Source organism: Paenibacillus sp. MER 180 (assembly GCF_023713665.1).
GTDB classification, from domain to species: domain Bacteria; phylum Bacillota; class Bacilli; order Paenibacillales; family Paenibacillaceae; genus Paenibacillus_B; species Paenibacillus_B suaedae.
In genome coordinates this window covers 1-57671 of record NZ_JAMAVT010000011.1, presented here as the reverse complement: position 1 = coordinate 57671, position 57671 = coordinate 1, and the positions used below count along the sequence as shown (strand labels likewise).

Annotated in this window: 42 protein-coding genes and 1 pseudogene; 6 read left to right on the top strand and 37 right to left on the bottom strand. The window is 48.1% G+C overall.

Annotation, left to right across the window (positions count from 1 at the left end; genetic code table 11):
• Positions 1-64: 64 nt before the first annotated feature.
• From M3661_RS18370 to M3661_RS18285, 18 genes are all read right to left on the bottom strand, one after another.
• The gene (locus M3661_RS18370; RefSeq protein ID WP_251487346.1) at positions 65-583 is read right to left on the bottom strand and encodes a hypothetical protein; all 519 of its coding nucleotides are present in this window, start codon (positions 581-583) and stop codon (positions 65-67) included.
• A 1-nt stretch (position 584) separates the two neighbouring features.
• Positions 585-3605, bottom strand: coding sequence for a CdiA C-terminal domain-containing protein (locus M3661_RS18365; protein ID WP_251487343.1), 3021 nt, complete (start codon positions 3603-3605; stop codon positions 585-587).
• Between the two features lie 75 nt (positions 3606-3680).
• A complete protein-coding gene (locus M3661_RS18360) occupies positions 3681-4097 on the bottom strand; it encodes a DUF4280 domain-containing protein (protein WP_251487340.1) in 417 nt (138 codons plus the stop codon).
• Between the two features lie 16 nt (positions 4098-4113).
• Positions 4114-4620: a hypothetical protein gene (locus M3661_RS18355; RefSeq protein ID WP_251487604.1), complete on the bottom strand. Its 507-nt coding sequence runs from the start codon at positions 4618-4620 to the stop codon at positions 4114-4116.
• A 14-nt stretch (positions 4621-4634) separates the two neighbouring features.
• Complete coding sequence (locus M3661_RS18350) at positions 4635-5924, bottom strand: pentapeptide repeat-containing protein (RefSeq protein ID WP_251487337.1); 1290 nt, start codon at positions 5922-5924, stop codon at positions 4635-4637.
• Positions 5925-5999: 75 nt separating this feature from the next.
• On the bottom strand, positions 6000-7415 hold the full coding sequence (locus tag M3661_RS18345; RefSeq protein WP_251487334.1) for a phage baseplate assembly protein V: 1416 nt from the start codon (positions 7413-7415) through the stop codon (positions 6000-6002).
• Entirely contained in the window at positions 7412-8086 is a 675-nt protein-coding gene (locus M3661_RS18340; protein ID WP_251487332.1) for a hypothetical protein, read from the bottom strand. Before M3661_RS18340 ends, M3661_RS18345 begins: the two co-directional genes overlap by 4 nt.
• Positions 8087-8240: 154 nt before the next feature.
• Positions 8241-9020: a DNA and RNA helicase gene (locus M3661_RS18335; protein WP_251487329.1), complete on the bottom strand. Its 780-nt coding sequence runs from the start codon at positions 9018-9020 to the stop codon at positions 8241-8243.
• A 108-nt stretch (positions 9021-9128) separates the two neighbouring features.
• The gene (locus tag M3661_RS18330) at positions 9129-11780 is read right to left on the bottom strand and encodes an Hsp70 family protein (RefSeq protein ID WP_251487326.1); all 2652 of its coding nucleotides are present in this window, start codon (positions 11778-11780) and stop codon (positions 9129-9131) included.
• Between the two features lie 53 nt (positions 11781-11833).
• Positions 11834-12535 (bottom strand): iron-dependent peroxidase, encoded by a 702-nt coding sequence (locus M3661_RS18325; RefSeq protein ID WP_251487601.1) that lies wholly within the window; start codon positions 12533-12535, stop codon positions 11834-11836.
• Positions 12526-13818: a hypothetical protein gene (locus M3661_RS18320; RefSeq protein ID WP_028531938.1), complete on the bottom strand. Its 1293-nt coding sequence runs from the start codon at positions 13816-13818 to the stop codon at positions 12526-12528. Before M3661_RS18320 ends, M3661_RS18325 begins: the two co-directional genes overlap by 10 nt.
• 100 nt (positions 13819-13918) lie before the next feature.
• Positions 13919-15814, bottom strand: a complete 1896-nt coding sequence (locus tag M3661_RS18315) for a serine/threonine protein phosphatase (RefSeq protein ID WP_251487323.1) — start codon at positions 15812-15814, stop codon at positions 13919-13921.
• Between the two features lie 155 nt (positions 15815-15969).
• Entirely contained in the window at positions 15970-16821 is an 852-nt protein-coding gene (locus tag M3661_RS18310) for a PP2C family protein-serine/threonine phosphatase (RefSeq protein WP_251487320.1), read from the bottom strand.
• A 14-nt stretch (positions 16822-16835) separates the two neighbouring features.
• Positions 16836-17357 carry an FHA domain-containing protein gene (locus M3661_RS18305; protein WP_251487318.1) on the bottom strand — a complete coding sequence of 174 codons (522 nt, stop codon included), beginning with the start codon at positions 17355-17357 and terminating at the stop codon, positions 16836-16838.
• Between the two features lie 64 nt (positions 17358-17421).
• Positions 17422-18000, bottom strand: coding sequence for an FHA domain-containing protein (locus M3661_RS18300; RefSeq protein ID WP_251487315.1), 579 nt, complete (start codon positions 17998-18000; stop codon positions 17422-17424).
• Positions 18001-18211: 211 nt separating this feature from the next.
• On the bottom strand, positions 18212-18667 hold the full coding sequence (locus M3661_RS18295; protein ID WP_065293354.1) for a J domain-containing protein: 456 nt from the start codon (positions 18665-18667) through the stop codon (positions 18212-18214).
• A gap of 151 nt (positions 18668-18818) precedes the next feature.
• A complete protein-coding gene (locus M3661_RS18290) occupies positions 18819-19244 on the bottom strand; it encodes a hypothetical protein (protein WP_021255435.1) in 426 nt (141 codons plus the stop codon).
• 131 nt (positions 19245-19375) lie between these two features.
• Positions 19376-21544, bottom strand: coding sequence for a hypothetical protein (locus M3661_RS18285; RefSeq protein WP_028531936.1), 2169 nt, complete (start codon positions 21542-21544; stop codon positions 19376-19378).
• Positions 21545-22013: 469 nt separating this feature from the next.
• Here M3661_RS18285 and M3661_RS18280 point away from each other — a divergent pair, with 469 nt between their 5' ends.
• Positions 22014-24068 (top strand): VWA domain-containing protein, encoded by a 2055-nt coding sequence (locus tag M3661_RS18280; protein WP_251487312.1) that lies wholly within the window; start codon positions 22014-22016, stop codon positions 24066-24068.
• Positions 24069-24318: 250 nt separating this feature from the next.
• Here the strand turns inward: M3661_RS18280 and M3661_RS18275 are convergent, their stop codons facing one another.
• On the bottom strand, positions 24319-25266 hold the full coding sequence (locus M3661_RS18275) for a serine/threonine protein kinase (RefSeq protein WP_251487311.1): 948 nt from the start codon (positions 25264-25266) through the stop codon (positions 24319-24321).
• Positions 25267-25705: 439 nt separating this feature from the next.
• Between M3661_RS18275 and M3661_RS18270 the strand changes: the two genes are divergently transcribed.
• Entirely contained in the window at positions 25706-26458 is a 753-nt protein-coding gene (locus M3661_RS18270) for a class I SAM-dependent methyltransferase (protein ID WP_251487309.1), read from the top strand.
• 224 nt (positions 26459-26682) lie between these two features.
• On the opposite strand, the gene M3661_RS18265 is transcribed toward M3661_RS18270, so the two are convergent.
• The 10 genes from M3661_RS18265 to M3661_RS18220 all read right to left on the bottom strand — a co-directional run bounded on the left by M3661_RS18265 (position 26683) and on the right by M3661_RS18220 (position 40266).
• Positions 26683-27627 (bottom strand): VanZ family protein, encoded by a 945-nt coding sequence (locus tag M3661_RS18265; protein WP_251487307.1) that lies wholly within the window; start codon positions 27625-27627, stop codon positions 26683-26685.
• A gap of 217 nt (positions 27628-27844) precedes the next feature.
• Complete coding sequence (locus M3661_RS18260) at positions 27845-28549, bottom strand: hypothetical protein (protein ID WP_251487306.1); 705 nt, start codon at positions 28547-28549, stop codon at positions 27845-27847.
• 275 nt (positions 28550-28824) lie between these two features.
• Positions 28825-30561 (bottom strand): response regulator transcription factor, encoded by a 1737-nt coding sequence (locus M3661_RS18255; RefSeq protein ID WP_251487304.1) that lies wholly within the window; start codon positions 30559-30561, stop codon positions 28825-28827.
• 14 nt (positions 30562-30575) lie between these two features.
• A complete protein-coding gene (locus M3661_RS18250) occupies positions 30576-32306 on the bottom strand; it encodes a sensor histidine kinase (protein ID WP_251487302.1) in 1731 nt (576 codons plus the stop codon).
• Between the two features lie 37 nt (positions 32307-32343).
• Positions 32344-33222, bottom strand: coding sequence for a carbohydrate ABC transporter permease (locus M3661_RS18245; protein WP_021255444.1), 879 nt, complete (start codon positions 33220-33222; stop codon positions 32344-32346).
• 21 nt (positions 33223-33243) lie between these two features.
• Positions 33244-34149: an ABC transporter permease gene (locus M3661_RS18240; protein ID WP_065293344.1), complete on the bottom strand. Its 906-nt coding sequence runs from the start codon at positions 34147-34149 to the stop codon at positions 33244-33246.
• Positions 34150-34457: 308 nt separating this feature from the next.
• A complete protein-coding gene (locus M3661_RS18235; RefSeq protein WP_285853106.1) occupies positions 34458-36134 on the bottom strand; it encodes a type 2 periplasmic-binding domain-containing protein in 1677 nt (558 codons plus the stop codon).
• 161 nt (positions 36135-36295) lie between these two features.
• Complete coding sequence (locus M3661_RS18230; RefSeq protein ID WP_251487298.1) at positions 36296-36757, bottom strand: GNAT family N-acetyltransferase; 462 nt, start codon at positions 36755-36757, stop codon at positions 36296-36298.
• Between the two features lie 185 nt (positions 36758-36942).
• Positions 36943-38325 carry a S41 family peptidase gene (locus tag M3661_RS18225; protein ID WP_251487296.1) on the bottom strand — a complete coding sequence of 461 codons (1383 nt, stop codon included), beginning with the start codon at positions 38323-38325 and terminating at the stop codon, positions 36943-36945.
• Positions 38326-38616: 291 nt separating this feature from the next.
• Positions 38617-40266 (bottom strand): glycoside hydrolase family 19 protein, encoded by a 1650-nt coding sequence (locus tag M3661_RS18220; protein ID WP_251487294.1) that lies wholly within the window; start codon positions 40264-40266, stop codon positions 38617-38619.
• A gap of 242 nt (positions 40267-40508) precedes the next feature.
• Here M3661_RS18220 and M3661_RS18215 point away from each other — a divergent pair, with 242 nt between their 5' ends.
• Both M3661_RS18215 and M3661_RS18210 read left to right on the top strand, forming a co-directional pair.
• The gene (locus M3661_RS18215; protein WP_251487292.1) at positions 40509-41789 is read left to right on the top strand and encodes a hypothetical protein; all 1281 of its coding nucleotides are present in this window, start codon (positions 40509-40511) and stop codon (positions 41787-41789) included.
• A 156-nt stretch (positions 41790-41945) separates the two neighbouring features.
• Positions 41946-43340: a tryptophanase gene (locus M3661_RS18210; protein WP_251487290.1), complete on the top strand. Its 1395-nt coding sequence runs from the start codon at positions 41946-41948 to the stop codon at positions 43338-43340.
• Positions 43341-43557: 217 nt separating this feature from the next.
• Here the strand turns inward: M3661_RS18210 and bcaP are convergent, their stop codons facing one another.
• From bcaP to M3661_RS18180, 6 genes are all read right to left on the bottom strand, one after another.
• Entirely contained in the window at positions 43558-44940 is a 1383-nt protein-coding gene (gene bcaP / locus M3661_RS18205; protein WP_251487288.1) for a branched-chain amino acid transporter BcaP, read from the bottom strand.
• A 483-nt stretch (positions 44941-45423) separates the two neighbouring features.
• Positions 45424-50148, bottom strand: coding sequence for an S-layer homology domain-containing protein (locus tag M3661_RS18200; RefSeq protein ID WP_251487285.1), 4725 nt, complete (start codon positions 50146-50148; stop codon positions 45424-45426).
• Between the two features lie 294 nt (positions 50149-50442).
• Positions 50443-51018, bottom strand: coding sequence for a GNAT family N-acetyltransferase (locus M3661_RS18195; RefSeq protein WP_251487282.1), 576 nt, complete (start codon positions 51016-51018; stop codon positions 50443-50445).
• 98 nt (positions 51019-51116) lie between these two features.
• On the bottom strand, positions 51117-52010 hold the full coding sequence (locus M3661_RS18190) for an aminoglycoside phosphotransferase family protein (protein WP_251487280.1): 894 nt from the start codon (positions 52008-52010) through the stop codon (positions 51117-51119).
• 30 nt (positions 52011-52040) lie between these two features.
• Entirely contained in the window at positions 52041-52979 is a 939-nt protein-coding gene (locus tag M3661_RS18185; protein ID WP_251487277.1) for an AraC family transcriptional regulator, read from the bottom strand.
• A 181-nt stretch (positions 52980-53160) separates the two neighbouring features.
• The gene (locus M3661_RS18180; RefSeq protein ID WP_251487275.1) at positions 53161-54660 is read right to left on the bottom strand and encodes an LVIVD repeat-containing protein; all 1500 of its coding nucleotides are present in this window, start codon (positions 54658-54660) and stop codon (positions 53161-53163) included.
• 384 nt (positions 54661-55044) lie between these two features.
• Here M3661_RS18180 and M3661_RS18175 point away from each other — a divergent pair, with 384 nt between their 5' ends.
• Together M3661_RS18175 and M3661_RS18170 are read left to right on the top strand one after the other, a co-directional pair.
• Entirely contained in the window at positions 55045-56400 is a 1356-nt protein-coding gene (locus M3661_RS18175; RefSeq protein ID WP_251487272.1) for a helix-turn-helix domain-containing protein, read from the top strand.
• Positions 56318-56668 carry a hypothetical protein gene (locus tag M3661_RS18170; protein WP_251487270.1) on the top strand — a complete coding sequence of 117 codons (351 nt, stop codon included), beginning with the start codon at positions 56318-56320 and terminating at the stop codon, positions 56666-56668. The genes M3661_RS18175 and M3661_RS18170 overlap by 83 nt, the downstream gene beginning before the upstream one ends.
• A gap of 86 nt (positions 56669-56754) precedes the next feature.
• Here M3661_RS18170 and M3661_RS18165 read toward each other — a convergent pair whose 3' ends face one another.
• Together M3661_RS18165 and M3661_RS18160 are read right to left on the bottom strand one after the other, a co-directional pair.
• The gene (locus tag M3661_RS18165) at positions 56755-57132 is read right to left on the bottom strand and encodes a hypothetical protein (RefSeq protein WP_251487267.1); all 378 of its coding nucleotides are present in this window, start codon (positions 57130-57132) and stop codon (positions 56755-56757) included.
• A 144-nt stretch (positions 57133-57276) separates the two neighbouring features.
• Positions 57277-57671, bottom strand: a pseudogene (locus M3661_RS18160) (transposase); the annotation flags it as partial.

Sequence of the window (57671 nt, the reverse complement as noted above, 5' to 3'; positions counted from 1 at the left end):
TGGTTGTAATAAACGATAATTTAAAAACTCTGATGTCATTCTACAAACAAGGGGAATTCACCTTCTATTTCTCACTATCTTTAAAAAAATCTTCTTCTTGATAAGGATAATTCAGTAGTGCTAGATTTTCTGTAGTCATATACCATGTCCTATAATCTAAACTACTATTAATAAACAAACGCCCCTTATCCCTTTTTAATAGAGGATACGTTGTGTGATCCTCAACAACCAAATCCAGATTGTTTAACCGCAATAGTTTTCCAATTACTTCGAGTAGTTTTAACCATCCGATATCAAACGTACGCGTTATAAATTGGATACTAATAAGTACATTTGTATTCACACCGTACGCTTCGTGATTCATATCTCGAAAACGTTCTGTATAGTCATCTTCATCATCTAAATTAATGCTCATTGAAAAATATGTGCAACCGATGCTCACGTATTGAGTACCAGTTCGATCCCATACCTCTGCCTCATAATTAATTAATTCTACAAATAATACTTCGTAAATCATATTGTAAAGCAATTTCCCCAATTCTTCTTTAGGCAAATTAGAACCAACTGATAGTCTAAAATCCATCTTATTCAAACCTCCAGTATGCTCTAGTTACTTGACGACCTTCGATAATTAGGAGTTCATTTAGGTATTTTAAATCCTTGTGTGTTTGACTAATTAGATTTTCAATAAGCTCAGCCCTTTTTTCAACAGGGTAATCATTTAAGTTTAGCACTATTCGCCTAGCTTGTTTTGTAGTTTTATCTCTAAGCATGTCAAGTACGTTCTTTTGAATAGTTGTATTAGGAGCATAACAATCAAACACCTGCCCCTCTATGATAAAGTCTGGACTTTTTTCGGGAACGATTCCATACCCGTTACCATTGTCAAATTCGTCAAGCATTGTTGTACGATATCGTTGTTCTGCAAGTACATCAGCAGATTCATTTTGCCTCGTTAATCCTCTATCACCTTTTGGTGGAATCTTAGCATAATTCCCCTCTGGTTTCCCACTTTTAGGTAATGAAGGCTTTGTAATTATTGCATTTGGTCTGATTTTAGGTGTATAAGGAATATATTTAGGAGGATGTAGATAGTACTCTGAACTAGTTTTCCATTCTACATTCTTATCACCATATTTTGAACGGAAATAATCATCCCATTCTGGTCCAGATCGAGGTATCTTTCCAGAATAACTCTCACCACTACCCGTCCCCTCAAAATGGTTACTCGTACTCGCCGGTTTAGGCGTCCCCTTTGGTATTCCCCCAGATGGTTTTGGAGACTTAGACACCACCTCAGCTATCCTATCAGCACTTGCTGCACCGCGCAAAGCAGCTTGCAGATCCGACGAAAACTCAGTTAATACTAATTGTTGCTGCATTTGCATAGAAATCAATTCAGCTTCTAGCACTTGTTGGCCCTGGGTTTTTATACCGGGCTTTTCACCGGTGACAAGTTCTATAAATGGATCTACCAGATAAATGTCTACAAAATCTTTCTTCGCTGGTTTACTTTCCCAACCACTATTTTCTTCTAGCTTCAGTTGCAGCTGCTCTGCCATGTAACGATCGTAGTTCGCCTTCCAGCGTTGTCTCAGTTCGGGTGGAACCTGCTGATACGCATGAGCTATCGCATTTGACTCTATCACCATGTTTTGAATCAACTCTCGTAGACCACCAGAACTTGCTATATGACGCGCACTTGTGAACACCTTGCCCAGCAGCCACTTACTATAATAGGCATCTTTGGCTTTCTCGTGCTCGTATTGACTGATGAGTCCTTGCATGAACAAACCGGCCAGATATTTCAGTGGATGCAATCCACCTTTTGCGCCTCCACCTCCAACATGACTCGTCCCTGTACTGCGAACAGGAACAGCAGCACTTGCCAGTAGACCCGTACTCACAGCCGCTCCGACAAATCCGCCTAATGCCGCTCCCATTGCTACTCCCACTACTGCTCCAGCTACTGCCCCTATCATCGGAATAGCGCCTAGCAGTTTGGACTCCGTACCCAGCAATCCATCGGCTTGTTTTTGATCCGCCGGGTTCGTGATCTTCGCGGTCGGGGTATTTGTGTTGTTAGATGAACCCTTCTTGGCTGCGGCTTGTGCTGCTTCATAGTCTTTGATGTTCATTAGTGGCGGCTCTGATACAGAAGGAAGATCCATGACGAACACTGGAGCCTTCACCGTTCCCTCTTGATCCACCACCGGGGCCTTGATATCCGTTTCACCGTCTAGTACCATGCTGCTGGCTCCACCTGTGAGGTACAATGCACTTCCCGCTGTAAGCGACAGCTCCTGACCCGCATCCAGCTTCACGTGACCGCCTTGAATCCGCACATCTCCCGGGCTGCTGACGGTAATGCCGTTCCCTTCATGGAGTGTAATTGAAAATCCTCCCGAGGTAGACAGGGTCAGCTCTTGTTTAGACATATCCACGCCGCTTCCTTGCGCATGTCTCCATACTTTAACGTCTGGCTCCCCTTGTGCGTGGCGATGCTGTCGCGAATCCATGACATAGGCTTCATGCTCCCGGTTCGTCGGCAAATAAAGCTCCACACGCGCCCCAACCTCTGGCATATCGTACCAGCCACTATGCTCTTCCGCTGCATAGCGAGTGGCCACCGGGAACCAGCATGCCTTAGCCGGGTCTTGCTTAGGGTCGATATCCAGTTGGAGCTGTACCAAATCTTGCTGTACCTGCAACACGCTGCCCGACAGCGCAATCCCCGTAGCTTGATCGTTCTCATAGCGGGCATAGCGAATATCTTGTTCAGCCTGGAGATCGTAACGGGTAAGCAGCAGTCCATCCTTCATCCGTGTTACTGCCCGAACAACAACTAGCTCTTTCCCAGGTCCAATCGGTAACGCGATGCTATCACCCAACGCATAGTATTGCAGGCTTTCGAACACGTAGGTCACATACGAGCCCGCACGTTTTCCCGGCTTCCCCGTCTCCAGCTCATGGAACGTCCTACGAACCTGGTAACTTACATCCCGTTCCAGCTTGTACAGTTTGCCTACCGGCATTCCGAAGAAGACCTTAGGCGACGCTGCAGTTACCTCCGGCACCAGCACTGACCCAAAGCGAGCGGCCAGACGCTTTAAAAATGCCCAATCCGTCTCCTCATATTGTAAAACAAAAGTTCCCAGTTTGGTATTGTTGGTTACGGTATCAATCGCGTCTCCATACTTGTATTTTCGAATCATCGTTGTGACCAGATCATCGTAGGTACGATGAGTATCCTGATAGGATCGCTTCTTGATCTGGATATCCATCTGATAGGAATGCGAAGCGGCTTCCAGTTCAAAGGTATACACGCCCCGAATGCAATGCACGGATAGGCGCGTAACGATGCCATGAAACAATCGTCTTACCGATTGTCCCTGCTCATCTAGTTGGCGGATAACGATCGGTTCCTCTTCCATGTTCTGTCCAATGCATGCAGCTCCCTGCTCTTCCGACAGCATGCCGCTTACCGTTACATATGCGTGATCGTTGATGGTTCTTGTAATTTGAAGCTTCTCTATATGTTGAGGCTGAAAGGGACCGTAGAAACGCAGACTTTCATATCCGATTTCGTTATGTAATGCACTCAAGTGAGCTCATCTCTCCTTTCGGGCGGCATAAAGCCGCGGTCACTTCCGAAACCTGACGCCTTTGAGAACAGAACCTTAATCCAACTCCTGCCCGTCATTTTCGATTTGGATATGACCACAATATAGACACTGAAGGGTACAGTTCTTCATCAAGGCAGGCTGACCCTCGATCTTCACATCACTTTTCCCGTTCAGCCACGGCATGGTCAGCACCGGAACACACGGAGCCTTCTTCACACCATAGATATCTACCATCTCACTGGCCTGCACGGCTGGATTCAGAGGGCTGGAGCAGTTTCCAAAAGACTCGATGTTCACCCCGGGCACGTAATCCCCAATATTCATTTGTGCTTTGTTTTTAATGTAGACGCCATGGCTAAAAGGCCTTTTCAGACGGGTAGGCTGCGTACCATAACTACAGCTTAAGATCGCTCCTGCCACGACATAGCTTGTTTTCGCAGCGCTTCCCGGTTTCACCTGAGTTTCTTCCATCCTACTCTCTCCCCCTTCATGCCTCCATCTCAACTCTTTGCAATCGAATGCCTGTAAAGAATCGTCGCAACAAGCTTTCCGCCACAGCCAAATGGATATAAATATGAGGTTCGATGGAGCCCTTAATCCGAAAAACAGGCGACTCCAACTCCCCCTGTCTCAGTACCAAACGCTTCAATGTCTGATTGGGGTACCATTCCGTTTGTGTGGACAAACAATCTTCCATCGGCGGACGAAGCAACCAGTATACGTCCTGTTTGGCCTGCTTGAAATCGGTAAGAATGACCGCTCTCCATTCCAGTCCCGGCATGTATTTCTCCAATAATGATTTCATCCGATCCGACACCAGCGGCAGAGGAAATTCCAAAAAATCCGGGTACACCGTTTGTTTATTGGTTTGTACAGCTAGAAAAAGAGGGTCCTCCTGCTGATTCTGTCCCTGAGGATCTGCCAGGATATCTCTTACTTGCAAAGGAGACATCGCAGCAGGCTCCACTCTGTTCTTTACCCGCTCGTCTACCATCAGTCGAAAATATCTCACTGCAGCCACTCCCTTTTACTAACGGCGTCCCTCGACTGTGCAGGCGCAGATGGATCACTATATAGATGGGATTTCTCAAAGGTTCCTGAGTCCAATCCAATGGCTTCTCTACGCTGTACATCTGTAAAAATGACTCCTTGTACATTAGCTCCCGTAAAATCAGCCCCAATCAAACAAGCGCCGGCAAAAGATGCGCCTGATAGATCTGTCCCAGCAAAGCAGGCATCCGTTAGATCCGCTCCGGTAAAAATCGCTCTTTGAAGTAACGCATTTTGAAATACGGCTCCACGCAACTGCGCACCTTGAAAGCTGGCCTTATGCAAGCTTGCCCCTGTGAAATCTACACCGGCAAAACCCAATGGCTCCCAATCCAAAGAAACATCTGATCCATATCCGGCGCTGCCCATAACGGCATCCAATATCGCTCCTTTCATCGAGCATCCGCTGAAATCGGCACCATGAAGCAAGCTGTATGTCAAGTCGCTACCATTCAACTGACTCTCCTGCCACACCGTTCCTACTAAAACACAGCCATATAGACGGCTATGCTCCATCTCAATCTGGCGAAAAGCTGTATAGCGAAAATCCAGCAAACTATAATCTCCATCCGACAGTTGGACTTGGGTCAACGCCTGATAACCATATGCATGCTCTTCTTTTTCCTCTAGCCATAACCGAATCTCATCTGCCTCCATGGCTCTGTGATCTTCTCGATACACCGATACACTGTGGTCCATGTATTCGCCCACACGAATCTCGAACGTTTCTTCCCGCTCCAACTCTTGAAATTCCGGCAAGCACACGGCCTGCTTCATCGCGAGACGAACCATATTTACAAGGAGTGCATGAATATGTGCTGCCGCCTCCAGCATGGCATGCTCCCATTCAAGCTCCGATAGTGAAACACTCCGCTTCTCTACTTCCCCTTGCAATTGCTGCCGGAAATCGGACCAATAGGAATATGACCAGCTCGCATCCCATTCAAATCGGATCGGCTGGGGATCAAGCATCCATAAGGCATCTGAAGCTTCTACAAGATAAGCAGGCCGCTCCTCCAGCCATGTGGTACGAAGCGCGGAGTACGTAATATAGCCGATTTCCCCCTTTTTCCCTTGAATCTGCGCTTGTCGAATATCCCGGCAGTACCCCCGAAAGTCCTCGATACAGGCCTTCATCCGCTGTTCTTGCACCGCCTTGAACTTCAGTGCCCAGTGTCTGCGGATCAGGTACCACGCCAGATTCGAGGCGGCTTGCTGCGGGTCTAGCTCTTCTTGAGGCTTCTCCATTTACATTCCTCCGCAATCTGAAGCTCTTCATAGGTCATATCATCAAGCTGCCTTCATTCCTTCGCGAACTATAGCCTAATTCGACTTCACTTCGCTGCCCTTCATATCGGCTGATCCGCTCAATTGAATATGACTGCCCTTGCAGTCCATACGCAGCTCGCTGCCTGCGGACAAGCTCATCTTCTTCCCTGCAGACAAGCTCAAATTGCCACCCGCCGAGATACTTACCTGCTTGCTGCTCACAATATGAATACCTTCCTTGTCGTCCAGCTTGATAAAAATAGAGCCATCTTTCCCCGTCACGACAAGTTCATCCGGTCCCAGACGGATTTCCTTCCCATGGGGCGTTCGCCAGATCTTTATCTGCGGATTGGAGAACTTGTTGTGTCCGCTTCCTCTACCCGCACGTCGGACCGCACTTCCCGCAACGCCATCTTCTTCACGACTTCCCGGGAAATATAAAGACACCGGATCCCCTTTCTCCGGCATTACATACCAGCCTGTATGTCCTCCGCCGCTATACACCGCCGAATAGGTGAACCAATGCGCCTGCTCGACCGCCTGCTTCTCATCGCAGTCCAGATGAATACGTACCTGATCCTGACGCACGTCCACGACCACCCCGCCTAACGAAGCACCAGCCAGTTTGTCCTGATAATAACGTTTCTGTCGCAATCCTTGGTACGAAGTAAGCACATATTGATGACGCAGTAAGCCCTGCCTCATCTCCGTATAGGCCTCAATGACAAACAAACTATGTCCCTTAAAAGCTAACCGAGCCCCCAAGTCCAGCACCTCGTCCGTCTCTACCTCATAAACAATAAAATCATTCTCGCCCACCTTTGCCTGTTCATTCTCCTGAAAATAGCGAAAAGGCAGCATTTGCTTGCGAACGGTATAACGGGTATGATCCAGCACCACTTGTGCAGGGCTATCCTCGATGCCGAAATAAAATTTAGGACTATCAAAACGGGCCACAGGCATTAGACTCGTATGATAGTGGGAAGCCATGCGTCTTAAAAAAGCCCAGTCCGTCTCCTGATACTGGATGGCAATTCGGCTGATGGGCTCTCCGCCTGTCGCCCCATCAATCACATCCAGCCCTTCATAATCCTTGCCGACGATCTCCAGCATCTGAGGAATCGTCATCTTCGTATATTGAAAAGAGCGGGTACGCTGTTGGATATCCATCCGGTAGGTATGAGAAATGGCCTCAACCATGAGGTAGTAAACGTCCCTTTCAACCCTTACTTCGACCGTTAGTGCGATCCCGCTGAATAACGGCTTGCTTTCGCCCGATTCGTCCCGCTGACTCACCTGAATGACCGTGTTCTTCTCTGTCTTTTCCACATAGCTATCCCGTAGCTCCTCGGGGATGATCCCGGTAAAATAGAGACGGGTGTGCTCGTTGATTTTCTTCGTGAGGGTAAGCTGCTCCAGTTTGACCAGCTCGTAAGGATGGATTTGGATATTTTCGTAGCCTATGCTCATAGCGAATACGCTCCTTTCTCAAACGTAGGAGGCAAGGGCACTGACACCGTTTGGAGCGACTGTACCGTATGTTCCGCAACAGGCAGCCATACCTCCAAGTCCGATTCCACACAGTTAAACGTCCCCATCATCACCTGTCCTGCATGGATGAACAACAGGATCTCGTTGTACAAATTCGTATCCACGCCTGCAGCTATAAAACGGATTTGCCCGATGGATAGACCGGAACGATTCACAATCACTTGAGTACCCATCCAGTTACGGATCGGTTGTACTGACCGCAGAACATCTGCCATCTGCTCGACAAAATCAGGCAGCCCCTCGACCGTCAAAGGGGTTTCGGTTCGATTAAAGGTGATATTCACCGTTCCATCCTCCGAAGTATAAATGAGCTCCGGACGATGCTCCGAAGGATATTTAAACTTGGCTTGCGCAAGCGGCATTAGCTTAAAGAATTTCGGGACGCTAGCCGCCATTTGTCCGTCCAAAATCGCTCTCATTTCCAAGGTAATGAGCTTATCGCCCAGCCATAACGTTGAGTTTTTTTCAGTTATGTTTTTATCGTGATTATTTACAGTCGTTTGAGATAGGATCGTATTTTCATTATTAGATGCAGCATTCTGATTAAGCTTGTTTTTGATGCTAAGGATCTGCTCGTCCATATAGTTCATAAGGGTAGTCCCTTCTTAAAAAAATATGACTTTTTGGAAAATGCAATCGGAATCGAAGCGCTGTCGTTCGAATAAATGACATCCGGTCTGTGATCCGATGAATATTCGCCGCTGCTGCTTCAGGTGGTAACTCCTGCTTTTTAGAACCCCTGACTCAATCCACAATCATCCGCTGCCTGCCTCCGTGCCGTACATCAGGAGGCAGCGCTCTGCCTCCTCCCGCTTCACTCAAGATTCTCCGCAGGCCTGCGAAGATGCGCTCATTGCTCAGCTCGCGGTATCCCGTTCCGAGACGCTGACCGAGATAATGCTGAATGACGTTCCGTTCCACGGCGCCGCCGTTCAGGCAGAGCATGGCGAAGCTCGCATCATAGGGGTGATCCGTGCCGCTCTTTAGCAGTTCATTGGCGAAATACTGCAAAATGAATGGAGACAGCGTGCTGCTTCCGATACCGGCATACGGCACATGGATGACGTTGAACGTGTTATACTCGGTCGCCAAGTCGGCAAAACCTTGATAATCCGCACGCAGCCGGGCACCCTCCTTCAGCTTGAACCGACCGAGCTCCAGCTCGTCCGTCTGCACCTGCACATCGTTCTCATCCAGCACGATCTCGCCCGGAAGCGTCGTGAAGTCGCTCGCTGCCTGTTCCGTGAGAAAGCGAATTTTGAGCACTGTCTCCTTGCCGTTCGAGGAATACGGAAGTTCGAAATCCTCTTCCATGGTATATAAGCGGCCGTCATGCTTGACGATGCCTTTGGCAATCATCAAGCTTTCTACATTGACCTGAACCTCTCCACCCACGATGATACCGTCGGAATAGTGCTGGTAGATGATGTCTGCGAACTGGCGCGGATAATCGCGCAGGCTCTCCAGCATGGCGGTTTTCAGAATCCGGCCTTTATGGAAATGCGGCATTTGGTGCGTAAACAAGGCGTTCCCTCCTTTCTCCACTGAGATTGTATAACAAGGCCCTTTGCTCCATAAGTCATACAGGAAGTTACGGAGCCACTCAGCCTTCTGGAACACGTACATCCTTCCTTATTTCAACCCGTCGAAGAAATCCAGCTCCGATAAATCATTTTCAAACGCATAGAACTGCTTCTTCCCGATATGGAGCTGCTCATTGACCCGCGCAACCGGCACCGCGTTGAATCCCCAGCTGCCATCGCCCGCAAAAACGAACCATTTCGCCTCGCCGTTGGCAATCGAATCCGTATCGTCCTGTGGAATGCTGGCGCCGTACTGGGCGGCGATCTCTTCGTATAGAGCGGGACGATAATCAGCGAAATCATTCCGATATGTCACCGTGTGTCTCAATTGCCCGTCGCCTCCACGAATATGGAACTCGATCTCATGCGCGCTAAGCGGCCGCGAAATCGAGCCCTGCGCCTGATCCAGCCGCTCGTAGCCGGAGATGAGCATCTTCTCCCGCCCGGTATGTGTCCAGGCACTGACCGAATACGGAACGACCGGCGCATGATTCGTTAGCTGCGCCTCGATAAGTCCCGACTTCCGAGCGCTCAAGTAGCGCAGGGCACCGCGCAAGCAGGCCAGCTTCAGCTCCGGAACCTTCCCCGAATCTTCCGCCTTCTGTCGGAATTCGATTGCTCTTCCCGGTACGAATTCCTTCAGCGCTTCCCGAAACACGTCGATGCGGCAGGATTGGCCTGTCAGCTTAATGATGGAGTAGTCCTGCAGCCTACCGTCGCGGTAGAACTCGTCCAGAAACTTGCGTACGATGGCGTAAATGTCTCCACGAATCAACTGGTTCATTTCTTGAATGTTGAACACGATGTCCGGCGGCTCGTATACGTCCCGGAACTGCCCGTTCTCGCGCAGCGACAGGCACCATCGATCCACGGCCGTAAGATTCAGGTCGCTTTCTGTCCTGCTTCCCGGCCCTGAGTGGAATCGATTGCGAAGGATGCCCGTTTTGCGGAAAAATTCCTTCTTCATGCCGTCCGCCAGCTCCCACAGCACATAAAAATTGTTCCGCACGCGCTGATATTCATCGCGCGCATGGTTCTCATATTCCTTGAAGCGAGTCGGAAGAAAGTGCTCCGTCTCCTTATAACGGGCGTCGAAGCGTGAATAGACCGCATCTGCGCCAAATTCGTCGACATGCCGATAAATGTCCGTGGCCGGAATGTCGATCAAGCTATCAATGTCCGGCAGTCTCGCCTTCCTGTAAAAGTCAGCAAATGTGATCTTCATGTACTGCATGATGCGGTATGTCAGATTGTTCCCGCCGAAGTTCGTATCTCCGTTCTCATACGACGTATGGATATCGAGCTTATAGGCGATATGCCCATCCTCGATGCGGAACCGGCATGACGACAGATCGGTCGTTCCTCCGCCGCAGTCGATCACGAGCGCTTGATATTCTTCGCCGTCCAGAAACCGCTGCTTCTCCATCTGATCAGCGATCGTGTTGTACAATACGGCCAAGCCTTCATCCAGCGCATCCCTGGTCTCGATGCGGTACTCAGGCAACATATCCGCGAACATATCGATGAATTGTGTCTTCATCTTGACCGGGCCCGATAGATGGAGATGCTTGAAGCGGCATTTGAATTGATGCTCCGCCGTTCGGATTACATGCAGCATATAGGCGCGCAGCAAATCGCTTCTGCTTACCGTTGCCGCATTCCCATGGCCGTCCGTCACTTCCTCCAGCCGTTTGTAATTGTTCACCCAGCGCTTCATTCCATGGAACACGGAGGCGCTGGAGCTGTACCCACTTTTCCGCTTATCTTGCAGCGCATCGCTGCCGAAGCTGAACCGGATTCGCTCCGGATCAGAGCAATCTGCGATTCCGATTACAGTAGGCAGCGACTCGATCCATTCCCCTTCCTTGGATGTTCCGTCAGGGAAGCACACATAGTTGATACGATCAAGCCGGATTCGCCCGTTCAGCAGATCCGTCGCATTTGGTGAAGCCACGTACCCACCGTGCAAATACGCCCCTGCCGTTGTATTTGTCGTCCCGAAGTCAATCGCCAACACCGCGTCCGTCTCTTCCAGCTCACGGATATCCAAATCCGCCACAGGAATCTTGTAATAGTACAGATTGGCCGGCGGCTGCGGCGTGCTGCGATAGTACGTGCGATACACATATTCCGATACTTGCTTCGGGAAAAAGAGCAGACTGTATTGGCGATTCGCCGTCTTCCTCACTTTCGCTCCCTCGCCCATCGCAAGCCAATAGCTGCCCGGACGCAGACTATCCTTCACCAGATTGAGGATCGCGCACAGCTCCATATGCTCATTGACAAGCAGCACGTTCGATTCGGCAATTTCCGTTCCCGCTTCCACCCTGTATCCATCATGCCGATCGAGCTTCAAGCCGTCGTACAGCGTAATCTTGGCCGGAACCCGAATACCTCCGTCATTCGGCAGCGGCATGCGGAGATAAGTTTGTACCATCTTCTCGACCCGTTCAAGCCCGCCCGGGCTAGCCGTTTGAATGAGCTGGCTTTCCTCCGCCCCCCGGTATTTCATGACGGTTGCAATTAATCCGTCGCGATCAAGCGTATGGATCATTCCTTCAACGAGCTTCTCCTGATGGCAAATGTTCCGGAGCTGAAATGTCGTCATCTCCGATAGTTCCTCCCGGGTATATTCCACATGCTTCCGCCCCGCATCCCGCTTGGTCGGCTGCTTATAAAGCCTATATGTATACTCGCTCATCTTTGCCCCCTCCCGGCCGCCTCGCGTCCAGCCTTGCTTCTTATCTTTATAAGTTAATACAGCGACACATTCCCAATCCGCATCGTATCCTCCATGCCAATAATGCCGAAATGATCCTGCCAATACACTTCCGTATGGAATCTTGCCGGCAGGAACAGCTCCTGAATCAATTCGAGTTTCATTCGCGCCGGTTCACTTTCCTCCTGTCCGACATAGAAGAGAAGCTCGTCCCGATCCTCGCAATTCGCATAGATCGTCGAGCTGCGGAAGATGCCACGCATCGTATCCTTGAGCAGGTATATCGCCTCACCCGTCTCATATAGCCGCAGCACATTCCCCGCGATCATCTCGCGCTGCTCTTGATTGAACAGGCCGATCCCCTTGCTGACGCGCAAACCGAACTTCCCCTCTTCCATGTCGCGCAGCACGAACTTTATGTAATACTCGCGCCGGTTCATCCCCTGATAACGATCAATTTCCGTCAAAAAGTGAAGCACGATATCGAACAGCGTTTGGCGCAGCTCCACATCCTCTTCATTGTTAATGTCGAACATGTCCTTGAACAGATCGTAGAACCGATAATACGGATTCACCTCGATTGTGTCCGGCACCGCATTCGCCCAAACGTTGAGCTCCTCCAAGCTCAGTTCCATATAGGGCGAATACACCTTGGCGGGGACAAAGCAAAAATCCGACGCGCTCAGGCCGGATTGCTCTGCCTTAATGAACAAATCCCATATGTAATTCACGCCAATACCCCTTCGCACTTATACTCGGGAAAATGCATCTGCACCTCGGAAACGAGAAAGCTCATCAGATCATGCAGAATGAACTGCTCTCCTTCCGACACTTCGTCCTCGACTGCGCGGAAGCTAAGCCGCATAATTTTCTTATCCAGTACCGTCCGCACATTGTCGCTAATGAACGAGTTCATCTCATAGGATTGTTCCCCGCCGTTATTCGCTTCCAGGATATCCACATGCTCCAGTTGAAGCATCTGCGCTGCCTCAAAAGCATTCACGAGCCGCACAATCTCGCCCTTGGAGCGCACGATTTGGGCTTGCTTCCTCGCATATTTGCCGATAAAGCCATCTGCTCTCCGATTGGATACCAGCTTGTATTCCAAGCTTCCAAGCCGGGATTCCGAAGGCTGCGCAATCTTCACGACCGTCCACATGCCGGATTTCTCATGCGGCGACACAATCGTCAAATCGTCTCTCGTTCGCTTGATATAACGAATGTGTTCCTCATTTCCTTCCACCAGATAGCCATGTTCGCTGCCCAGCTTGTGAATCGCCAGAACATGTTCGTAATTAATTCGATCGGCTGCAGGCTCGGGAAAGCCGTCGTTCTGAATGGCAAGCCGCTCGATATTCCAGAGCGGTACGAGATCCACGTGCTTATGAGGCTCGAATTCCTCTAGATTAACGGTAATCTCGTTGATCTCGTCCTCTTCCCGCAAAGCACTGTCGCAGTCCGTGAGCCATACGTCAAAAAATTTATAAGCGTATGGATGATTCAATGTCTTCCATGGAACGCTGTTCTGTTGAAAGACACGGTATAGCTTCTCGATTTCGTTGATGTACAGTCGGCTTTGCGACAAGCGCACCGTAATCGCATAATTGCCCCCTGATGTCTTCATCTCTCCGCGGAATGTTCTTTTCCCTGACATCAGGTTATGCAGCCTTGCAAAATCACACTGCAAAAACAGAGTTAGCAGCAGCGCTTTCCCCTGCTGCTTCATCTGCTCTACAAGACTTCCCATTTCTATCGTTTTGTGTGCCGTGTCCTCCGGCAGCATCGGGCGGAGGAAATCATGAATCGGGTCGACATCATCGCGGCGGCACATCGATACGAAAATATCGTGCTTTTCCTCGCCATCCTCAATTTCGTCGAATACCTTGCGCTCTATTTTCCGATTCATGTCTTCCTGATATTCCACCAGGTTCAGGAACAATCCAGTCATTACATTTTTCAATAACTTGCGCTGCTCCAGATCCTCCATCCTGCTCAATCGATCATGTATCAGTTCCTTCATGGCGCCTGATGGACTCCTTCCTTGTTCCCTTGTTCTCCCTGCTAGGGGATGGAGCTTCATTCCCTTTGCCGGCAGTTGAAGCATTCCCCGTTGGCATCCCTTATCCGCTGCTCGCAGCCGCTCCGCTTTCGGCGTTGCTCGGTGTAGAACCGCCCGCCATATTGCCCGCTGTGTCTCCACTTCCGGCGTTGCTCGGCGCAGATCCGCCCGTCGTATTGCCCGCTGTGCCTCCGCTTCCGGCGTTGCTCGGCGCAGATCCGCCCGCCGTATTGCCCGCTGTGCCTCCGCTTCCGGCGTTGCTCGGTGCAGATCCGCCCGCCGTATTGCCCGCTGTGCCTCCGCTTCCGGCGTTGCCTGCTGTTCCACCATCTCCACCGGAACTTCCAACTGCTCCTCCGGCATTGCCGCCTGCGGTCCCGCCTCCATTCGCGGCGGCAGGAGGCTGTGCAGCGGGCGGCGCCGGATTCAGCTTGCCCAGCGCCTTATCGATCTTGCGCTCCATGCCCAGCACACGTTCCAGCATGTCGATTTCCTGATAGATTTGCTGCGCGGCGGAATAAGCATCGATAGCTCCTAGATAATCTTGCCCGGCAAACTGCTGGTCGCCCTTCTTCTCATACTTCTCGCCCTCCAGCAGCCGCTTCTCCTTCCGCAAACCAGTCAGCTTCTCCTCCGCTGAATCGAGCTTGGCTCGGATATCCTTCTCACCGTCGGTGTACCCTTCCTCAAGCGCGGATTTCCGTGCCTTCTGGTAAGAGCTGCGCGCCCCAACATAATCCTGTGCCTCGAACTTCTTGTCCCCTTCCTGCACCCAGTTCATAACCTGCATGTACGTGCGGGAACGGTCTATTTTCTCCTCTAACTGCTTATGATTGAACTCTTTGTATGGCTTTGCTTCCTCCTGCGCCTTCCCGTATTTGTCCAGCGCCTTAGCAAAGTCCTGTCCCTTGAAAGCTTCATCTCCGTCCACCATAAGCTGCATCACGCGCTGCTTCTTCGCGAAAAAGTCCCGGTGGAACTTGTCCTTCAACCGAATCGCCATATTGCGCGCCTCACTGTAATCCTTAATGGCCTTCGGATAATCGCCATCCTTCATATACATGTCTGCACTTTTCTGATATTCGAACATGTTCTCCAGATTCTCCGCTTGGATCGCCGCCTGCTTTATGAAGTAGAAGGCCGCGCCTCCACCAACCAGCAGCAGCACGATCAGGGCCAATAGCCACTTCTTCAGCAAACGCCATTTACGCTTCGGATCCTCCTTGAACACCTTGTTCGCATACACAGCAACAGCCGTGTAATTGCTCACCGTTTGCCGCTGCTTGCTGAGCAGCACGTCCTCGAGCGTATCCGTGAAATCCTCTGGCTCCTTCGCATCCGTTAATGCGTCGACCATTTCCGTTGCGTTGACATCCTCCCACAAGCCAGGGGTGCACAGCAGCAGAACATCTCCTTCAGACAAAGGAGCCTTTTTCGACACGTACGGCTCCAGGCGCTCCGGCTGCCCCATATATTGAAGAAGATTGTGTCGTTCTTCATGAACCTCCATCGCTTCTTCCGAGATTTCTCCGGCATCCTTCATGGACTGTGCCAAGCTCTGATCCCTGCTGCGACCGAATAAGCGTCCGCCGCGAAAATGATACAGGCGGGCATTGCCCGCTGCCACCCAGCGAATCTTCGCATAATCTGTCACGACCAGAATCAGGCTTGCCTTAAGGCGCACGCGCTTGCTCTCCGTTCGCAGCCATTCATGCGCTTCCTGCATGTAATGCTTCAACCGCAGCGAAGACATCGTCGGCTTTTCCGTAAATCGACCAAGAATGCTCTTGACGACCATCTCGGCACTGTCCACTTCCATGTCCGAATCCAAGCCGTCCGCGATGACCCAGCAGGCCATATCATCCAGCTCCACATAGGCGAAATAGTCTTTATTATGTAGAAAAGAACCGGCCTCCGTCACGAAGCTGGTCTTAAAGTCGCTGTTCTCCTTTCTCATCCTTACCCCCGCTTCTCCTGTCCCATGATTCGCATACCTATCACGGAGCTCGTGTTCAAAAAGGAAATTCTCGCCTTCACACAATCAAAAGCGAGTAAAGTGGTCGATTCGATCTGTCTCTCTCAGAAATCTACCGAAGCCAGGAACAGCAGGCTTCATGCGTTATCCACGATGACAATGGTCGCATTGTCTTGATTGATCAATCTCTTCTGTTCGATCGCTTCGATGATCTCCTCGGCTGCATCGTGAGGTGAAATCGGCTTGGACAGAATCTGCTCCAATTCCACTTCCGTCATCGTGTTGTACACCCCATCGCTGCAGAGAAGGATCCGGTCTCCCGGCTGCAGCTTGAACGGCTCGCTGCCAATCTCGATGCTCTTGAAATTCTCATACCCCAAGTAATTGATGAGCCTCCTCTTCATCGGGTGCTCCATCGCTTCTTCCCTTGTGATCTGCCCCGTTAAGCAGCGTTCCTGCAGCACCGACTCCAAGATATGACGTTCATTCATGCGGATGAAATTGTCTTCCCGGAACACCATGATCATACTGTCGCCCACGGCTCCCCAGTACAGAAGATCATCCGCAATGACGGCAGCTACCAGCGTCGTTCCTCCAGGAGCGCCCTTCAAATTCCGCAAAATTTCCGTATTGCTTATCTTGGCCGCCTTCGCGAAAAAGCTCTGGACTTCCCGAATATGCTCTAGCTTGAGAAACTCTCGAATAAATACGGTCACCGCGAGCGTGCTCGCCATTCTGCCGTGCGCCAGGCCGCTTATGCCGTCCGCAAGTACGGCGGCCGTACCGTGTGCGGTCGTGACGCTGGCGAAATAATCGTCCTGCTCCTCACGGGCGCCAATCGTCTGTCCATTGCCGATCGGCATGCCGGACGCTGGTGGCTCAAGGCTCGCTGTATCCAGCAGCAGCCGGCGCCGCACACCCAGCAGAAGCAGAATTGCGGCAGTACAAGTCAACACGATCAAATACGGTACCCAATTCTGTACATCCATTGTGGTCATCATCCCTAACCCATATTGTGATTCCACTCGAAATGTATGCCGCAGAGCGGAATGAAGATAAATTTGCTGCGCCCGAGCTGAATGACATCATACGCTGCCAGCTCCACCGGCGAATAAACAGCTTCTTCGTTGTGATAAGCAAGTCCCGAGGCATCTCCCGGCAACAGGTAGAAATTGCGCTTCTTCGGATCATATACGATTACCGCATGATTCCTGCGCGAGATGGCATTGTCGCCCAAGATGCGAATATGCATCTCTTCTGCGCGGCCGATAAAATTCTTCTCCGCCATAATCCGATAGTCCTGACCGAGCTGAGGGCCATCAATGCATACGAGCCAGCCGGTTACCGGCTCGATGCCGGTCGTTTCCCCCAGGTACGGCATCGTCTTCTCATTGTCCTCCACGCGCGGCGGCCTCTTCGCGTCCACATTCTGCGGCTGTTCCACCGATATGCTGCAATAAGGGCATATGCTGCCATGCTTCCTCGTACTGAACATGTGTCCGTTAGCGCATCTTGTCAGACTCATCTTTCTTCATTCCCCCGTCAATTTGAATAGTTCTCTTATGATCATGAAGTCAATATATCGTTCATTATTTCGCCAGTAACCGCGTGTTGGCAATGCTGATGACATCTCCGGAATGAATCCGACATGGTTCCTCCGGTTCCAACTGATTCGCCTTTTTCCCCCCAGTTCTTCGAATGCCAACCCCGCTGCGGGAATCAAGATCCTCGATGAACCATTGGCCCGAGGCATAATTGAGCACCGCATGATGCTTGCTAATAAGCGACGCATATTCCGAATCCGACAGATCTATGTCAACCTCACCTTCTGCACCGGTTTTGCCGATAAGCAAGGATGTTTCGCCGTGGATGTACCATTCCTTTACGCTCTCTCCCTCATCATTCAGGAGTACAAGCTTGGCAATGGTGTCGACTTCGTCCTGCCGGCCTGCTTCACGACTACCGGAACGCCGCGCCGCATACGCGATTATCGCGATCGCCAGAAGGACTCCGACCGCCGCCTTCAGGACGGGATCGATGTTCCATATGTACACATATAACAGAGCAGCAACCACAATGGCTGCAACCCCTATATCAATGAGCGCGATCCACCCGCTCTTTCGATTGGCATGACGGTGAACTTGATCGCTGCTATTTTGCTTACTCACATCTCATTCCTCCGTTGCTTCGCTCAACTCATGTGCATCCCTTTTATCAAAAAAAGCACCGTACCTAAAGCAAAACGATGGCTTTGCTAGCTTGTTCGGAGCTGTTCTCACATGTCACTCTGCCTCGTCATATTCGTCCGAAAATACCATACCGCGTGCGTATAGTCGCCGAAGCCGTACCCGAATTGCATAGGCAATCGGCAGAGCCACTCTATTTTTTCTTGTTCATACCGAAAAAGCGTTGGAACATCTCGGACGTATCTATCGGATTCCCCGCGTCCTTACCGCCGTTCTGCATTGGCTTCTTCGTTTTTGGATCAAAGCCGAAAAATCGCGCGAAATTGGCTTCCACGTTCCGTGGATCAAAATCCGCCCGTTCTCCTGCCGCTTTTCCAGAAGCTGCATTTCTCCCTCTTGAATGGGTAGATTGATGATTTCGTCCGGAGTCTCGCTCCATGCCACCCAACTTATCATCATAAGCCTTCCGTGCAGCCTCATCCTGAAGCACCGCGTAGGCTTCATGAATCTGCTTGAACCGTTGTTCCGCCTCGCTGCTTCCCCCATTTACGTCGGGATGATACTGCTTGGCGAGCCGCCGATATGCCTTCTTCAATTCTTCAGGCGATGCATGCCGCTGTACGCCCAGAAGTTCATAATAGTTCGTCATTCGCCTCGCCCCTGCCTTTCTAACGGTTTTCAACAAAATATTGCAATGGCTCTCATGAATTCCCCAGTGTACCGGATAAAAATATTAAGAGGCTGTAAGCCTCTTAATATTTGTTGTCCGCATTTCTGCCACCAGAACAGGTCGTACCTGCTTATACCGGGTAACCGCCGTCGATTGTAGCCAGTTCGGTTTTGTCTTTCTTTTGTTTGATGTACAGCGTGAATGTACCTACGCCTTCCGTGTCCCCGTAAGTTTCGGAGTAGTCAACCACGAATGCGTTCGGGAAATACACTTTGCGCACCACTTGATCCGCAGCGACAACCTCAAGCGTCACCTTGCGGTAGCAGTCCGCCTTCTCGGCAGGAACGAGCGACCACAATGCCAGCTTCTTCGTGTCGTCAGCGTTGTCACCGTCAGTCGCCGTGATAATTTTGCCGGAAATGCGCAGCGTCGCGCCCACGTCCGTCGATCTTGCGTTGGAATCGTTCGGTGTGTCCGTGTCATACACAACTTTCTGAATGTTGTCCATGCCGAGCTCGATCGTTTCTGCGCCTTCTACTCTAAGTATGAATCCCATGAATTTTGCCTCCTTGAATGAAAATAATTTAGGTTCCGCAAGCATGGAATGCTTACGGGATTTATGTTGGAAGGCGCGCTTGAAGCACGCCTCTAACATACGCTTCCATATGCCAGCCAAGCTTCTAATCATTAGGCTTTAACAGGCGTAGTGCCCTTCGTGATCATGACTTCGAGATTCTTCACATTGCCGTTGAACACAAGATCGATATGGCATAGATTGCTCTTGTCGTCTATCACATAGGACATGTCATCCCCGTCTTGAATGATCGAGTTGACAAAGCCGCGCGTACCAAGCCACTTGCTCCTTTGGCTGCTCGGATTATTGCTAAAGAATTTCACGATGTTCTCATGCTTGAAGTCACCCGTCTGGAAGCGGAGAATCCGCTCGATATAGGTGCTGACAAGCGTTTTGTATATGGAATCGAAGCCATTCTCGGTCAATGCCATGCTTCTGGCCTTGTATACCGTGATTCGCTTGATGTCTTTATCCTGAAGCTGCGCATTCTCGGAAGAGAAGACGAAGCCAAAGTTTTTATAGTTGATCGCGTCTTTGATGTTGTTCGTAAATCCAGTAATCTCCTTCGCCATCGTCGTAACCGCGCGCAGCGCATGGTCGCTTGCTTCAATATCGAAGCGTACGCCCGGATAGTCACGGCTGACGTTCTTGAACGATTCGCGCAAATATTCCGGACACTGATAGGCAGCAACGACCCCGGCAGCAACATAAGCGGCGCCTACGTACACGCCCTCGATCCACAGCTTCAAGATGTCTTCCTTATCTTGGGACAGCTTGACGCCGTCCTCCGTGTGGAGCATGCGGCTATCGATGACAACGCCGGACTTATCCTTCGGAATAATGGTGAAGTTCGGGATGCATGGAATGGCGAACTCGCTGTATTCCTTGCGAACCATGCTACTGCACTTGTCGATATACTTATCGAGACCGGTGGTTGCCAGACTGTTGAAGGTCGTCTCTTCTCCAGATTCGAAGTTGAAGAATACCTGCACCTTATAGTCCTTCACGACTTGCAGGAGCATCGACAGCGATTCCATCGTGTTGCCCTCCTGCTTCACGGTCTTGCCGTTGCCGCGGAAGCGTTCGCGGGACACCTTCACCTTGCCGGCTGATTCCAACTCGACGGACGGCACAATCCCGAACCAGATCGTGTCGGAGAATTCATTCTTCGAGTTCACCGTGTTCAGATACGTCTCCAAGCGCGGAATATTGCTGCTCTTCACGGTCATATCCAGCTTCGCGTTCGTGATGAGCATGGACGGAAGCATTCCCTTGTTCTTGGTCGCATACTGATCGAAGAACATCCGTACGCCCAGTATCTTCTCCACGAGCGGCTTGACTGTTTTTACAAAGTCATCCTTCGCATTCTTGTAGAACTCCAAATACGTATTATAGTTTTGTACTTCCGTCTCCGTATCGACCTCGTTATGTACCGCTGGCAGCGGACAGAATGTACGCACTACCAAATCCTTCACGTAAGAAGACGGCGTCTCTGTAATGGATTCATAATCTTCGCCGAACACGTTCGAAAGCTCGGTACCGCTGTTGTCATCCAAGAGCATCAGCTCGGTATTATCGCTCTTCGGCGCTTCAATGATCTTCAATTCGCCCGACTCACCGATCGTCAGCATGCCGATTTGGATCGCCTCGGCTTGATTCTCCTCCCGCGAGCCGCCCAGCAAGAGCCGTGTCTTGATATCTTCAATCGCGAGCGGCAGCATTGCCATCACGTTGTTGTAATTTTTGCTGGCGTCCTCGAACATCCCGTTCAGCTTATCGCCCAAATCAAGCTTCTTCGGATCCCCTTCATCCAGCTTGTCATACTGGCCGTACAAGTAATGGATTTCCTTGCGCACTTGGCGAATATCGTCCATCACCTTCTTCGGCGAAATCATGTCGAGCAAATTCTCGAACTTGAAATCGACGTTCGTAATTCCCTGACTGCGCTTCGTATCGATCAAGGTGAACAGCATTTTCAGAAAATCATTGTTCTGGTCGATCTTAATTTCTGAGATGCAATCCTCCGCGATTCCCTCCGGCTTCTTCAGCGTATACATCACTTTCTGATTGGCTGCATTGTAGAACGAATACACGCTCGGAGAGAACTTGTCGAGGAACTCATCGAAGCTCCGAACAAGCAGATGCTCGTTCACTTCCTTGATCTTGTCGTCACTGAGGCTGTCGATTCCTTTGACATCGCCTACGATGGTCAGCAGGTCCAGCATTTCCGGGTTAATCTCCTCGAAAAGCATGGCTCGGTTCGTTTGACTGATAATGTCCATAATGTCAGCACAAAAAACGGCAACCAACTTGGCTTACGCTTGAACGCATACGCTAGGACTGGCTTGCACGACTTTATGCTTCCTCCTCTCTATTTCGTTGCAATAGTCTTCTCGCACTAGACATGCAAGAGAAATCATACCTTCGCAAATACAGTTTTCTATAATTTGGGTGATTAGTTCTATTTAAATCTTAGAGAGAACATCCCAAATTTGTCAATATTATTTATTTGTCGCTCAAATTCGCTATAAATCCCCTTTATTTACCCAAATCAAGAAAAAAATTTGTCGTTATCCCTTCACTTTTTGGTACTTATTTCCGATGATTTGAGATAGGATGACAGTACCAACTGCCCAGTATCCCAGACACCATTCCTCCTTTTCCCAAATATTTCGGTAGAATCTAACAAATACTTTATATCGCAGCAAAAAATATTTATATTTTTTGTTAAAAGGTGGGTATATAGCTTTTATGTGTAGACGAAATATTTTCAAATCTATGATTTTCCTGCTTACGACCTGCTTGTTATTCCTAACGTCATCAGCCCTAATACCTATCCACACCCTAGCTCAGGCCGATTCGGCACAAGGAATCGATGCCGTATTCGTCATGGACGTCAGTTATTCCATGAACGAGACCGACAAGGAAGGCATTGCGTCGGAAGTCGTCAATATGTTCATGGACATGAGCGATTCGGAGCGCACGCGTATTGGGTTCGTGGCCTATAACGACAGAATCGTGGCCTCGGAGCCGCTAACTTCGCTTGCTGAGCCCGGGCAGAAGGAGAAGCTGAAGCGTCAGATCAGCAGCTTTCGCCGCTATGGGTATACGGATCTAGGCCTCGGATTGAAGAAGGGAGCCGAAATCGCTGGTAAAGGTAATGGCCAAGGCCATAAGCCTTTCATTATTCTGCTGTCCGACGGAGGCACCGACTTCGGCAATGCTTACACGGGCCGAACGATCGCCGACTCGAACCAAGACGTAGAGCGCGTCATTCAGCAGGCGAACAAGCAGGGATACCGTATTTACACCATCGGCCTGAATCATGACGGCTCGGTGAATGAGAAGCAGCTGAAGACCATTGCCGCAAAGACCGGAGGCACTTCGTATATTACGACCAGCGCAGAGGAGCTGCCTGATATATTCAACCGCATTTTCGCCGATCAAATCCAATCGGTTCTCGTTCCGATCGCCGCGTTAACTGCGACTGGAGGCATGCAGGAAGTAAAGGTTCCTCTTCCGAACTCCAGCATGTCAGAGGCGAATCTCATTCTGTTGTCTCAGAGCCCATTGCTGGAGTCTCAGCTCTATAACAGCACCAAGAATGCGCGATTCTATAAATCCGGCAAATATACGTTGATGAAGATTCCCGAGCCGCGCAAAGGCGAGCTGCTATTGAAGTTCAGGGGAATGACAGGCGATGTTGTAAAGGTGAACCTGCTTGGCAGCTATAACATGCGGGCAGGCGGGGAATTGACTTCCAAGGAAGCGACGAAAGGACTGCCGACAGCCTTCGCGGCTCGCTTGTATTCCTTGCCGAACAAGCTGCCTTTGGAAGATAAGGATGTATACACGGACGTACAGGCAGAGCTTGTTATCACCAATCGTCAGACGAAGCAGAAAGAACGCGTGCAGATGACGAACAATGGGACAGGCTTCTCGGCGGAGCATCGCTTCCGGACATCAGGGAAATACGACTGGACTGTCGTCATGATTGGGCCTCATTTCTTCAGAGAAACCGCAGGCAGCATGCTCGAAATCGTCAATAAAGCGCCGGTATTGTCCGGACAGAATCAAATTGGCATTGTGAAGGAAGATGGCGAGGCGAAGCTGAATTTCGGGGATTATTTCACCGATCCGAACGGGGATGAATTGACGTACAAGATTGTCTCCAGCGATCATAAAAATCGAATGGAGGCACGTGTCGACGGTGCGACGCTCTACCTATCCCCGCTGCATTCCGGCTCTTCGGAAATAACCGTAACGGCAACCGACCCTGAGGGGGGAACGGTTACTGGAAAGCTGAACGTGCAGATTTCTTCGGTGTGGGAACGTTATTGGATTATCGGAGGCTGTGCGTTGGCTGCATTGATTGCCTTATTCGCACTATACGTGCTGCTGCGTCCAAAGCCGACGTTCACTGGGAGACTGGAAGGGTACTTCTTAAATACGGCAAGCGGCAACGAGGTTCCCGTTAAATACTGGCCACTTACTTCCTTCGGCAAAACACGAAAGGTGAGCCTTCAGCAGCTGTTTGCCCGCCTGGATGTGAATGAGCCGTTGCCGGAAGCCGCCCATATCCTGTTCGAGGCCGGCAAGAACGGAACGCTCCGAATCAAGCACCGTACCAACTGTACAGTAGCGAAGGGACGTACACCCATTAAGCCGAGCGATACGGCAACGCTTGAATACAATGATAAGCTGTACATTACGTTCGAGGATGGGATAACGGAGATCGAGCTGCGCTATAAAGCTGTTAAACAGGGCGTTGTATCGTATGCAGATCCGTCTGCAATGTCACGTTAATTGAAATTGGCAACCGGCAGGGGCAATGGAAATAGAGCAGGCTCCCGATTCAGCAGAACCTAGATTTCAATAAGTAAATAAGAGGAGGCTGTCCGATGTGGGACAGCCTCCTCTTTATTTATTAATAAGGCATCGTCATGCCATGTTGCGCTTTATGCAGCAAATCCTATAAATGCCACCTAGCACACTATATTGATGTAAATCGTACAACATGACCTGTTGCAAACGTAGTTGCACCTACATCCTACTTCTAAGCCTGCTTGCGATCATCCTGCTGCCGCGCCTTGTGCTTGCCGAGCAAGCGCTCAACCATTGCCAGCAGAATTCGTTCCGCATGCAGCGCGGCCTTCATCTGCTTCATGGAAGCATGCCTCTTATCTGGGCGAACCGCTAGTCCCTTGCGAATAGTGCGCTCCATCAGCGGGCTGACGCTGCGGTTTAGGCTTCTGACCGATTCCAGATTATCCTGGAACAAGCGCCTAGTCACATCATTCGGCGTGCGGCCGCTTAGGCAAAAATACATCGTAGCTGCAAAGCTGTATACGTCGGACGTGATTCCCTGCTGCGATTTTTCGGAATAGAATTCAAGCGGCGAATATCCCGTGCTCGTAAAAATCCGATGACCCGTCTTCTCATAGTATATAGCAGAACCGAAATCGAGCAGCTTCGGCTGACCGTCCTCTCCAATGATAATGTTCGCTGGCTTGATATCGCGATGAATGATGCCTTGCGCATGGACATATTCAAGCGCAGATGCAAGCGGCAGTATCGTATCGCGCAGGAAATCGGCCACGGAAACAAGCCTGCCTTCTTCAACAAACCGCTCAAGCGAGATGCCCTTGCAATACTCCATTATCATATAATGCGTCCCGTTCTCCTCAAAATAATCCACAAGGCGAACGATGTTCGAGTGGCTCAATTGCTGCAGCATCTGCGTTTCCATCAGGAAGGCCTCCCGCAGCTCATCATACTGCCGTTGAACAGAGGGTACACGGCATAGCACGGTTCGCTTGTCCAGATCGCGAAGAGCTACCTGCCTCGGGTAGAACTCCTTCACGATGGCCGCCGCTCCGTCCTCCAGCTTCCGTCCCGCATATACATTGGCCAGCTCGCTGCAAGCGATTACTTTCTTCACTTTATAGGAATGATGAAGCACAACATTTCGATTCAAACAAATGCCAGCATAATCCGGTTTCACGGTTTCCTCCAGAAGCTCTGGCCTGACTGGGACGTGGAAGTTGCATCGTCCACCAGCAGACACGTAGTATCTATTATTGTAACACGATACCCAATATTTGCTATATAAGATTTATATGGTTTATTGAATTCTATGAGATAACGATCAAGAGAGATAATGCTTTGACCTTCAATCTTTTCCCATGATATAATTCGGTCATTCTTTCCAATGAGGTGAAATGGATGTCATTCCGCAACGTTCGAGGTATGTAGGTTCCGAGCTGGGTCAAAACGCGTACCAGCTATCAAGGGGATAGTCTGCCCTTTTGAGCCTAACGGAACCAGAGAGCCGCGCAACGAAATGGAATCCATTCAGAAGGATATGCAGTTGTACAGTTCCTACCGTTCTGACAACTCGTATGCCCCATTAATTTCACATACTATTGGAAGGCGGAATCAATATGAATTCTTTCGATTACAAACAATTTTATGATCAAGTAGGCAGGCTGAACGGTTGGGATTTCAGTCAAGTGAAATCAACTACAGAGGGGACGAATTGGGAGCTATTCCATGAGGCTGGCAAGCTGTGCGCCAAGTCGGACATCCTGCTCGACATCGGTACAGGTGGCGGTGAATCTGTGCTGCCGATCGCAGGTCAAGTGCTTCTGCTCGTTGGAATCGATGCTTCTGCAAGCATGGTCTGTACGGCACAAGCGAATCTGGCAGCAGCTCAGAAGTCCAATGTTCGCTTTATGCAAATGAACGCAGAGCAGCTCATGTTCCCAGATCGACACTTCGACATCATCACTTGTCGACATTCTGAATTCAATGCCGCAGAAGTTGCCAGGGTATTGACGGACGATGGCGTATTCCTTACCCAACAAATCAGTGAAGGCAACAAGCTCAACCTGAAGCAGGCATTCGGCAGAGGACAAAGCAACGGCGTTGAATCCGGCACCTTGCTGCGTCGATATCTGAAAGAGCTTCGCGAAGCTGGATTCATGAATATCCAATCCTATGAAATCAATCTGACACAGTATTATCAGACCGAAGAAGATCTGATGTTCATCCTTACACATACGCCAACGATACCGAACTTCGGGCAATTCGAGGACGATATGCGCATCTTCAAGCAATTCGTCGCCGACAATAGGACAGACAAGGGCATTCGTACGAATGAACAACGGTTCGCCATCGTTGCAAGAAAGCATTAATCCATCATACGACTTGAGCAATGACTCTTATAGACCATCCTTGCGCATGTAGGATTATTTAATGGTAACTGTCGCACTTCATATACAATTCGTCATATAAATTAAAGCAGCCAAGGGATTCGTCCCCTGGCTGCTTATTTAGATCGGCGAGCTTCTATCGATGTACAATCTAGAACATGAATCACTCACCTTATCTTATACAGCATTCAGATTTCGCCTTATTGCTAGCGCTTTTCCCAGCTCCAAAAATATTTCATCTCTCTAAACGCAACATCCCACAGTCTTTCGTTTCCTTCAATGGTTATCGTTAGCTCATTTGCCTTTTCGAGATAAACTGTGAATATTTCCGGCTCATGGCGTTGATGTTCTGCAGACGCAGACAGGAACTCATGTCCATCAACGGAAACACTTATTCTCCCCTGCAACTCCTTCTGATCGGGAACTCCATAATACAAGGAAAGATACAGCTCCTTACTTCCTAACGAATACGTGTATGTTTCCCTATTTTTACCTTCGATACTATACACATTATATTTGGGTTCTACGGTTTGACCGCCAATTTTGAAACTGTATGGTTTTGTGCCCGTTGATGTATTTCCGGTACTGTCTATCAGTTCGTTCAACGCCACAAAGGGACCCATTTCTTGGGTGAACGCCTTGTCAACAATCCCGAAGCTCCCCCAAACCACAGTCATAAGGACAACAATGAAAATGCCCGTGGCAGCTATACTTTTCCGGATATTATTTGTACGAAAGCCAAGTTTGTACGCCCAGAATCCGATTGCTGCGCCTAATGAGTTTTCAATTACGTCGTTAATATCGAAGCTTCCAAGCAACGTTAGTGCCTGAATCGTTTCAATCACGAGAATGGATAGGATGAACAATGCAATGAATCGAATAAAGCCCGTTCGATATAACAACGGAATCAAAATGCCAAAAGGAATGAAAGCTGCGATGTTTCCAAATCCAACCAAGTCCATCAGAGTAGGATGTAGAAGATCTGATACACTTGGCAGCCTAAAAAAACTGTCCGGTATAAGAATAAAGGTGTAACCATCCTTTTGATCTATGGTACCTACTCTACCGAAAGCTAGAAATATAAAATAAAGAATCAAAAATGTATAGCATATGGTTATGCCCAACATAATCTTACGCTGCTGTTTAGTCATGGTTTACTCCTTTATAGCCGATTTCCATAGCTATGCTGATGGATATCATGTTATCTGTCTAAAATGACTTTCAAGTGACAGTGAAGGTGACAATTTAGTCACTAACGGAGCGGAGATAAATCACTTTTTACTGTATATGAATCTCCTCAATTACTTGTATAAAATAAAAGCAGCCAAAGGAATTTATCCCCTGGCTGCTATCTTACGTCCTATAAACTTACCGATAAGTCACCGTTGAACCGCAATACTCACAAGTTGAGGTGGAGCTAGGAGATACGCTCGTTTGTGCGCCGCAGCTAGAACATGCAATCATTTTCGGCAGCTGTGGTGCAGTCTGTGGTACAGTCGAACTAGCTGCTGCTTCCATTCCTGCACGACGAATCGGCTGCGCTGGAGGTTCCTCAACGATCTCCTCAATTGTTGGCGCATACGAAGGCATTGGCACAGGCTCCTGTTCGAAATAAGCTAGATGCTCTCTTCTAAAGCGCTCCTGTGACCTTTTCTCCAATCCTGATGCTGCCCACCAGAGCAATACCCCCGGTGTGAAAAAGAGCAGCGCAAAAAGAGCAGCCAACATGAACTTATCTCCTTGCGTCGACCAGTTCACGATCATACCAAACCATACGATCCCATATAAGAACATAAGAAATCCTCCTGCAAATCGCAGGAATGATTGGAAGGCCATGCTAGGCGGATTAAGCCCTAGCTGTCGCAATTGCTCGCGTTCATCTGCTTTTTTCTTCATACTGCCCCCTATTTTTCGGAGCACCAATCCCGGAAGAAGAAATACAAGCAGACATACCATTAGATAATCCTTCGTAAACATAGATCGATCCATAAGCATCCCAAGGATACTGAGTATAAGCGCAAATATGAGAAAACCGCCGCAAAATTTCAAAAAAGAACCGATCTTTCCCCTCATTCCGCTAAACCTCCTATCACCTATCACACCAAACCATCACATTCCGTATAGTTTCGTATCCGCTAAAATGGCATTCCGATTCATATGGCCCGCCATTTACGGGCATATAACACTCATTATAAATAACATCCACTGGAGAGGCCAACCTAATTGTGGAAAAAGAATTGCAGAACAAAAAGAAATAGACCTCCAGCCAAGCTTGCCATGACTGAAGGTCTAGAGAACTTGCGAACTTCACTTGCCGCACTGCTGGACAATCTCTACGCTCTAGGGCTCTAGGACATTCCCTCTCTGACGTTCTTCTCCTGCAGTTTCATCCGATATTCAAGCGGTGTCATCTGATTCTGCTTTTTGAAGAAGCGAATGAAGGCCAGCGCCGAATTATAACCAAGTGCGGACGCGATCTCATTGACCCTCTTCGAGGTATTGAGCAGCCATTCCTTCGCTTGCAGATTTCGATAGTCATTAATGTAATCGGAGATCCCGATGCCTGTCATTTGCTTATATAGTCTAGATAAGTAGGAAGGATTCAACCCTACCTCGTTCGCAATCGCAATCAGCGAGATATCACGGGTTAAATTATTGGCAATGTAACGATGAACTCGCTTGATCAGTTCACCTGGAACTTGTTCTTCTCTTCCTTCTTGCCGCTCGAACAAATGATCAGCGAGTTCCCAGAAATATTTCTTCATATCAAGCCATGTGAATGACTCCTTCTTCTGGTACAAGAAACTAATATCCATCTTCGCGCCAACCTCTTGCTTCAACTTCGGATTCTCTCCTAAATGGGATAGGAACAGCGCCGACAAGGAATGATACAACGCCATCTTCCGAGCATAGCTGCTCTCCTCCTCATTGTTCCAATCCTTCGTAATGCGCAGGAACAATTCATAGAACTCCTTGCGATGATTGTTCTCCAGACATTTCAGCAGCAGTTGAATTCGGTTATGTTGAAAGTAATCTTGCGTATCCGTGCCGTTTCCACACTCCTGCATTTGCATAATATCGGAATCCGTCAAAATAACCTCGTTAGGCAGCCGCTCCCCCGACACGAAGCAATACTTCAGCATCTGGAATCGTTCCGCTACACTTGCCCATTCCGTCGATGTACTGCTGAGTGCGAAGGATACCGTTACTTGCAGAAGACGCTGACAGGTCTGTTGAATCATGCCCATAACTCCGTTCAAGCGAGCCTGTGATGACTTCCACACTTCCGACTCGGACATCACATCTTCATGAGACTCATAACTGGAGTAGGAGTAGCTATGATTGCCGTCTTGCGTCATTCGCGGCTGCAGCAGCCATACAAGCTTGGAATGCTCGAATGGGCAAGAGAAGCATTCCATATACGGGGTGACATACTCCTCGACGATATTCTGAACGCCATACAGCAATAAGGATTTATCAAGTGAACTGAAGGAATTCTTCCAAGCATCCACCTTGCCAACCACCATCATGACAGGCAGATCGGCGCGCAGCGGAATATCATATTCTTGAAAATGACGCTCAATCCCTCTCAGCATCTCGGTCTTGCCCTCTAGAAGCTCCCAAACATATTCTCTCTGCAGCAGCGGCAGCGCCTGCCGCATCCGATAATGCGCCTGCTCTAGCCTGCGCATCTGCTCACATTCCTTGTTAAGCTGTGCAATGGCACGTTCAACAGCAGCAACAATCTTCTCATCGCTCTCAATTTTCAAGATATAGTCGAACCCGCCAAGAACCATAGCACTTTGCACATACTGGAAGTCATTATAGCCCGTCAAGAAAATCACTTTACAGTTCGGCCAACTCTGCTTAATATTTCGAAGCAGCTCAATCCCTTCCAGGCCAGGCATTTTAATATCAGAGATAACAATATCTATGGGCGAAGCGGACCTGCGCATCATATCCAATGCCTCTTCACCCGAATACGCTTTCAAAATATCGAGTTCAAGATGTTCCATGCCCTGAAATAACTCCAGCAAACCATCTACAATAATAGGCAAGTCGTCCACGATGAGCATTCGTCGCATGCCGATCTCCTCCTTTATTCAAGCCCAAGATGTATACGTACCTTCAGTCCGCCAAGTTCAGAACGCGACAATTTCAATCCATATGAATCTCCGTAGCGAAGCTGTATCCGTCTGTGTACATTAATTAGCCCTGTCGTCTCATCGATGTGATTGGTACAATTGGCAAGGCGATTGCACAGCTCATTCAGCTTCTCATCGTCTAAGTCATCTCCATTATCTTCAACACTGATCACAACTCCATCTTCAACCTGTTCGCTGTGAACCCACAACTCTCCTGCTCCACGCATATTGCCGAATGCATACTTATAGGCATTCTCAATGATCGGCTGCAGCACAAGACGCGGTACACGTATTGGCTGGCTCTCGATGTCGAGGAACACTTGAATCCGATCCCCGTAGCAGATCGATTGCATCTCCACATAGGTCGAGGAATGCTTCACTTCCATCTCTAGCGGAATTTCATCTTCATCGTTCCGGGTAATGAAATGAAAATACTCGCCGATATACAAGCAGAATTGGTAGGCCTTCTCTTTGTCCTCCGACTTAATAAGCCGGCACAGTACAAAGAAGCAATTGTACAAGAAATGGGGATTGATTTGCGATTGAAGCCGCTTCAGTTCCGAGCGCTGGCTTCGAATTTGCTGCTCGTAGTTCTGTTCAATGAGTGTTTTCAACGAGTGCACGGTATCATTGAACGCCTGATACAAATATCCGAACTCATCATGACCGCGATCAATCGGAACAGGCGTCAAGTTCAGCTGCTTCACCCGCCTGAACGCATGAATGAGCTTCATGAGCGGTCGATACATGAGCTTCATCAAGGAGTAAGAGAAAAACAGCGCTGCCACCACAGCCAATCCACATGCCCACCAGAACCATTGCCGATACTTCTGAATCGGCCCCAGAACGGTTGATTCCGGTATGCAGGTCACAGAGTAAGAACTCCATATAGCGGAGTATTTGTAAACCGTCAAATACCGCTCTCCGTCATACTCTACGATGTCGTAGCCTTCACGCTTCTCTTCCTTCCATTTCTGTTGAATAAACTCCTTCATTGAATCGTACAGTGTCGATTGCTCATTGCTGCGAATATCCCATCCGTGCTCTACATTCAGCAGCATCGTCTCTCCATTCAGAGAGCCCGCAATCTGATCGAGTGCTTCCTTGATCTTCCTAACGGACAGCTCTGCACCAACTAAATAGATTGGATCCTTGAAAGTAGTCGTCGGGTATTGCAGGGTAATAAACAGTCGATCGTTCCAGTATATGAACGGCTTGCTGTAGAAAGGACTCTCATGCTGCATGGCAGAAAATTCCCCTCGATTGAGCGTCGTATCATATTGCTGACTGAGCAACGTACGATCAATTTTCGGTACGTATGCCTTGACTTCGCGAATAAACGGACTCGAATTCTTCATGAGCTCCAAACGCTTCTGAATAAGCGTAATGTTGTTGGCCCGCTCATAGTCAGTCAGATCCATTCCTAATGCCGCCAACTCCAGCAAATCGTTGTCTGTTACATAGTTCGGCAAGTAACGGATAATTCGTTCGACTTCCTTATCGAGCGAGTCGAGGTAGAAGCTTGTCGTATTTAAGGTAGAACGCGATACTTCCCGCTGAATGCTATTAGCTCCCCGCTCATTGATGAATAACGTAATCATCATGAGGGGGAGCAATACGATTAGAAATACAGCCATGATCTTCATGAAGATGGAAGAGTCTTTTAAGCGGAATAATAGTTTCATCGTATTTTCTCCCTGCATTTGGAGGTTTCGGCTACTATTATTCTTTGACACTTCCCATTACAATTCCTTTAATGAAGAATCGCTGTAAGAATGGATATATAATTAAAATTGGGAATGCAGCAACGAAGATCTGGGCTGCCTTACTTGTACGGTCAGACAGCTTCTGCATTAATTCAATTTCTTCAGGCTTCAGGTAGCGCAAGTCCATTTTAATAATGATCGACTGCAGGAACGTTTGCAATGGATATTTCTCAGGATGACTCATCAACAGCATACCGTCGAACCAGCTATTCCAATGCCATACGACCGTAAAGAGTCCTGTCGTTGCCAATGCCGGAACCGATAGCGGGGCGTAGATTTTCCACAAGGTTGTGAAATGCCCTGCACCATCAATCTTCGATGACTCCTCCAACTCCTTCGGTAAGCCGCGGTAGAAGTTAAGCAACAGAATAATGTTGAATACTTGAACTGCATTGGGAAGTATCAAAGCCCAGATCGTATCCATAATACCAACCGCTTTCACGGTCATATACCATGGAATTAAGCCGCCATTGAACAGAATGGTGAATACGAATATCCATACATAAATCGTTCGCATCCGGAACTGTGAAGTTTCTTTGGATAATGGGTATGCGGTCATGATCGTTAAGAACATGCTGAAGGCCGTACCCAATACGGAACGCTCAACCGTAACCCAGAAAGCCCGCAGGTATTCTGGTCTGCCGAATACGTTCTGATACGCCGCAGTCGTGAATTCCACCGGCCAGAGCATGACCTTGCCTGCAGATGCCGCAGAACCTGAACTGAATGATACGGCTAATATATGAACAAGTGGCATGAGGCATAGTATCGAAATGAGAGCTAGAAATAGAACATTGAATCCGAGAAAGACTTGTCGGCCTAACGACTTTTTCATAACGATGATCGTCCTCCTTGACTAGAATATGCGGTAATTGGCGAAGCGATAGGCCATGACATACGAAACGGAAATCAGAATAAAGGAAACAGCTGACTTCAGCAGTCCAACTGCTGTGGCAAATCCATACTGCGATTCCACGACACCCATTCGATAGACGAACGTATCGATAATATCTCCGCTCTCATATACCTGCGGGCTATACAAGTTAAAGATTTGGTCAAATCCAGCATTCAATACGTTACCGATACTGAGCGTAAGCATGAGTACAATAATTGGCAGCATACCCGGCAAGGTAACATATAAGGTCTGCTTCCAACGTCCAGCCCCATCAATCTCTGCAGCCTCATACAACGCTGGATTAATGCCTGTAAGCGCCGCCAAATAAATGATCGTCCCGAAGCCAAATTCCTTCCATACGTCTGTAACGACCATGATATAAGGGAACCAATTATTGTCCCCCAAGAAGAAGATAGGCTTGATGCCAAACAACCCCAGCAATTGATTCAAAACCCCGGTAGACGGAGACAGTACATCTATGACTATACCGCTAAGCAATACCCAAGATAAGAAGTGCGGCAAGTAGACCAAAGTCTGGAACGTCCGCTTCACCCATTCCTTGCGCAGTTCGTTCAGGAGAATCGCAATCGTGATGGGAACAATTAGACCAGCGATAATTTTCATCGACGCGATATAAATCGTATTGAAGAAGATGCGTCCGACATCTGGATAATCCAACAGGAACTTAAAGTTCTTCCATCCCACGAATGGTGATCCCAGCAATCCCTTCGTCGGGATATACTTCTGGAATGCCATCATAATGCCCGCCATCGGAATGTAACTAAACACAATGATAAGAATCAGTGCGGGAATGAGCATCAAATGCAGCTGCCATTCTCGCTTCCACATCCGAGATAATTGATTCATTCAGCTCCACCTACTTGTAGTTATAATTTATAAAGAAGAGATTGCCTCATATCTAATAAGAACTATCTTCATTGTAGTCTCAGGGCAAATCCCATACCATATACTGGTCTTTACTTCTATATACAACTGTTGCGATTCCGCCTGCCAATTCGTAAGTCCGCTTGAAGATTACGAGGTAGGTAGTAGGTTAGAGATGAAAGCACAGCACTTGATCCAATGAAATCACGTACGGTAAGCGTATTTGCAATTATTGCAGTGACTGGCGCAATAAAAAAGAGAGCGGAATATGAGCCGCTCTCCCCGTGAACTTATTTATTTGTTGCGTACCATTCGTTTACTTCCTTCGTCATGTCATCGCCACCGAGCTTCTTCCAATCCTCAACAAATTTATCAAATTCGTCGATAGGTACTTGGTTCATGATGATCTTAATGAAGAGCTCGTCGCGTTTACGCTTCAAAAGCTCACGTTTTTCCACCATTGTTGGTGTCGGTGCACCATAGAATTTATTACGATGGAACAGGTTGTGCTCCTTCATGTATGGTACATTTGAGACTGCTCCGTTTGGACCAGAGATAAGCATTTCCCACCACATTGAAATATCTTCACCATTTACATATTTCATCGCACGAGCATAACGTGTCTTCTGGTCTTTCGTCTTCAGCAAGCTCTCATCCTTCGTTTCAATTGCCTTAGGCAATACGGAACCATTATCGCTTGCTTGGTTGAACGCCATAACCGGGCTGAGCTGCCAATAGTTATTGCCGCTCTCCTTCATGCTCTTGCCGTACTCATATACCTTCTGTTCTTCCGTCGGGTGATTATCAATTGCGATCCATTGGTTCAACAATTTAACCATAGCCTCCGGATTCTTCGCTTTCTTAGAGACAACGTTATATTTCTCCGTTCCCAGTTCAATTTGCGTGGACGCTTCTGTACCATCAATGGAAAGGAGGCGGAATGGCTTCCATTCTTGAACAACCTTGCCGTCCTTAACCGCACCTTGAGCCAAATGGGCAGGCGTCCATTCTGGGCCGTAGAGTACACCAATTTGGTTATTGAAGATCATTTCAGATTCCTTCATCATGTCCTTAACTGCAAATTCTGGATCAATTAGCCCCTTCTTGAACATATCTTGCAACGAGCGAAGTGCTTCTTTCATTTCAGGCTGAATATCACTGAACATCAATCCGCCCTTACCATCCTCTATCCATTGATTTAAGTAAGCGTGGTATCCATTCATGAATCCAGTGAGACCCAGTGCACCTGTAGGTTCATAAAATTCCTTATTCAATGCTAGACCATAGGACTTTCCAGTTCCTCCTGGATCCTTAGCTGCAAACGTTTCCATAATTTTAATCAGGTCTTGCAGCGTTTTCGGCTCAGGCAGGTTCAGCTGCTTCAGCCAGTCCGTACGCACCCATACGAATTGAGGCGTGAACGCAGTTCCTGACTCTGGAATCCCCATCAACTTACCGTCGAATGTACCGGATTTCATCTGCAATCCGCCATCGCGCATCAAGAATTCTTTCGTTTCATCTGTTGCGTATTTGTCATATACTTCAGTCAAGTCCTGAATCATATCGGCTTCAATCAACTGCTGTAATTGAGCTGGTGTAGCTGGGAAGAAGTCTGGCAGATCGTCAGTTGCAATTGCCATCTTGAGCTTCTCTTGAAACTGAGGCCCACTTACGACTCCGTCTACGACCCATTTATTCGTAATTTTAACGCCAACGTCTTTCTCATAAGCGTCATACACGGCGTTCTTGTCGTACGTTTCACCTGCATCAAATTTCAAATACGGATCCTTCGCACGAACCGTAGATGCTTCAATTACTGTATTTTCTGGTTTTTCAGCTGGTTTCTCTGCTGTTGTATTTTCTGCTGGTTTATCCGTTGTTGGCTGAGAAGTTTCAGCTGTCTTGCTTGTGCAAGCTGTTGCGACGAGACTCAAGATAAGCGTAAGTGCTAATAACATATTCCGCATTCTTTTCACGTCTGACCCTCCTAATATGTGTATTGAAGACCCACTTCTAATTGTAGATACAGTTCGAAGGGCATTCCATATACTGGTGTTTACTTCTATATACAACTGTTGTGGTGCACATGATTTGTCGCCCGTTGTTCCGCACCCATCTAAATGGAATCTTAGACTATGGTTTCTAGTACAGGCAGATGCCTGTCAGGGAATACCGTCGAGGCGATTTCCCCAATTCGTCTAGCCCCCATTCGTACGTAAAAAGGCTCCGCATGCGGATCGCTATGTACGAGCACCACGCGTATTCCCAAATCCCTAGCAGCATCCACCATGCGGTTCCATAATGCTTGTCCATATCCGTGACCGATGGCCTTCGGATGAATGAACAAATAGGTTACTAAGCCCCTATCCCGCTGAGAAGGATCCTGTTCGAGCGCAATGAATCCTTGAATCTGCCGATTCTCCTCGACGACAAATAATTGAGCGGCTGTAAGATGCCCCTCGGTAATCGTCAAGTCCTCCCGGCAAGCTTCCATAAATGCTTCATCATAACCCCAGTACGCCTTGGATGCAAAAGCAAGCTCACTAAGTATACGAACATCCTGCACTGCGGCTTGGCGTATATACACCATCCCTTGTCTCCCCTTTTATGAATGGTAATTGTTGTGAAGTGCTGCTGCATTCATTGTACCTGACAAGATCCATGGGCGGAAGCTTCGAATCACCTATTCACTTATGTTCAGACTCCACTTTTCTTGTCCATTGCAATGAAAATCCCCAGACGCATGGAAGCGCTGGGGACAGGTGTACGCATTATTTAATTCTTGTTCACGAGTTGTTCGACAAAGGCGAGCTGCTCATCCACATGTTTTGTTTTGTTGTAGGTTGACGGCACCACATAATCAGGGACAAGCGCTGCTCCTTTGGAAGCATCCGGTCTTTCGAGTTGTCTGCTTGATAAATACATGGAAAATTTACTGTTTGGCAGATCGAATTTTACGGAAGCAATGTATGCATTCGCATTTCCTCCAGGCGTTTCGCCAATCACCTGCCCAATCTTGTTATCTTGCAAGATCGCCGCCATCAATGATGCTCCGCCATATGTATTTTTGGAGGTAAGTACATACAGTTTCCCTTTAAATACAAGCTCTTTATGAACATGATCGTTCTGTATTGAACGTATTGTTTCTGCCATTTCTTCTTTCTTCTCTCTACTGTTCCCCTCTGTTGGATTACGCGTTACCGCAAAGGATTGATAGTGCTGCACATTCACATATTGGAGCAGTTTCACGAGAGCATTCATATTCCCACCGGATTTATTATCACGGAGGTCTAGCACGACATTGTCGATTTGATTGTGCTTAACAGAAGAGAAGAACTTTTTTAATTCAGCATCATACACATCATCTGACTTCAGCACATTCATTTTTAATAGAGCTATGTTTTTGTCTTTATCTATATTTTGAGAATAATTCGAAGGATATCCCACCGAAACAGGCTTCACCTGCAACTTAACCGGCTGCCGCAGCTTTTTCCCATCTCTCATGATGGTATAGACAACATAATCTTTATTTTCAATCAAACCTAACTTCTCCAAATATACCTCTTCAGCCAATAGAGTTGATATCTCCAACGATGCGAGCAAAAACATCTCATTATCACTAGGGATATATTTGATAAGTTCTTGAGCCAACTCTTCAACTGTTCTGTCGCCAATGGCAACGATTGCATCTCCAACCTTCAAATCTTCGTCATTACTATGATATATATACACTCCATTCTCATACCATTTATATAAAATTGGAATGTTTCGCTTTCGAAAGCTTGGAGTTATTGCAAAACCTGAATTGGCATCATGCAGTTGAGCGATAATGGATTGTCCCCAGAAATAAATATCTTTGCGATATATCTGATCTTTCTTTTCTTTAATTTCCTTCAATACTTGTTCATATTGGATCTTCAGTTCCTTTGGTATTCCATTTACGGTGGCAGGATGGGTATCTGCAATTTTGTTATACAAAAATTCGATGTCTTTGATCGCTTTTTGCTGCTCCTTCGTTAGAACCGCAGGTTCGTGAAGCTGCTTTTCTTTCTTGCTAATCGCCTTTTCCGTAACGCTATCATTCCACGTTAGTGCCGCAACAATAACAATCCCGATAATGGCGATAAATAATAGAAACCCTACTAATCGCATTTTCATATGTTATCGACCCTCTTCCCTAAGTTTCCTATATACCTATTTATTATATGCAGTCCGTTTCCCCATCATTTCGACACTCCTCAATAGTTTGGTTATATAAGGAAGATACAAACAACAATATATCATACAATCGAACGTTTTCATTTGAATAAATTAGTAATACCCCTGTGCTATAAGTCATCTCTACATCACATGGATTTCATTACCTACAAAACATACAAAAAGCTGCCCAACAAGTGGAAATCTCCACCCGTCAGACAGCTTCTTAAATTGTGGCTCGCTATTTCCAAATTAAAATGGCTGCATGCCCGCTGTATCCAGCTTCTCGCCATCAATGTTAGCGCCCATGCGTGTCGTCAGATCACGATAGTGCGCGACTCGGCGGCGCACTGGATCAGCCGTCTCCGGCAAATTCGCTTCTTGACCGCCGTTGATGACCATAATGGTAGCTCCGAATCCCGGCACAAGCCCCTTCGCCAACTGTTCTGCCGTAGGCATCCATTGTCCTGTTATGATGTCATGGTTGGAAGGCTTCGGATCCTGCGGGGTCAACCAGAAGAGCAGCCCCGTAATAAAGCCTAGCTTCCCGTCTGCCGTAATCTTGTCTGGATCGTTCAACAGTACACCAGGATCGCGATATACGATGGAGCTAATCAAGCCATAGTTATAATTCCAGCTAAGCTGAATCGGACCGCGCCCATGATAGGACTTGCCCGGTACCGGCTTCCAGAACAGGTTGTCCTCATCTACGTAGCCGATTTTGTCTGTATTGACGAAGCCCAGCTCTTCATTGAAAAACAGTGCCCAGCGCAGCTCGCCGCCTGGTGCCGTAGACCAGCCGCCGCCTGTCTCATGAGCGATGTTCGCTAGGAACCCAGCAAGCTCGCGCTTGCGGTCATTACTGCTCCCCTCACCCAGGAAACTGCCGAAATCCACGATCCGCGTCAGCTTTGGCAAATTCGAATGACTGGCATCATTGAAGTCTGGCGCTTGGAAGAGCAAGGTTTCGGTCTTCGCCTGCTTGTCCAGGCGGTAAATTTGCTTCACGTTCGGATAGCCCTCGCGGACGACTTCCTTATACTTAATATTCGTAATCTCGCGTACTGCTGCTACGAGATTGTCATAGGAATAATAGTCGGACTGGTTCGGCTTATAATAGTAATTGCCCTTCGCTTTTGCATCCCATTCCGGTGTACCGTAGCGCAGTGGGAACGTGGACTCATATTCCGCCTTCGGAATGGCTGCTTGCACCTCCGCTGCAGCCGCATCCGGCAGGAAGGCAGGATTAATGCCATTCCACAGCTGACTAATCTGGTCGTCGGTCAGCACACGGCTCTCTCCTACACCAATGTCAGTGACTGGGCCACCACCGCCCTTCGTTGCTGCGCTTATCGCTGAACTGTCAGTATAGTTGCCCGATGTATCCACCGCTCGAATAACGTATTGATATCCTGTATCCGCTTCCAATTCATAGTCTGAGAATTTCTTGGCGATGGTGCTGCCTACTTTGGCTCCATTTCGGAAAACATCATAATGGGAGATGCCTACATTGTCGGTTGAAGCTGTCCAAGTGAGTGTAATAAAGGTGGAGGATTGCTCGGTCGATACGAGATTCGTTGGAGCGGTAGGAGGTGTAGTATCTTCGTTGTTGTCCTTCAATAACTTCCATGAGGTGTCCCATTCATTCGTTACTTTTGCATCAGGTCTGCTATTGTAGGACCACCACTTCGCTTCATAAATCTTGCCTTGATGGGAAACAATATCGCCTGCGGAGTAAGCCTTGTTGGTCTGCCAAGCTTGTACCTGAGACGAATTCGTGCTGCTTGCGGCATAAGCTGTAGAGGATGATCCTAATGGCGCTGCTGTGAGAATTGTCGTACCGAGAACAGCGCTTAAACTTTTGAGCAAAAGCTTATGCGAGAACGGAAAGTTGCGATTCATTACACGCCTCCTATTCAATTTGATATTGGTAACGACTCTAGTATAGGAAATTGCGTCTACTTCGCTCAATAGGTACAGCGAACCATTCCTTTGTCGAATCTTGATTCTGATACTATCTTATTAGCGCTATAACTTTCTCACTTTCGCTTATGCTGCATTCACCTACTTTTATATTGAAAATGGTATGATAGCAGCAACAACGAAGACAATAACAGCAACACCATGTAGAGGAGTTAAAAAGAATGTCCATCGATATACAAGAAATCATCCAGGCCTCACAGCATAAGTTCGGATTAGAGAATTACCGCTTGCACACGCAAGAATTGTACCGGGAAGTGAATCCATTCAATGAGACGACCTATTATCTCAGCATGGAATGGTATCCGCCCTATGTGAAGGAGTCTGTTGATGAAGATACAAATCCCGAAGGGACAGCCGTTATTTCGTATGACCTGACTGCTGGTCAATATACGAGTGTCATTTTTGTACAGGGGAAATCTTATGCGAACAGCCCCTCTTTTCCGAACATCAACGTAGAAGAGATCATTGCGTGGATCGAGAGAGATACCGAACTCGTCTATGGCAAGCAGTTTCAGCTCTCTCACCACCAGAATGGCCAATATATCTTCCATGAATGCGTAGACGCTACCCTTGTATCTCCTGGCGGACATATCGAGATCCACTTTGATGAAGCCGGCAAGCTCGTACAGTATTCCAAGTATGGATTCTATGCTTCCAAGTCATTGATTCAAAAAGAAGCGTTTTCTCTCTCCCTTGAACAAGTACAAGTCGAGCCGCTAGCTAAGGAGCAACTGAAGCTGCTCGAATATCCGGTGTACGAGGAACAACGCCTTCTTCCGCTCTATGGGATCGAGGAGATTTATGTGACGAACGACGGAGCTTCCGTCATTCCATTCGAATTCATTATCCATGCGGGTTCGCGGCTGAATATCGATAAGGTCATCAAATGGGAACAGGCTAGCACGCAGCCTTTGGAAAAGGTGGACATTGAGTGGCGGGAGACGGTCACCGCCGAACAAGCGGTATCGAGTGCGCCGCATCCCGACTCCTTCCCGATTACCGACGTAGAGCAAGAGAAGGCGGTCACAGCGGTTGTTGAGGGAATGAGCCAACTTTACCCGAACGACTCCGGCCAATGGGTGTTAAAAACCTTGCATCGTCATCGGGGATATATAGAAGCGATATTGCGGGAGCAAACGCCGAGCAAGCGCGTATTCCAGCGCAAGCTGGTTCTCTTCATTGATGCGCAGCGCTTTGTGACTGTAAATGCAATGGACAACCTGCCATTTATCGAAATGTTCGATGATTTTCAAACAGCAGATGAGGTTGTCATTAGTCAGGATGAAGCCTATGTGAAGCTGAAGAAAAAGGGATTCATCGAGCTTACGCCGGTCTACGTGTATCATCCTGAACAGAAGAAGTATATATTATGCGGAAAATTAGACTGTGCTTATGCGGTGAATGCTGCAAATGGCGAGATTATGGAGTTGAACAACATATAAACAGCGAACACTCTGCCCGAATCGTGCCGGGGATCCTCAGATTGAAAGCATTATACTTTACCAGTATAATGAAATTGATTTCAAAATATTGGATATACGTGAGAGGACTTCCAAACTGTACTTTGAATGAAAACTTTCAATGACGGGGGTGTTGGAATGGCGCGATTCGCAGAGCCTTTTAAAATCAAAATGGTGGAGCCGTTGAACATGATCTCACGGGAAGAACGGGAAAAGGCGCTTGAACGGGCGGGATATAATCCATTCCTGCTGCGCGGGGACGAAGTGTATATCGATCTGTTGACCGATAGCGGTACGACCGCGATGAGCGACAACCAATGGGCAGGCCTGATGCTGGGCGACGAATCGTACGCAGGCAGCCGCAACTATTATCATCTGTGCGACGCGGTGCAACAGATTACAGGCTATCAGCATGTAATTCCCATGCATCAGGGGCGGGGCGCCGAGAAGGTGCTGTTTCCGCTGCTTATTCAAAAAGGACAGTATGTCCTGAGCAATTGGCATTTCGATACAACGCGTGCGCATGTCGATCTGGCTGGCGGGATTGCGGTTGATCTTGTTACCGAACAAGCCTATGATACGACGACGCCTTACCCATTCAAAGGAAACTTTGATGTGGATAAGCTGCGCCATGCGCTCGCTGAAAAAGGAGCAGAAAATATCGCATTTATTCTTATTACCGTGACGAACAACAGTGCCGGCGGCCAGCCCGTATCCATGGAAAATATCCGTGAGGTATCCGCCATTGCGAAGCAGAACGGGATTCGCGTTTTCTTTGATGCCGCGCGCTATGCCGAGAATGCGTACTTTATCAAGCAACGCGAGCAAGGCTATGAAGATAAAGAAATTATTGATATCGTCCGTGAAATGTTCTCTTATGGCGAAGGATTCACGATGAGCGCGAAGAAGGATGGGCTTGTCAATATTGGCGGCTTGCTAGCCTTTAAAGAGGATGAAACCTTATTTACGCAAGCGCGTTCGATGACAGTGCCGATGGAGGGCTTTCCGACCTACGGCGGCTTGACCGGCCGCGATATGGAAGCTCTTGCCCGCGGGCTGCGCGAAGGCATCGACGAGCAGTATCTAGCTTATCGCATCGGCCAGATCGAATATCTCGGCAGACGCCTCGAGGAAGGCGGAATCCCGTTCCAGACGCCAACGGGCGGCCATGCTGTCTTCGTAGACGCGAAGAAGATGCTGCCGCATATTTCCGCGGCCCAATTCCCGGCCCAGGTGCTGGCGAATGAGCTATATCTTGAAGCAGGGATACGTGGGGTCGAGATCGGTTCCTTTCTGCTGGGACGTGACGCTGCGACTGGCGAGCAATTGGAGAGCAAGCTTGAATTGCTGCGCTTGACGATTCCGCGCCGTGTCTATACGAATAACCATATGGATGTCATTGCGGATGCCTTGATTGCAATCAAGGATCGGGCAGAAACACTAACAGGATTAGAATTCACCTACGAACCGCCGATATTGCGGCATTTCACTGCGCGCCTTCGGCCCGTCAAGACAGAAGCCCTGTCCCACTGACATATGCCATCCATCCTGACCAGGGACGGCGACATCGAAATGCCGCCATTTGTCAAATGGACATCTTCCCTACAGCATGTACGCTGGTGAGGAAGGAGGGTGAAAGGCTGACCCTCTCGCCCAGAGGGAGCGGCGGCTGCTACACGAAAATTGGCATAGTGAAGAAGCAGCTTTCTGGATAGAAGGCTGCTTCTTTTGTGACATAACATATGATTTATTAATTCAGATTACTGTGCTTACGCGAATACATAAAGTATATAATCGTGCCAATGCTGATCCATATCATAAATGAGATCCACGTCATATAAGGCAAGCTGGATGCAAGGTACAGGCAAAGCAGCGCACTAATGATAGGGAGCACGGGTACGAACGGAACACGGAATGAAGCCTTCAATTCAGGAAACTTCTTGCGCAAGACAATGATAGCGACCGAGATTAATGTAAACGCAGCCAATGTCCCCATATTCACCAAATGCGCAAGCGTGGTTAGATCAACAAAACCTGCAATGCCTGCCGCAACGAACCCGGTTAACCATGTGTTGCCGATTGGGGTTTTGGTCTTGGCATTCACTTGCGAGAACATTTTCGGCAACAAGCCGTCACGACTCATGGCGAACGATAAGCGGACTTGTGCATAAATCATGGCAAGGATTACGGTCGTAATGCCAAATACCGCTCCGATTGATATGATCCCCGCTATCGAGTTCTGCCCTACGGATTCCAATGCTAATGCAACCGGCGCACCGACATTGAGCATGGTATATGGAATCATCCCGGTTAATACCCCGGATACCGTAATATATAAAATCGTACAAATGAGCAGAGATACGATGATCCCGATTGGCAATGCTCTTTTGGGGTTTTCCACTTCTTCCGATGCCGTAGCGATGATATCGAACCCAATATAGGCGAAAAACACAGTAGCCGCCCCCGTCATCACACCACTAAATCCAAAAGGCATGAACGGCGTCCAGTTATCAGGCTTTACATACCATATTCCGACTGCGATAAACAGCAAGATAATAGCTAATTTCACGAACACCATGACCGTGTTGAACTTAATGCTTTCCTTGACTCCTTTACTGACGAGCGCTGTGATTGCCAAAATGATAAGAACCGCTGGCAAATCAATAAGGCCGCCTTTCCCCATACTAGGAGCAGAGGATACAATGTCTGGAATCGGCAGGTTAAAGCCCGCAAGCAGAGATTGAAAGTACGCAGACCATCCCGTAGCGACTGCGGAAACCGCGATTACATATTCGAGCATGAGATCCCAGCCGATAAGGAAAGCTAGCAATTCTCCCAATGTTGCATACGTAAATGTATATACGCTTCCCGAGACGGGCACTGCTGAGGAGAACTCCGCATAGCAGAATGCAGCAAGCGCGCAGGCAATACCCGCGATAACAAATGACAGCATGATCGCTGGCCCCGAAGATTCTGCCGCCACGACGCCCGTAACGACGAAAATCCCTGTCCCGATCACGCAGCCTACGCCAAGAAAAATCAAATCGAGCAAAGACATCGCCCGTGCCAATTCTTTTTTCTCGCTCTGCGCAAGCATGAGGCTCAATGACTTCTTTCGGAAAATCTTATTCAATATTATTCCCCCTATGCTCTGGTACGCAAAAGCAAACACAATCAGTAATTATTGAAAACATTTACATCCCATACCAATTTTTATGCTATCTTTGTTTAGGTTAAGAACGATTTTAACATGTCTATTGAATCCTGAGATATAGGTAATTATTGCTAAACCAACCGTTCTTCCTTTCCCTGAGAATCAACGGCGAGGTTTGTACTGTAGGAGAAGATATTAAGCATTCATGTAGTCCAAAGCAGAACAAAGTTATTTATCATTATCCAATAATACCTATTTTTATGCAATATATCCAGAAGAACTTTTTTTCAAAAATAGTGCCTGATAGATATGATGATAAATGAAAATGCTAGCAATGAGAGAAATAGCCGTGGAATCGCATATCAAAAAAAGAAGCAGCCTTCTAAGATAAAAAGGCTGCTTCTTCATCTATTAACACTACTATTAAAGGGGATCCGCTTGCAAGCAATACGCGATCAACAGCTAGTGTTTACTTGATATAGCCTTAACAAGTAAAGTTACCGCTTCCGCTCTCGTCGCCGGGTTATTCGGAGCCAGCTTGTTGCCCTGCTGACCGCGAATAAAACCTGCTGCATGTGCTGCGGATACATGCTCCCTGGCCCACAGAGGTATCTGATCCGCATCAGCGAATGGAAGCTGGGCTTGCGAATCTGCCTTCAGTCCTAATGCACGAACGATCATCACGATCATCTCCGTACGGCTGATCGGATGGCTTGCACGGAAGGTATGGTCCGAATATCCCGTAATAATGTCCGCAGTGACCGTACTCGCCACGTAAGGCCGAGCCCAGACCGGAATCTTGTCGAGGTCGGCGAAATCCAGCTGCTTCGAACCATCTCCATCCAACTTCAAGGCGCGACTAAGCATTGCCGCGAACTCGACACGCGTGACCCGCTCATTCGGACGGAAGGTACTGTCTACATATCCGGTAACGATCCCCTGTGCAACAGCCTGCTCAATCGCATCTTGGGCCCAGTGCCCGGAAATATCCTTGAGGGTGATCTTCTTCGTCCCTGTCGAACCACTGGCAGACCCTTCACCTGTGCCCGTTTGATTGCCTGAACCGTTATTTGCTCCGCTGCTGCCAGCAGACGCTCCGTTAGATCCACTGGAAGAAGAACCTCCAGACGATCCTCCAGATGGGGAACCCGGTTCGGGAACTATCGGCGTCTTGAAATGGAGCGAGTAGCTGCGCAGTAATTTGAAATCCTCATTCATGACTCGAATCACAGCCGTCCCCGGCAGCTCCAAGGCTTGGATGACGCTTACCCGCAAGCGTGGATCATTGGTCTCCGCGCTGACATTAGGCGCTTCAACCGTCCCTACAGGCAATTCGATATGATAGGATATCTTGTCTGGCGCAAAGTCCGTAAGGAGTTGGTCGTTCATGCGAATTGCTGTAATCTCCCCCGGAATGACGCCGCTATGAAATGTATCAAGTGCCTCCATTAAGGTTACGACTGCTATATTCAATTCTTGCTGCGTCGCTCCTGCATCATGAGCAACCTTAGCAGCTGCTTCGATAGCAGCCAGCAGCCCATCAATCACCTTCTGCGGATATTGCCCCGGTTCAGTTCCAGCCTTCGCTGCATGATAGATCTTGTTCGCTAGCGTGATCGTATCGTTCAACGAAGTCGGATCAACGGCATAGCCTGTGAACGGTACGATGCCATCGTTCAGTCGGAAGTCTTGGAATTCAGCAGTATCCCCATACTCACCTGGGCTTCCGCCTGCATTATTGGCGAACAATCCGACATGGAGATTCGCAATCGTTGCATTTTCATATGCACCCCCTATTTGCGTCCATGTCGTAAGATCCGCGCTATAGTAGCCTGCATACCGATTGCCTTCCTTTGTTACTTTTAGATATACCGTATCGCTCTGAATCTGATCTGCCGTTACCTGCTCTTGCGGAGCTCCATTCGACTCAGAAATGGCGGAGAATATGGCTCCTCCATAGCCCGGATGGTTCTTTCTGGCCACATAGAAGTAGTTATCATCATCGCCGTAGACCAGCAGTCCTCCCTCGGCATACGCCTTCGTCGGCTTGAAGGTCAGCTGCGTGATCAACGTAACATCATCGGTAGATGGCGCATACAGAAGTATATTTTTGTTCGAGTTGGCGTCCCTCCACAGATTCCCTTTCTCCGTCTTGATCTTCATCCTGTTGTGCTCGGCGTCAAGCGACCAAGCCTCTTTATTTTCCCTGATCCATGTCCATGCGGAATCAAATGTCATTTGACCGCTTACTGCAATGAGTGCCTTGCCATACACACCTGATCCATCGGTTGCTTCAGCACGAACCTCAACAATCCCGTTAGCCTTTGCTGTTAACAGGCCATTGCTGTCAATCGCGGCGACGTGCGAGGCTTGTGTCGTGCCTGGATTATACGCCTTCCATTCAACCGCCTGCTTATCAGCATGCGGCGGTTCAAGCTTCGCCTGCATGAGCAGCGTACCGAATGGAGCCGTAATCTCTTGCATGCCATTGTGACCGGTTACGATAATTCGCTCTACAGGAGTTCCCTGCTGCGGCTTGAACGTCACGGGAATCGTCTGTTCCGCCACATTTCCACGTAAATTTACGGTCGCTGTAAGGTTAGCCGTTCCGGCTTGCAAGCCTGTCACGACACCGTTGTTATCGATTCGGGCAATGGCCGGATTGTCGCTCGAGTAGGTAATGACCGCCTTCGTCAGATCTGCGGCATATCCGCCAACCGTCGTGCCTTTTACCCCTAATTGAAAGCTCTGCCCAACCGTATAATCCCGCTCCACTCGGCTCTCTAAGTGAACTTCCGCTGCCGATGCGAAGCCGCCGACACCTTCAGTAGCCTCCAGCTTGATGAACGAAGCTGTCACAGGAGGGAATGCCGCTGATTTCTCCGAAGAATCGGACGACCAGTTGCCGCTCGCGATTTCGGTAAACTGGGCTCCATCTGTACTTGCATATATTTTATAAGCAGTAATGTTCCCGTTATACCCTTCCTGTCTCGGAAGATAGCTTAAACCGCTAACGACTGATTTCATGCTGAGCTCAAGCGTAATCGATTGCGGAAGTGGTGCGTACGGAACCCATTGGCTGTGCCAGAACGTCGATGGATTGCCGTCGATCGCGTATTTGGCATCACCATTGTACTGCGTCGCCTCGCTTGAAGCTGTCGCCTTCACTGTCGTCTGGTCGTTGCCCGCTGCAATCGAAATACTCTTCAGCACTCCCTTATCATTCACATGCAACTGCTGCTCTGGGGAGATTGTGACCTCATCCGCAGGCGTCCTGTCCAGTAGAACGGTTCGATTTACACCTTCGCCTTCGAATTGATTACCTTCTATTGAAATATGATTGCTCTCTAAGAGGTGGAATGCGACTTGCTCATTGGGGTTCATGTTGGGGTGCGTTCTCGTAATCTTGTTGTCGGAGAAACGAATGCCGTCCGTGCTCTTAGCGAACAGTACGGTATTGTCCAGCATCTGAAACGTATTGCCTTCAATGTTGATATTGCGATGAACAGGCCCTGCATACTTCGTATTCTCCGGATGAATCTGAATCACCGGATTCCCGTTCTCGATGAACGTATTATTGCGAATCGTTACATCTTGAACCATCCCGGATTCGTACCAGGTCTGCGCATCGCTAGCGATGAGAATTCCGCTCATCTGCATGCGCTCAAACACATTGTCTTCAATGATGGATTTGCCGCGCGTGGATAGAAGAATTCCTCGCGTCGGAATGCGCGAGAAGTGATTTCCTTTAATTTCGACCTCTGGCGCCCAGGTGGCATTCTCGATTACAACGCCTGTGCCAATACTCGAAGGTACGTCCTCTTCAAGGGTGAGGGTAATTTCACGGTCGTTGAGCCGGTCTGCCTGAGCGACCTTGCCGCTGCCTACGGACGTAAGGGTTCTGTTATCGATGAACTCGATCGCATCACCAGGGAAGAACGCCTCGAATCCGTACGTCTGATGATGCATGAAGCGGACGACGATCTGATTCGGTGCCGGCTTGCGCACCACTTCAAGATGAGTCCCATGGACATTAATGACATCATCATGGGCACCACGGAAGGTACTGTTCATTATCTTGAGCTTGCCCTTCACGCCTGATGCCTGAATGAAGTCAGCGAATCCGGTTGCGGTACGTCCCGTTTCCGCGCGCGGTGCGAACGTCATGTCCTCGAATGTCAGGTTCTCGCTGAACTGTCCAATGATACCTAGTCCATGCGTATAGTGCATCGTGACATGCTTCCACGTGACATTTTTGCTCTTATGAATGAAGGATCCCACCTGACTGCGAACCCCGTCTCGAATTTGAAATACATGCCCTACCGCGGTATTCGGAGCCTGATTATAATGCAGCCGCAGTGTATTGGCCTTCAACTCCTGCACGCTTATCGCGCTGGATACGGGATTGCCTGTCCTCCACGTAATATTTTGGTTCGGATCATACTCTTGGGCGATACCGTCCTTGAACTCCCAATAACGCGCTCCAGCCTTATTCGGTTCGCTCACCCAATAGACTTGACCGCCGCGAATCTCAAATAAGGAATCCTGATTGACCTCAACATCCATATAGTTATTGCCGATCACCAGCACCTTCACTTCCGACATCGTCGGCCGTTCATAATCAACGCGCACATTGCGAATCTCGATGTCCTCGCTTTGATCGATGACAAAGGTCGTCATTTTCCCATGCAGCATAAACAATGACCCATTGCCTTCAACCGTTACGTTCTTCATATCCTTAAGCAGCAAGCCAATCGTCTTCGTTACATCTGGATTCTCGCTCTCGGAAGCTGTATTGGAAATGTAATAGGGCCGCTTCTCCGCATCTTCCGCATAAAAATCATATCTGCCTTCCGGGAAATGAAGAACAACAGGGCCATCCACAGCCGCCGCAGCAGCAATCGCCCGCTGGACGGGAACTGCCGCATCCTCATGTGAATTCGGCTTCGCTCCATAGTAAGTAACATCAATGACAGTAGGCATGGATGCAGATTTGAGCTGCTCTCCACCATAAGTGGCATCAACAACCGAAGGAGTGTCTTGTTGGATCGAATTCCCCTCCTGTACAACATCGAGCATGACAGCATTGCTAGCATCGTCGTAAGCCATTGCATAATAGGGTGTCAGCATCCAAGTTGCTAGCACGACTAGCATGAAGACCACTGCATTCTTACTTGACCGCTTCATCTCATTCCTCCCAACAAAAGCTTGTTGTTCATCGTTACGCGTTACGTTTGTCCTCCTTTGCTTATGTAGTCGTCTTATCTGCTGCAGATATGGTAACCGCTTACAATTCCGATTGTACTATAGCCTATGCTCTCTAAATCTAGTAGTTTCCATCATTTTTTTATGAGAATCGTACTTATTTATTAGAGAAAGCAGATTGTCCAAATTGGCTCGTAATAATACAAAAAGTCCGAGAAGCCGCAGCCCCTCGAACCTTTTTATCAGGAAATTACAACACAAAGTGAGGACTGCTCACTAAACCTCGATCTTATACTCTCTCTGTAATAGTCCATATATCTCTAAGTCCACGATTCCTTTGCCCGACCAGAGCGATGCTTGCCGCAGCGTCCCTTCCTTGATGAAGCCATTCTTCAGCAGCACCCGCTTCGAGCGTTCATTTGCAGGCATGACTTCGGCTTGAATTCGGTTTACATCCACACCCTCGAACAAGAACTTCACAACAATTCGCGTCGCTTCCGCAGCAATGCCTTGCCCCCACTGCGATTCCGCCAAAAAGTACCCGATCGTCACCATATTCACCTTCTGATTAAAGTCGAACGCTTCCATGATGCCTACCAATCTCTTGCTGTCCTCATTGATGAATATCCCCCATTTGATGCGCGACCTCTTATTGAAGTCTCTCTCAAAATGTCCGATCATGTTCTTGACGGTCGCCTTGTTATGCTTCGGGATAATGCCGCAATATTCAAAAACGGTATCGTTGCTGTAAATGTCATAGACCTCTTCCAGATGATGCTCTTCGACTTTCTTCAACGTAAGTGTATCTGACTTCAATATCGGAAATTGCCCAAACACTGCGTCTAGGTTCAACGTATCACCGCTCCATATTTTCAGCTTAGTCGTATTCGTCGTATGATCGTAACATCACTGCCTTGACCTTGACCGTCTTGTTCCACCTTTTAAGCTTTTTAGCATGTAATCCCGTGTAGATGTGGATTGCTTGTCAGCAACCGCTGCACCCTGTCTAGGGTATCTGGCCCCATTGGAATGCCCCCATTGCGATACAGAAGTATCCATCTGAGACATGCCAGCGCTTGGAACACATCAAGCTCCTCTTGCGGGATATCATTTATAGCTAAATACGTATTACGAAACACTTCGGCAAAGTGCTCCGGTATATAGATCTGCTGCAGCGTGAGCGACCAAGCGAAATCATATCTGGCATCTCCCAATTGCACATTGGTCCAGTCGATGACCGTTAATTGTCCCGCCTTCTCAACGAGATTGCCAAGATGATAATCCCCGTGGATGATTCGCTCATGCTTCGGTGCTGCCAGCTCGACCAATTGCTCTAGGAGAGGATGCAGATCCGAATGCGCCTGCATACCTGGGAAGAAATATTCGCTGAAATCATGCCGCGGCAGTTGTTTCTGAGTATGGAATTCTTCTGGAGAAATGCGGTGTACGCGGTCTAATAGATTCGCAATCTCCTTCATAGTCTGATCATTGCCATCACGCAGCGGCTCGCCATCGAAGGTAGTCAGCAGCACACTGTCACCGTTCACATTTATCCCCCAACCGATGGGCTCAGACACGGATACCCCCTGCGCATACAGCAGATTGAGCACTTGGTATTGCAGACGAATATCCGGTTTGGAATCTCTGCTCCATATTTTCAGCACATAGCTGTCCGTATCGGTTACCACCTTAACGGTCTCTGCTTCCATACCTTGCATCAAGGGAGTTATCGTAATCGTACCCGCTTGCTGCAAGATGCGATCCAGATGATCATGCTTGTCCTGCCACTCTATTGCTGCAATATCGTGCTCATGCTGCTTGTGCTTATGTTCATGTTCCATCATACCTTCATACCGCCCCTCTGTTTATGCTTCTCATGCTCTTTGACGAATCGGAATATGTAAATCCACTCTGCACTTGCCTTCCTTATCCTGCTTGGGATCGTTCAGGCACAGTTCAAGACATGGTCGATCATCAGCCTCATAACCGCTGCTTGGCAGCCACAGCCTGAACATCGTCTCGTAAGCGAGCACGAAATTCGGAACGGTATCGTAATACGAATAGACTGCAAACTTACCACCGGGCAGGGTTCCATATGAGATGTCCTTGTGTTCCTGCTTGGTGAATCCCGGCGGCAGCGTGACACAAGCATCGTAGCGGCAGGCATACTCCTCGACTTCATTTCCATCGTCTAACGAAACACCAATGAATGACAGTTCTCTTGTGGCAAGCCCCTGCTCTCGTACCCAGTTGCTTAACTTGTCCCATGCACTGCGGGTATCCAAATAACTCCCGACATGCCGCACATACGCCACTTCGACTTCCGGAAGCTCCTTGATCACAATCATGTTCTCCCACGCTCTCTGCAGCAATGGATGTCTGCGACTTCTATTGTAGTCTGGAGAGAAAGATAACTCTTCTTGCTTATTGCTATGATTTGCTGACAAATTGCGATCTTCCCGATTTGTATGCTGAATGGTATCTCGCAGCTTGCTCCTAACCGCGCTCGGTGTACTTCCATGGTGCTTCTTGAATACAGCATTGAAGGTGGATATGGACTCGAAACCGCACAGACTTGAAATGTCCAGTATGGTGTGATCCGTTTGCTCCAACAAGTGAATTGCCTTCTGCAAGCGCTCTTGATTCACAAATGCCATAGGCGTCATGCCGACATGCGCCGCAAAAACTCTCGTAAAATGATATTTGGAAAAATTCGCAATGCTGGCGAGCTGATCGAGACTAAGCTTCTGATGGCTGTTTTCTTTTATATAAGAGATGATCTTATCGATTCTGGATTGATAGTCGTTGTTCATTGGAAAAATCCCTCTATCTGCTAGATTCTAATAGGATTTCGATTCTTCTTGAAAGGGAACAAAAAGCCGCCGTCATTGACGGCTCGACTTCTCCGTCAAATCACGTGGCTGACAACACAAAGGTTCATACCGGTCACGGAAAATTATAGTTATGGTTATCATTTTATCGCACCAAGCCGCGTTAGCCTACAAACGAATTTATCACCAACCCGTAAGGTTGATTTACATTTCCTCCATTAAACTCTCCCACCCGCACAGGGGACGTTGGAGTAGAAATATTGTAGATTTCCACCGTGTTATCAAGTTGATTGGCTACATACAACGTGATCCCCGTTATTGCCATTCCAGCAGGTTCGCTTACCTCGCCTGAACCGAATTCAGTTACACGAACCGGGGAGGTTGGATTCGTAATATTATAAATTTCAATCGTGCTGTTGCCCTGATTGGCTACATACAGCGTGGTTCCGGTTATCGCCAGACCCACAGGCTCGCTTAAGTCCCCCGAACCAAACTCAGTTACGCGTACCGGAGCTGTCGGATTCGCAATATTATAAATTTCGACTGTACCATCATTTTGATTGGCTACATACAGCGTAGTGCCCGTTATTGCGAGGCCTTCAGGACGGTGCAAATCGCCAGAGCCGAACTCCGTGACATGAGCGGGGGAGGTTGGATTTACAATATTATAGATTTCGATGGTGTCGTCCCCCCGATTGGCTATATACAGTGTAGTGCCCGTTATCGCCAAGCCATGAGGAGAGCTTAAATTGGCTCCATTAAATTCCCCTATATACAGAGGAGCTGTCGGATTAGCTGCATTATACATAGATACCGTGAAGCTGCCTGCATTCGCAACATAGAGCGTGGTTCCGGTTATCGCCATGCCTCTTGGATTGTTCAAGTTGCCTCCATTAAATTGCCCAATATGCACAGGAGACGCGGGATTTGCAATATTATAGATTTCTACCGAGGCATCGCCTACATTCGATACATACAGATAATCAGGTCCGTCAGCGTACATATCGACAGCAAATTGCAAGCCGGCTGGATTCGGTGGATTCATGACGAGATAATTCGTCACCTGAAAGGAAACTACGATTTTGAATGTTCGAGCGGTAGTTGGCGAACCAGAAACGAGGCAGCGAGTAGAATAGACGCGGATATCCTGCCAGTTATACGGCTGCATCTCCAGTAGTCCGAGTGCTGGCATATTGGGATCTCCCGCGATCAAGAAGAAGTCATCTAACCCCGCAGGCTGCACAGCAGACTTCGCAAAGGGCCCCATCCCAGCACCGCCCGTATCCTCAAAAAGCTCCATTCTCGCCTCCATCGCATTGTCGGCAAAAGCATTGAGAAACAAGCTGAACGAGACACTTTCGCCTGCAGGAATTAGAAATGGTGCGGAGGCTGCTGCAAAAGCCGACGTCTGGCCATCAGATACCGGCAGCTTCCATACGTATTCCTGATTGGGAACGCCTCCGAATGGAGAATACGCTTGCAGGCTGTTATCATTATCGTACTTCTTCAATAGTGGCCACGCTACAGGAGCAAGGGTGCGGGCTACTTGGTCAGCATTCGTGCCTGTACCGTTGGCCGCATTCAGCGCAGCTTGATCCATGTTCGTACCCACAAAGACAGAAGTCGCATTGCTGACCAGCCTTTGAAACGCTTCTATGGACATGTCATCACCTTTTTGTGAGAAGATAGGAGGTACAAGAGAGTGTAAGGGACGCTAGGTTGCAAGCGCTACTCCCCTTAGACTTAGTACTGCTTACAGCATGGATTCCCCGTTAAATGCTTCATCTGTAATTTGTCCTCCTATCCTATGAACCTATAGGTGAAGCTGCTTGTGCATATGCCATCAATAGATAATTATTGCGTGCCAAACTGATCGAAGTAGGACTCTCCATTTTTCGACAAAAATAGTATAGAAATTCAACCAGATGTCAATTTGCCATTTACTTCATCTTCATTTATACTAAAAACCAACAGAAACTTAAATAAATTGTCAATTCAGGAAGGATTTCGAATTGTTATGCTGAATTACTAAAAAGGAGGATTCGACATGACAAGCAATCTTCATGTAGCTCCGATGGAACTCCGCCACAGGTTACAAGATGAATTGAGCATAAGGGGGTGGAAGCAGAAGGAGTTAGCAGAGGCATCCGGCATCGACAGTTCAACCATCAGTTATATTTTCAATAACAAGCAATCGCTTATGCTGCCTCAGCTCCACGCGATCAATCACGCATTCGGATTACCAATAGACACCTTCTATGAAGAATTCATAGGGGAATGCTGCAACGAACTGGGCCGATTGCGGCCTGATAAGACAAGCGATTTTATTCTCCACTGTATTGAAGTAGAAAAGTATGACTTGGTCAAACAGCTAGTACAACTCCTCTATGAAGAAACCAATCGTTCCAAACTGATCGACACCGCCTTCAAAATCGCCGAACGCATCTTCCAGTCACCGAAACGCAACTACTCACTCCCGTTCTACGACATCATTATCCGCAATGGATACAGCCGCAGCGAGAAAATAGCCATCTCCTACTTCAGAAGATTCCTCATCTTGAGAGACTTGGATACGAGTGGAGCAGGCAACGAAGCCTTATGCCAGCTGATTGAATATCTGCCTATACTCCCTGATTCACTGAGGCTCGACGCCTATTATCGCATACTTACATATTACAATGTCGTAGAGAACTGGGCAAAGCTGCTCCAGTATGCCAAGGAATTGCGCGCTGTTGCGTTTGAGGTAGGGCAAAATGACTTCGTGGCAGAAGGCTGGTTGTATGAATCGTTTGCACTAATGGGAATGAAAAATTATGAGGGTGCTTTAAAAGCAACACAGCAGTATGTTTCTTATGGGGATCATTATGCTTGGCTATCTCAATGTAATCGTCTCTATATTTTTATTGAGATGAAGCAAACAGAGGCTATCGATAAACTCATGACTATGCTTGAAGGTGACCAACTGCTTCTTGTACTTCCTATCGCGTTAGAATGTTATATCAGCAATGGAGCTTTCCAAGACGCTGCTCAATATATCGAGAAATACAAGCTTCAGGTCGACGATTTATTATCCAGAAAAGATCCTTTTCACGAAAAACACAAATTACGCCTTACACATGCGTTGGCACAGTATTACTTGAAATCGGACCAACATGAATTAGGGTTTGACTACAATGCCTTATCGTTGGAACTGGCGCTTACATTCAAAAATATGCAGTATGTCGGAATGGCTGTTCTTATCTTCCAAGAGTATGAGATACATGCTTCTGCAGAAAACAAAAGCCGTTTCACACATATTCTATTAAATGAGGTGGATTCAAATGAAAAAAGTATTAATCACGATGTCCATGGCTCTTTTCTTGTTCGGTTCTACCGGAGTATCTTCGGCAGCGAATCTAGCTGACATCGGTTCGGGATGGTTTGTTAGCAACATTGGATCGGGGTGGTCTAAAACAAGCAGTGATACTGAATCAGGTTACCATGTGAGCAATATCGGTTCGGGATGGTCACCGAAGAGCAATATTGGTACAGGTTGGTCTCCATCGAACAGTGACATTGGCTCTGGATGGTCACCTTTGAGTAGCGATATTGGGACAGGGTGGAAAGTGAGTAACATCGGCTCTGGATGGAGTCCGTTGGCTAGTGATGTTGGAATTAATGAAAATGTATAGATTCAAGGCCATTCGGATAGCGACTCTTGGGTTCAAGGGTTGCTATCCTCTTTTGTTCAATCTGGCACATAATAATAGAGAGCAACTTAAGTGGGAAAAATGACACCCAATATATAACCATCCTTCGTTTGGATAACAACTAGAAGTTTATCGCCATCCTTTACCCTGAATATTTTATCGCCCTTGCGAATTTCATAGGTACGAGTGGCCTCCGGATACACAACATCTCCATCAGTTACGGGCTTCTCAACGATTTCATGAACCTTACCGATTTGTTCGCCTAAATTCTCTTTCGGGAAATTATCTCTGGTTTTCAGACTGTAGAGCTTATCATCTATATATAAATAACCAATGACCTCATCAAATACCTTTGTAAAATCAACTCCTTCCACAGCATCTTTTTTAGAACAGCTTATAAGTAATACGCATGAAAGCGTGATGATGAGAAGTTTAGCTGTCTTCATACATAGCCCTCCTCGATATTTACTAAATTGCACAATATTGGGGTCTATTATCATCTTAACAAATAGTTACAGCGAATAATATCTTTCGGTTAGTTTTACTTAATTTATTCAAAAAAAGACCAACCCTGGATTGTCAACACTAAATCAGACAGCTTTTTTAAGGGATAATCTTCTGTAATCTACTGGACTCATATAGCCTAAGGTTCCATGGATGCGATGTTTGTTGAACCAATGTACGTAGTCATATAGCTCCAATTCTAGGTGATGTAAACTGTGGAAGTTCATCTGATTAATGAATTCCGTCTTCATAATTTTAAACGTAACTTCTGCAACTTCGTTATCATAAGGGCACCCTTTCATGCTTAAGGAACGACCGATCTTGAACGTAGCAAGTGTCTCATCAATCAACTTGTCTTAAATTCACTACCGCGATCGGTATGGAATAATTGAATTTGACTTAGATTTCCTTGCACAGAAGCAAAGGCTCGTGTGACTAAAGCTGCGTCCTTTTTCGGCCCTGCACTTGAGCCAATGATCTC

Excerpts from the sequence above, each read along its gene's own strand:
- M3661_RS18245 (WP_021255444.1), bottom strand. The coding sequence starts at position 33,222 with ATGAAAAAGTCGTTAGGCCGACAAGTCTTTCTCGGATTCAATGTTCTA.
- M3661_RS18210 (WP_251487290.1), top strand. The coding sequence starts at position 41,946 with ATGGCGCGATTCGCAGAGCCTTTTAAAATCAAAATGGTGGAGCCGTTG.
- M3661_RS18340 (WP_251487332.1), bottom strand. The coding sequence starts at position 8,086 with ATGAACTATATGGACGAGCAGATCCTTAGCATCAAAAACAAGCTTAAT.
- M3661_RS18220 (WP_251487294.1), bottom strand. The coding sequence starts at position 40,266 with ATGAATCGCAACTTTCCGTTCTCGCATAAGCTTTTGCTCAAAAGTTTA.
- M3661_RS18255 (WP_251487304.1), bottom strand. The coding sequence starts at position 30,561 with ATGCGACGAATGCTCATCGTGGACGACTTGCCTATTATTGTAGATGGT.
- M3661_RS18215 (WP_251487292.1), top strand. The coding sequence starts at position 40,509 with ATGTCCATCGATATACAAGAAATCATCCAGGCCTCACAGCATAAGTTC.
- M3661_RS18310 (WP_251487320.1), bottom strand. The coding sequence starts at position 16,821 with ATGGATGTACAGAATTGGGTACCGTATTTGATCGTGTTGACTTGTACT.
- M3661_RS18345 (WP_251487334.1), bottom strand. The coding sequence starts at position 7,415 with ATGAGCATAGGCTACGAAAATATCCAAATCCATCCTTACGAGCTGGTC.
- M3661_RS18235 (WP_285853106.1), bottom strand. The coding sequence starts at position 36,134 with ATGCGGAATATGTTATTAGCACTTACGCTTATCTTGAGTCTCGTCGCA.
- M3661_RS18180 (WP_251487275.1), bottom strand. The coding sequence starts at position 54,660 with ATGTCCATAGAAGCGTTTCAAAGGCTGGTCAGCAATGCGACTTCTGTC.
- M3661_RS18250 (WP_251487302.1), bottom strand. The coding sequence starts at position 32,306 with ATGAAACTATTATTCCGCTTAAAAGACTCTTCCATCTTCATGAAGATC.
- M3661_RS18350 (WP_251487337.1), bottom strand. The coding sequence starts at position 5,924 with ATGGAGAAGCCTCAAGAAGAGCTAGACCCGCAGCAAGCCGCCTCGAAT.
- M3661_RS18265 (WP_251487307.1), bottom strand. The coding sequence starts at position 27,627 with ATGACTAAACAGCAGCGTAAGATTATGTTGGGCATAACCATATGCTAT.
- M3661_RS18230 (WP_251487298.1), bottom strand. The coding sequence starts at position 36,757 with ATGGTGTATATACGCCAAGCCGCAGTGCAGGATGTTCGTATACTTAGT.
- M3661_RS18285 (WP_028531936.1), bottom strand. The coding sequence starts at position 21,544 with ATGGACATTATCAGTCAAACGAACCGAGCCATGCTTTTCGAGGAGATT.
- M3661_RS18280 (WP_251487312.1), top strand. The coding sequence starts at position 22,014 with ATGTGTAGACGAAATATTTTCAAATCTATGATTTTCCTGCTTACGACC.
- M3661_RS18290 (WP_021255435.1), bottom strand. The coding sequence starts at position 19,244 with ATGGGATTCATACTTAGAGTAGAAGGCGCAGAAACGATCGAGCTCGGC.
- M3661_RS18355 (WP_251487604.1), bottom strand. The coding sequence starts at position 4,620 with ATGGTAGACGAGCGGGTAAAGAACAGAGTGGAGCCTGCTGCGATGTCT.
- M3661_RS18360 (WP_251487340.1), bottom strand. The coding sequence starts at position 4,097 with ATGGAAGAAACTCAGGTGAAACCGGGAAGCGCTGCGAAAACAAGCTAT.
- M3661_RS18270 (WP_251487309.1), top strand. The coding sequence starts at position 25,706 with ATGAATTCTTTCGATTACAAACAATTTTATGATCAAGTAGGCAGGCTG.
- M3661_RS18165 (WP_251487267.1), bottom strand. The coding sequence starts at position 57,132 with ATGAAGACAGCTAAACTTCTCATCATCACGCTTTCATGCGTATTACTT.
- M3661_RS18170 (WP_251487270.1), top strand. The coding sequence starts at position 56,318 with ATGAAAAAAGTATTAATCACGATGTCCATGGCTCTTTTCTTGTTCGGT.
- M3661_RS18305 (WP_251487318.1), bottom strand. The coding sequence starts at position 17,357 with ATGAGTCTGACAAGATGCGCTAACGGACACATGTTCAGTACGAGGAAG.
- M3661_RS18200 (WP_251487285.1), bottom strand. The coding sequence starts at position 50,148 with ATGAAGCGGTCAAGTAAGAATGCAGTGGTCTTCATGCTAGTCGTGCTA.
- M3661_RS18330 (WP_251487326.1), bottom strand. The coding sequence starts at position 11,780 with ATGAGCGAGTATACATATAGGCTTTATAAGCAGCCGACCAAGCGGGAT.
- M3661_RS18295 (WP_065293354.1), bottom strand. The coding sequence starts at position 18,667 with ATGACGAACTATTATGAACTTCTGGGCGTACAGCGGCATGCATCGCCT.
- M3661_RS18185 (WP_251487277.1), bottom strand. The coding sequence starts at position 52,979 with ATGAACAACGACTATCAATCCAGAATCGATAAGATCATCTCTTATATA.
- M3661_RS18190 (WP_251487280.1), bottom strand. The coding sequence starts at position 52,010 with ATGATGGAACATGAACATAAGCACAAGCAGCATGAGCACGATATTGCA.
- M3661_RS18315 (WP_251487323.1), bottom strand. The coding sequence starts at position 15,814 with ATGAGAAAGGAGAACAGCGACTTTAAGACCAGCTTCGTGACGGAGGCC.
- M3661_RS18320 (WP_028531938.1), bottom strand. The coding sequence starts at position 13,818 with ATGAAGGAACTGATACATGATCGATTGAGCAGGATGGAGGATCTGGAG.
- M3661_RS18240 (WP_065293344.1), bottom strand. The coding sequence starts at position 34,149 with ATGAATCAATTATCTCGGATGTGGAAGCGAGAATGGCAGCTGCATTTG.
- M3661_RS18370 (WP_251487346.1), bottom strand. The coding sequence starts at position 583 with ATGGATTTTAGACTATCAGTTGGTTCTAATTTGCCTAAAGAAGAATTG.
- M3661_RS18175 (WP_251487272.1), top strand. The coding sequence starts at position 55,045 with ATGACAAGCAATCTTCATGTAGCTCCGATGGAACTCCGCCACAGGTTA.
- M3661_RS18260 (WP_251487306.1), bottom strand. The coding sequence starts at position 28,549 with ATGAGGGGAAAGATCGGTTCTTTTTTGAAATTTTGCGGCGGTTTTCTC.
- M3661_RS18225 (WP_251487296.1), bottom strand. The coding sequence starts at position 38,325 with ATGAAAATGCGATTAGTAGGGTTTCTATTATTTATCGCCATTATCGGG.